Origin of the sequence: Arthrobacter sp. CG_A4, from assembly GCF_035985125.1 — a bacterium.
In the GTDB taxonomy this organism is placed as follows: Bacteria; Actinomycetota; Actinomycetes; order Actinomycetales; family Micrococcaceae; genus Arthrobacter.
The window spans coordinates 1-54,326 of sequence record NZ_JAXCID010000029.1 but is presented as its reverse complement, the minus strand read 5'-3'; the positions used below and the strand labels follow the sequence as shown (position 1 = coordinate 54,326).

Genomic DNA, 54,326 nt, shown 5'->3' with positions numbered 1-54,326 from the left:
AGCCGCACTCGCCCTGATCATGCTCGCCTGCGGACCCGTCAGAATCGAGCTCCCATACCAGAGATAACGGAACCCACATCTCTGTCAGGAGAGCCTCTTTTGTGCCATGCCTAACGATATTGATCAGCAAGGTCTAGAAGCATTGCCCACGATGACGCGGAGGCGGCTTCGGCGACGTCTGGGGTGGATCTGGTCATGACCTGCGCGCATAACTTCCCAGTTTGCAGTCCGACTTAGCGGCGAATGTAAAGTCGCTCCATGGAAGGGCGCAACCCCTCGAATTCTCGTCTGGGTGAGGGCTGGTGTCGGGAGGCTCGTATGACCTTCCCTATGCATCGCTCACTAAAGGTTCCCTAGCTGGCGCCGCTAGCCGTCTCATAACCCTTAGGATACGAGGCGACCCGGCGACCAGTGCGTCGGCAATGCTTGCTTCCGGCGGGATGGTGTGGGTTCGTCCGCGGCCGTCGATTCTCGTAACTATGTCTCGAAACCATTTGATGGAATCGGCGTATCCACCGTTGGTTACGAGACACATCGGAGCAGCCAATGACGAATCTGATCGGCTCCGCACACGTTTCGACGCGGCAGAAGTCCACCGACCGAGATTCGAAGCGCTGGCCGTCCATGGGCACAAACTATTGGCCATTGACAGCGATGAACCCGTTGCGCAGCTTGTCGGCTATTTCGGAATTTTCCGAACAACGATTTGCTGGCATGACTGCCCGCTCCCTCTCGTTTTGCGCCCTGTCAACCTCCTCAGCGATTCGAAGCGCCGGCCACGGCTCCCCAGCGCACCCCATCCTTGGCAAGCCCTGCATGCGCCCGCCCGGTCACGGAAATCTCCTTAGAGCCTGTATCAAAGATTTTCCGTTCCTATTCCGCCCGCAGGATATACCTTTGGGTTTCTAAGTTCGGCGTAACGACAGGTCACGGCAGTAGATCGAAATAGGCCGTATCTGTATTCCAAGCTATTGGATGCAGCAACGTGCCCACCGCGGGATTTAGCGCGCTGTACATCAAGCCGTCCCCCGCATAAATGCCAACGTGGCCCCAGTCGGCTGGCCCCTGTGCGTTCTGGACCACCAGATCCCCTGGCTGCGGATTGTCGGTCCGCGTACCGACCCTCCATTGATCCACTCGCGGCAGGTTGATCCCGGCCTGCCTGTAGATCCACTGGACGTAACCGGAACAGTCCCACGCCTTGTACGCCGTCCCGCCCCACACGTAGGCGCCGCCAACTCCTTCCTGGGTAAACCGCAGGATGTCTTTGCGGATTCCGCTCAGATTTGCAGCCACCACCGTGACCGACGACGAATTCGTCGCAGCAGCGCACACGGCCGGAGTCATACCGCCGTCGTGCGCGTCAACAATGGCCGTCGCTTCAGCCTCCCACCGCGCATACAGCTCGGGGAACGCCGACACCTGAACAGCTTGCGCAGCCTGGCCTTTGCTCATTGACTGCCAACCTCGGATATCCAACAACCCGGGCGGGCTGCCACGGTTGGGGCCAGCGGGTCCGCCGTAAAAGGCTCGCACGTTGTACTTGGGATCCATCAACTGTTCAACGGTCCCCCAGCCCGCCGCGGGACGTTGCTGGGCGGTGCCGAGGGAATCGTGGTCGCTGCCGAGGCCGTCATGCGGGTACTGGAGCGAGGCAGGTACGTTCACGTTGGCGAGGACTCTGAGGCTGGATTCCTGCAGGGCCATCATTATTGCGGTGATCTGGCCGTCCCGGGGAACCCCCAATTGCTGGCCGATCGAGACGTAGTCCCCCGCGACGGCCATTTGCCTGGCGGTCACACTGACCGGGGCCTGGCTGCCTGCACGGATGCTGATGGTACTCGCTCCGTTCGCGGCTGGCTGCCCGCCCGCGCCGCCTTGCGAGCAGACGGACGGGGTGTCGGCCGCGCCCGCGCCGAGCACCGCCACGGTTGCGCTAACCGCGAAGGCGCCCACGAGGATCAAGACTGAGGCCGCGGCCAGAAAAACCCGCAGGATGGCCCGGCGCTTGACCAGCCCGGCAAACAGCATGGCGGCTGGCATCAATATACGATCCTGCTCGGTGCCGCGTAAAAGCCGACCATGACGCAATGATCCGGCGGAGCCGTCACAGCGGGCGGGCAGTTCACCATGACGCTGACGGGTGCCGTGTAGGTGTTGCTGGTCGAAGCCGATTGATCCAGAACCCTAAGCGAGATTGTGCACACGTGCAGTCCCGCCCATGGCGCCGGCCGTTCCCGGACCTTGGCCAGCTCGCTGTCGCAGCGCAGGGATTCAACCGCGGCCGAACGGTACGCCTGTTGATCAGCCAAAGTCGTGTAGCTTCCCGCGTTGATCCCGGTCGCTTCGAACTCCTGGACCAGCACTGCCAAGGGATTGGATCCGTCCGGCAGCACGTCCCACCAGTCACGGAGGCGTGAGTAGACCTCGGAGTAGGACGACGTTCGCGTGTCCCAGGTGTAGATCGCCGTCGCCGCCGCGGCGGCGAGCTTGCGGAAGTCAGCAGTGCGGGGTGCGCCCTCCGCATCGGGACGCACAACGTCAGGAGCCACCGTCGGAGTTTGTGCCAGCGTCCCGGGGGAAGCATTCGCCGGACTCCGCGGGATGGGCATCGTTGACGACGGTGGAACCGTAGCCGCTGCGGGCGTGGGCGTCGGCCGCATGACAGCGATGAGCGCCGTGACCACACTCAAGAGCGCGATTGCTGCGATCCACCATCGACGCCGGTTGTTTGAGCCTGGCAGTGAGCTTCTCCGCAGTACGGACATTGGGGCCTCCTCCTCGCCTGTTCATGGCGGGAGGACGGGTCCACCACATGACTCAGCTGGCAGTCCGCGTCCCGGCTTGGAGGATCCTCCATGCCGCTTGATACAGCCTGCGCGCGTGGCCGATCTGGACAGCCAGATAGCGCTCGGTGACGCACAACTGGGCGGCCAACGCTTCCAGAGCCCTCTTTCGTTCGGGTCCTCGGAGGCCGGGGCGAACAATACTTTCGGCTGTTCTGCGGAGTACCGGCGTGGGCAGGCACTCTGCTGCGTGCTGGCACATGTCTCCGATGTTGCGGATGGCTCCCTGATCAACGTCCAGTGCATTTTGAACGGTTTTCGCCGTCTGGCGCACCACGGTCACCGCGTGCCAGCGACGGCGGTCCTGTGGCGACGGCGGACCGTAATGTCGAGGCCCGGAGAGACTGTCGACGGCAAGATTCCAGACTCCCGCTGGCACGCTGGCCCGGGTCAGTTCAATGATCATTCGTGCCCATTGCTGATCAATAATCGTCTCGGCACTTTGACCTCCGCTCCGGCCCATGCCCAGCACCGCCAGGGCATCGAACGAGGCCGGCCCGGTATTCCCTGGTTCCACGATCAGCGGGAGCGTCTGATGACTCAGCTCGCGACGGACGTGCGCGGCGCACACGTTCCTACACACCCCCTGAACCCAGGCGCCAAAGGGAATACCGGGGAGCTGGCGGTAATGTCCCCGGGTCACCCCATCCCACACTGCGACCCGGATGTCCTGCATGACGTCGTCCACGTCGCAGGACCTGCCGATCCGCGCGAGATGCGAAACCACGTATCGCTGTACGCCGTCGACGGCGATCATGATTTGATCTACCGGGACTGAAACCGCGGCCTGCTCCGGCGCACGGAACGAGACGTCAATGGTTCCTGCACTTGCTTGATCTTGTTGGGCGTGGTTCGCCCTAGATTCGACGCGCATGGTCTTCACCGCTTTGACTAAACGATTCCAATAAGTCCGGCGTCGGCCCGGCCGGCGCCTCAGGTATGGCCGCGACAATCAGCGCCAACCACGACTACAACAAGGCTATACAAACTATTGTCAAGGTTACTTAAAGTATCGTCAAGACTGCGCGTCTTACTTTTCGGGGATCGTTCGGTAAGAATGGATCCATGCCCAGGATCACGCAGCCGCACGACGAAGCCTGGTCAAACGACGTCGAAGCCGCCGTCGCGACATTCGGAAACAGATCACGCAACGAGATCCTCCGCTACCTTTCCGCGCACGGCCCGGCAACCCGCGGTGACATCGTGGCAGCAGTGAGCGCCGGTGAGCCGAGCGTGGCCAAGCACCTGCTTGCCCTTGAGGAGACCGGCGCCATCGCGGTGGACCTTGAGCCTGGCCGACGGCATGGACGCTCGCCGCGCTATTCAGCCAACCCCGCGCGGATCAAAAAGTTGCTGGCGGCTCATCTTCAGTATCTCCTGGAGGACTAGCTGCAGCTTCTTCCGCTCCAGGATGGCGGTCGATGTCCCTGTTGAGATATTCAGAGATGACCCTCAGCGTTTCCGGCGACACGTCGCCCAGCGTCCGCGCCGCGAAGGACTTCACCCTGGCCGCACGCAGGGACTTCACAAACTCCAGTTGCGAATCGATCCGCTCGGGCAATTCGGCGTCGTCGCCGATCAGGTAAGAGGGGTCAACATTGAAAATGTTGCACAACCCTGCCAACAGCACCGGATCGCTGACCAGACGCCCAGTCCCCTCTTTCATATAGAACCAGCGCGCGCGAGACAACTTGATGCCTCTACCCTCGAGTTCGGCCTGAACCTCCCGGAAAGTCACGGGCTTCCCGCGTTCAGCAACCACGACGTCGAGCAACAGGTTCAGACGACGAGCCAGCTGAGCCTGGGAAGACAACAAGTCACTTGGCCCTGTCTCGTCCATCCTCGCTGCCCACCCTCCATCCGATCGGGGCCGGCAGTCCGATCAGGCGCTACGACTCCCCTTCGCCCCAGTATTGCCCGAGTCATCCCGCCCGGCAATCAACTGCTCGATCCGACGGTCCAGATAGGACATCAGTACAAGGTGCGCCGACGGACCCAGTGGCAGGTTCCGGATCGAGGGAGCCGCCACGTCCTGACCGGCCTTGAGGAGCTCCGGCGGGAGCACGCCATTTTCGTCCAGGTGGTAGCAGACCTCGGCCAGCACCTCACTCAACGCCCTCAGAAACTCGAGGTGCTCCTCCTTCGAACCGTAGTCCCAGTACCGTTCAGCACGGAGCATCGCGGCGGCTTCGTTAAACGCTTTGATCTGCGGGTGATCCAGCATGGGAATGCCCTCACTTTCGTCGGGCATCCATTTCCGAAGTGAGCCTCTTCCAACATGACCTGGACCGGGAGTACCCTGCTTGTGTAGACCCGTCTACACAAGCATCCCCCATCACTCCTCAGGTTGTGGTCTCCATGTCGAGCATCTTGATGAACAGAACGCGAAGCCGAATCATTCGCTTCCTCCTGAGAAATGGCCCCTCGACCTGCAGCCAGATCGGCAGCGAACTCCACGCCGCGCCGTCGAACATCCGCCGGCAACTCGGGCTGCTCCTCGATGCCGGTCTGGTGCAGCGATCTTCGACTCAGTTCAGTGTCTGCGCCGAGCAGGTACTACACCACGCCGGTGACCTGGAAGCGAGTTTCCAGGTCATCGTCATGCCGCCGTGATTTCCGCATGACATGAACTGGTGCAGGACTCGCGCAAGCCGTCCTCGCCGCATAACGACGAAAGGATCGGACAGGGGCATGAAACTTGAATTCTTCGAACCAGCCGAGGCTGCCACTGTCCTCAAGTGTTCAGAGGCATGGCTTAGGGACGGGGCCGCCAAGGGTGAGTTCCCGCATGCCGTCTGGGGCAAGGGGAAGATTATCTTCACGTCTGTCCACCTCAGGGAGATTGCACTGCTACGTGAAGTCCGTTCCACTGGTCCTACTGCGCAGTCCGTCCGCATGATCGGGACGCGAGCACAGGCCCGCCAGAAGTTCTCTTAGCAAAGCCCATCGCCCCCTGCGCTATCCGCGCCACACGAGCGCGGAACGCTCGACGGCGTCGGCGGCATCCTGGAGCGCTTGCGGCATCAAGTGGCCGTACACCTGCTCGGTGGTCCGCGTAGACGCGTGCCCGAGTCGCCTGGAGATCGTGAACAGCGAGACGCCATCCTGGATCAGCCAGGACGCATGAGTATGGCGCAGATCGTGAATCCGCGGTGACTTCTTCAGTCCACGAGCTTGGGCCGCTTTCACGGCGGGCGTCCAGTAGTGATGCCAATACAGCTTATGAACGATGCGTTCGTCTTTGGGAGTGGTGAACAGGAGTTCTGAGCCTGGCCGGCTGGCCACCAGTGGAACCAGAACTTCAACCAGATGCGGATTCAACGAAACCGTCCTCTTGCCGGCACCGGTCTTGGTCGCTCCGACGTAATACTCGGAATCAGTACCGCGTTTCCAGGCCTTGTTGATCCGCATGGTTGCCGGCTTCGACATCAGGTCCACGTCCGCCACAGTCACCGCCGTCGCTTCGCCGAACCGCGTTCCCGTCATGACCAAGAATTCAGTGAACGCCTTATACCGCTCCCCCATGCCCTCAAGAATCAGGCCGAATTCAGCGTGCGTTAGGAACCTAGCCTCATCCTCTGCCTTTTCGCCTGACGGAAGCTGCACCCCTCGGCACGGATTATCCTTCCGGTAGCCCAGCCGGACGGCCGTCTCCATCGCCGAGAAGATGAGGCCATGGTTGTTCTTAATGGTCTTAGCGGACCGGCCCTTGGTCTGCATCGCCTTGATCCAATACGTCAGGTGCCGGTAGTCACGCTTGTCCACGGGAACGTGCCCGATGACGTCGGCGATGTGCAGCTTCAGCATGGTCTGATACGTGTGCACAGTGCCGACTGAAGGCCGGACCAGAAAGTCGATGTGCTCTTGGATCACGGCCGCGACCGTGGGTGCTTTGGTCTGGTTCGCGACCATCGCATGCTGGGCAATCTCAAAGGATTGGTTGTTGGCATCAAGGAGGCGCTTCAGCGTCTGGGCCTCGGCCGACGTCGCTAGGGTAATCCCCTCTTGCTTACGCGTCTCGGGGTTCCGCCAGCGGACCGTGAACGACGTGGATCCGTCCGATTTTTTCCGTTCCCAAATGCTGGCCATACCCAAAATTCTAGGCTTCGTGTGCACAGAAAACGAGTTTTTGTGCACACCCAGGGCCCTGAAACCCTGCTGACCTGTGGAAACACTGTGCCCGAGGTGGGACTCGAACCGGGTTCCAGCCCTTGCAAAGCCGCCACTCCCCCGCAAACATCGCCAATCCGGCCCAGTCCGGCACCGGTACGGCCCAGTCCGCGACCCAAAGTGTGGACACTGTCCACACCCCCCGATCCTCCCCACACAAGGCCTCCCCCAAAACTGCCGCACCCCCGCATCGACAGGGTGCGGCGCTTCTCTGTCCTGCCGGGAAAGATCACCCTCGGCTGCCACCGGGTCCTGCCCGCGCTCGGTGCGAACTCCCGGGCACCGACGCACGACGCACTGAGGTTCGAGGCTCTGCATAACGCTGCCACCTCCCTTCATCTACTCCATGGTCCGATAGGGCGACAGCGGCATGACGCGACAGCGTCCCTCAGAACCCCTCTTCGCGTTCTCGGTGAACTTCCATCAGCATCGGCGGAATTTCGCGTGGCACTTGTCCCCCAACTGGCCCACAGCGGCCCGTCTAACCGGAAGCTTGTGGCGCCGGCGCGGTCAATGAAGAACCTGGTGGCCTTCACCCCCGTGGCTGCGGGCTCGGCCGGGATTGCCGGGCTTGAAGATACCCGACCGCACGAAAACACAATCGCCGGCGAGTTGCAGAATATGGCTGGCTTCAGCTGGTTCCGACGGCCGTCAAGAGCACTACGGGAAGCTTCCCAGTGGCAGCACCGCGCTCAACCAGCTCGCGTGATGGCGTCCAAAGTATCCGTCGCGAAGCCTATCTGCCGCCGGTTTCGATGCCTTCCGGGTTCCACGAGTAGCCTGTTGCCAAGGGTGCATCGTCGTCGTGGCGTGAGAGCCATGCGACAACAACATCGTGATAGTGGTCGAAGCACTTGTAGTCGACAAGCTCATGGTCTCGAAGCGAGGGCCCGAGGTACTCGTTTTGCCCAGTCTGGAGCGTACTGCACCAATCGGCCAAACTGACGAGGTGGGTACGGACCGAGAACACGATGGTGTTCGACCGGGGCAGACGTCCGGCATACAGCCTCGCGACCCGCGCCCGCGCCGGGGCCGCCCTGGCCCGCATCAATCCTGAGCCGCGTAAGTCCAGCTGAGGCGCGAGAAGGCCGCCGTACCTACTCCGGAGCGCATGAACGGCGTTCCTTGCATATATCGTCAGGGCATGGCAGGGGAAATCGCACAAGAAGTAGCAGTCGTATTGGCACTAGGTGGCGCAGCTATCGGCGCGGGGGGATCAATCCTCGCGCAGGTAACCGCCGGAATCATCACAAGCCGGCGTGAGAAGAAGAAGTTGATTACAGAAGACAAGCGCTGGCAAGCCGAATCGGATGCCAAGCGGCGGGATCGGAACTTCGACCGAAAAGTCGCCCTGTTTTCAAGCTTCCTAGCCTCAGCACAAGCGATGGAGCGGGCCGCTACATGGGGACCTCCCGAGGCCTACGAGATGTTACTAGAAGACTCAGAGACACAGACGCTCAGCGAGATTCGCAAGGTGGTAGAAGAAATCGGTCTTCTTGCACCCGAAGTTCACCGACACGTCCAGTCAACCTTTGCGGCCCTAATTAAGATGCACGCCGGAATGACTCGGTCTGATTCCCAGAAGTATGCCCCGGCTAACCGCGCCGCCATCGGTGCTGCAGTTCAGGACGTCGCATTCTGGTTGGGCCACACCCGGAAGGCTATTGGCTCCTACATTAACCATGAGAATGTCGAATGGCCTGAGCAGGCGATAGCGGAGCACAAAAGACCTCCTGCCACAGAGTCCTCGCTCACGCACTAAGCGCAAGCTCAAGTAACTAACTGCGTCAGATTCCGGCCGCGCCCGGTCGTAAAGGCGCACCGAAGCGCGTCTTGTAGCGGGAAGAACAACGTGCCGGGCTCCTTGGCGCACGGAACGCAGCCTTCCGCGGACTGGTCGCTAAAAGTTCCTGCCCCGCTCGTGGCCGAAATGCTTGGCTACAGCTACCAGGTCGCGCAGAAACATGCCGCCGCTGCCGCCGAACCCTGGTCCCGCTATCCAGGAAACAAGCCCGACACGCATAATGACTGACACCACCGGAATGGATCGATAACCACTCCTAGAGATCTTCAATCTGGAGCGGAGTCAGCCTTCCGGACGGCAGCCCGACTAACGGAGGCAATGGTGGCAACAAAGGATGGAACGCAGCGGAGGCTTCAACGCATCCTCCGCTGGTCCCTTCCAGTCATTGTCATCACGCTGATCTCCACCGTCCCAAGCCTCGTTGGTGTTGATTCAGAGCCATGGCTCTGGACTCGGACCATCCTCCTCGGCGTCGCCGCCGTCGTAATGGGCATCCAAATAACCAGATTCTCGCTATGGCAGCGGGATGAGTACTGGCGGGAAAAAGGACGGGACCCTAAGCATCCAGAGCGATTTCCGTCGACTGGCGTTGAATAGTTCCGAATCGAACAATGCTGGTTACCAGTACGTCATTCATTAGCTGGGCCGTCTTGGCCGAACCGCTAGTGTAGAACCATGATTCTGCACGCCGGCTTTAAGTCCCTCAGCCCTATGACCAAAAGTCCCGTACTGATGGGCCTCACGTGCCTTATCGCTGTCGCAGCGACGTTGGCCGGATGCGACCAAGATCCGCCCCTTATCTCTCCGGTCCCGTACACCGGAAAGGAGCTCGATAGGTGGGCCGAGCGCATGGCAGAGGCTAACGGCGCATATTCCGCTCCGACCGATCTGAAGAGCGTGACCACCATCATTTGTCGCCTATTGCCTGAACGAGATGACATGAACGCGTATAACGATGAGCTGGCGAAGATTAAGGGTCTGGACAGGGGCGAGGCCAGAACCATCACCACGATTGCCGTCTTTGGGTACTGCCCGGAGTTCAAAGACAAACTCACCGAAAATCATTACAAGACCCCGTTTGGCCGTATCAAGCTGACTCCTTAGCCGGGTGCCCACCGGCGGGCCTGACATACCGACTGCCAGATAGGCAATTGGGTAGAGCCGTTCTCAGACGGTGGTGCCCAGGCTGGCCGTTGTAGTTTGGGCGACGTCGACGCGATGGTCAATCTCGGGGCGTAGGTAGATTCCAAATATCCATAACAGTGGCTTGCCGCCGTCGGCGCCGTATAGATGTGCTCGCTCCAACAAGCCAGCAACCAAACCGCCCGCGGTCTTCCTGTTGATCGACTTACCGAAGCTTGCCATGGCCAGAGCAGTACCCCGGATGGCAACTTCCCACGGACACAGGCACGCAGGCTACATAAAGAACGGGGAAACCGCCAGTTGGCCATTTCCCCCTTTTCGCCTGCGTGGCTGTTTAGCGGGCGGGGCCGCTCTTGGCCCGTTCGGCGGTCACTGCTGCCCCTGTGCGGGTCTTCTCGGCCTCAGCTGCGCCCTTGCCCCTGGTGACGGCTGCGCTGGGGTGTGTGCCCTCGCTGCGTTCCGCGGCGGCGCGCCCACGGATCTGGGTTTCGTTCGCTCCGGTTACGGTCAGGGATGCTGCAAAGGCTTCCTGGCGTTCCGCTGAGCCGTAGTCGGCGGCGGATGTGCTCTCAGTTTTCAGTCCCTGGTCTTTTAGCCGGCTGCTGTCGTTGCCGGTGACGCGGTTCTCGATCTCGCGGCCGACGCTTTCCATGCGGGCAAAGAGTTCTTTTTCGGCGCGTTCGTACCGCTGTTCCACGGGCGTCCTTTCGGACCCGGTGAAGCCTCCCTCTGCCAGGAGTTTGGCTTGGTGCATCTCCTTGGCGGCTTTCACGAACTCGGGATCCTCGAAGTGTGAATCTCCGGCTCCGTTGATGTTCGCGGTGGTTTCTTTGCGCAGCTGGTCGATGTCGGGGCCGTTGATGCCGTCCTTGCCGATGAGGAACATACGTTCCTGCACGGCGACGTCGGCGGCCACCACCGCTGCAGGGGTCTTGGCGGTGTGGGCGGTCTGCAACGCCTGGGCCAGTTCGGGGTTGGCCAGGTACTCTACGGGCACTTCATGGCGTTCCATTTCCGGGGCCAGTGTCGCGGCCTGGGCGCGGAGTTCTTCGGCGCGGGCCGCGGCAAGCAGGGCCATGGCTTTCTCGTGCTCGGCGGCCGCCTTGCGCGTCTCTTCCTGGCTGCGGGCCAGTGCGTCCTGCCTGGCCCTTTCTGTCGTGATGGTCTGGACCCCTGATTCGAGGTAGGCGGCGTCCGCGCCGACGTCGTGGGTGTCGATGCCGTAGCGGGTGAGGACTCCCTTACGGATCTTTTCGGGCGCGGCCAGGGCGGTGGGGTCGTGGTCTTTCCAGCCTTCAGCGACGGCGTGCGCCGTGGCGATGTCGTGGGCTTGGGCTTTGTCCCACCACTGGTCTTTCTCTACCGGTGCCAGGGCCGCGTGGGCGGCGCCGCGGTCAGCTGTCAGGCGTACCAGGGCCTCGTGCGCGGCCTGGGCGTCCTGGTGTTCCTGCTGCCGCTGGGATTCCTGCCGGCGGCGAGCCAGAGTCTCGGCAATACGTGAGGCCATCATCAGCGACTGCCGCAGACCGCCGTCCAGAACATCATCCATTCCATCTGATTCACTCATCGTGTTCCCCTTGCAGTTGGTGGTGGTCTTTACCGGTCCAGCACGGGACCGGATTCACGGCCGGTGTGCTGGTGAGTTTTGGCCGGCGTTGGGGTGCTTGGCACCGCTGAACCTGGACGGATGGGCGCCATGCCGCGGAGTCCAAGTTCGACGGAATTAGGAACCACTGCCCGCTCGGATGCTGCCTGTTCCGGTGCGCCGACGGTGACCGGCCAGGGCATGGTCGCAGCGAACGGTTTCAGCTGATCAGTGACGACGGCACGCAGCCGCTGCGCTTCTCTCGTTCGTCCTGACTGTTCGGTGTAAGGAGATCTCCTGGGCCGATGCGCAGATTGACTTCGAGGATGACCTCGATATCCCCAAGCCGCCATTTCAAGTGGTCCCCAGCGAGACTGCTGACCTGGTGATCGGCCAACCTATCCTGACCCTCCGGTCCTCGGCGCGATTCAGATCGGTCCTAATACCCCTGACCATTAGCGCGGATTTCGGCATCCTCTATGAGGGTGCTGGATATGAGCTCTCGATGCTGCTGGACACGTTCGCCCAAGGGGTGCGTACTACCCTGGACTTGTTGTACTACGGTGCCGACGGCGTGAAGCGACACTACGAACGCATGGCATCCGCCCCAGCCTTTGGCGGATAACGGGAACTGGCGGGCAAAATGAGGAACCTCCCTGAATTCATGTCCAACTTCACAGATGGCGGGCCTGATGCTTCCAGATCGCGTGGTCCACGGCCCATGGAGTCAGGTCCAGCTCCCCGACCGCCCTGGACAGCAGCGCCCGGGCTTTAGGCAACGGTGGTCACCCGGCCGAGGACGCCGGCGAGCCAGCGGAGGATGTGCCGGTCGGACTTGGCGTGTAAACACCGTGAAGACGGCCGCCGCCAGCGGTGTCGCCTCCCGCGAGTACCAGGAGTCCGGCGTCAGGCTGTACTGAGGGCCGGTGCTAGGACTTCCTTTTTCTTTCGGCGTCCAGGAGCACGTCAAAACTTTCAAGCCCGAAGTCCGGCGGGGTAAGCCGAGCCACGAAGCTTGTCATTTCGTCGGGTTTGGGTACAGCCTTGACCTCGACACCGGGCACGCCGTTGATGTTCAGCAGCACCCCACGCCTCTTGCTAAATATGAGCGTCTCAATCATGCCGGGGTTGATCCGGGCCGTCGGGTCCCCCGTGAGCTCGAGGATGAAAGCGTTGACCTGCTCCGTGATACGACGCAGGCAGGCCTTGTCGCGTTTCACATTGGAGACGATGGTGGAGCACATCACGATGACGGCCACGAGGGTGCAGATAACGATAATGACAATGGCGTCGCGCAGCGGCGGGATGAAGATCATGAGGATCAGGCACAGGATGAAGGTCAGGAACCCGGAGCCGAGGAACAATGTTCCCGATTCTTTGAGAGGCTTCCCCGTCCAATCCTTGGCACCGAAGCCTGCGATGTCATGCTCCGTCGTCTTTGTCGGCATTCCTAGCTCTCCTTCAGCTCAAGGAGCGCTTCGGCAAGGACAACAGCCTCGCGGGCTCTCTTCAGATCGTCGCGCAGTCCCACGTCCGGTACGACGGCATCGGCGCCCTCGGCAGTCCCGGCCAGGTCCTGCACGGCCCGGCCAAGCTTCTCGCGCTCCTCCGTCACCCTCCGGGACGTCGTAAGCCTGACCTTGCTGAGGTTGAGGTCGTGAATCGGACCGTCGAGCTCGCCCATCCGCTCGTCCACCGCCGCCAGGCGTTCGCCCACGCGTTCGCTCCGCGTCCGGAACACCGATTGCATGTTGGAGGCGACGGCGTGAAGCTCCCGGAGTCCGGCCTGTTCCGGCGTTGCTTTGCCGACGAGGAGCTTCTCCACCTGGCCCAGGCGTTGCGCCCACTGCCGGAAGCCGTAGTCATTCTCTTCCAGAGCCTTGGCCACGACCACCCTGACGCGGCCGAGTGCTTCGTTGCGGTCTTTCAGGCTGGCAGCGGTGGTGTCCAGCCGCTGCAGGAACTCTGCGTAGTTGTCCATATCGGTCCGGTCTGTCTTTCGATCAGTTCTGAGAGTTTTAGCAGTCTATGTCGTGCCGGCCCCCGAAGACGGCAGGCGACGGCCGGAAATTACCCCGGTGCGGTCCGTGCTTCCTCCTGCCCGCCCATGGCGAGGACCAGGACCACTGCCCTACGTGATGCTCCTATATTTTTCAGTTCAAATACTTGCCGGGGTTTTGTTTGGCCAGTCAGCTCCTCTATTCGTGGGCGAGGGAGTCATCGCGGCTGAGTACTCGTTCGATGCGCGAAAGGGTGCCCGGCCAGGTTGCGAAGTGTCTGGCGGCGGTTTGGAGGGTGATTCCGAGGTGGACTAATCTTCTACACCAGCCATTACTATGCGCGCGCAGGGGGAGCACACCGCCGGAACTCGCCGCCACGAACGTCTACATCCGCGAACGCAGCCTAGCCACCGCAAAACAGCGGAAAACTCAACGCCGCCCGCATTCGTGCTCTCCTACAGGAACGCGGCGTCCACGGCGAGGTCAAACGCATAGGCGGTGCCGCGCTCAGCCTACAAGGAATCGGCAGCCGCCCCACCGCCTCGACCCCTCAACGGGGCACGCGGTCCGCCGTAGTGGGCTGCCGCTCCGGTTCCTCGCCGCGCTCAGCCCATTCGCGCTCGCGGTCCCGCGACCTCAACGGCATGGACCTGCGGACAGTATTTACTGACGCTGACAATCGACCAGCCTGAAGTTGCCGTTAGCGCTGTACGAGCCCGCGCTACAGGCCCTCGGCGACAAGGTCCAGGAGGAATGCAGCGCACTTTTGGACTCGATCCTCCGTGTCCACCAACTCGCCGCCATGACGCGCCTGCTCCACTGGGAGGAGACTACCCTCTGTTGCGCCGTATTTCTCACACACCCGCTGAAATTTCTCCGCTTGTTGCTCGTCGAGCGGTGATGCATCGAGTTCGAAACCCAAGTTGACACAGCGGATGCCGATATCGCTCTCCGTGAGTCGAAGCCAACGAGGCTCAGACTCGTAGCCAGAAAACCACAGTGATCGGACCGCTTCGCTGACACCACTTTCCCGCCAGGCCGCAAGCAAAAACGGATCTCGGAATCGGGCTCCACCGGTGAGAGAGTTAGTACGGAGCATGCACATGGAGTACCCCCATTTACCGGACTCAGGCAAGTGCTCGCCGAAATAAATGCCCGTGTCGCCTTCCCGCATATCCGCGTAAGAGACCACGTAGTAGCGCCAGTCAAGGTACTCCTGACTTCGTCGCTGCTGGCTGAACGCGTTGGCGACGCCGGACAGAGTTTCGGCTGGGGTCGTCGTACTTATCCCCACTTCGTCGAGCAGAGTTCCGAGGCACGACGGTAGCTCACCGTTCTTCCCTCGCCCGTAGTGAGTAAAGACCTCACGCCAGCGAAGTTCTTGGGCCTCCTTCATGGAACCGTACTGGTACGCGCGATTTCCGATCGGGTACCCGTAGTTGCCTTTCGCCAATAGTGCCGCAGAGAGGGCTGGCCAGTGTTCTTTGCGCGTGATGGCGGCGAATGACCTGGCATGTCCCTCCAGGACTTCGGGGTTCAGATCGAATGCGAACACACGGCCTCGCAGAAGCGGATGGTCCTCTAGTTGGTTGAGGACCACTTTTTGATTGGGGTGTGCATCAAGGAATTCACGCTTCAGCTGCTCGTCAGCAACTCGGTCCGGATTGAAGCCCTTGAGGTCCTCGATCGCTCCGCGTCGGATCAGGCGCTCCACACTGGCGACAAGGTCGACCATGCGGTTTTCGCGGATCTCGTCGGATCGATCGGTTAGGTTCCGGAGTATTCGGAGACGCACCTGAAAGTCAGTGGTTTCGAACTGTCGATGTATCAGGACGGCGTATAGGAACAGCGTCTCAGACAGGGAGAAGAGTCGCGGCCTGCCGCTCACCTGCCCGTAGCGGCTACAGCACTCTTCGAACAGATTGACGTTGCGTGTCTCGAATAGGATCGCCCGATCGGTGTCAACCAACCCGGTACCACCGGCTCTGGCAAAATGCGTTGTGAACACGTCGTCGACGTCGATGCCGATCCAAGTGTCGAAGGCGTGGAAGAGAAAAGTAAGATTACTCTGCGCCTTCGGGTTCTTATTGGAAAAGACACGTTCGGCGCGGTCCAGAAGTCGACCCCCGCTGACGCCGCCTTCCCGCCACTCACAAATTTCGATGATGAACTCCAAATATCGCAGAAATTCGTCATCAACAATGTAGTCATCACCATGGTACGGCCAGAGCACATCACTCCAAGCACCGTCAAGCTTGTGGACGATCTCGTTGAAGCGAGCCGGTAATAATGATTCGGCAAGAATTCCCTCAAATCGCGCTTTGAAATTCTCGAACTCCGTAAGCGGCTTTCCCCGTGAGTTCATCTTGATATAGAGCTCTTCGCCGGAAGGCATATCATCAATAGGCAAGAAGTGGAAAGAGACTACTGGATCTACGGTGTCCGTGAGCCGACGCCAAATGACGTCGAGGTCAATTCCTTTGACGGAGAGACGCTCGTGGATCGCGTCCAGCATCACGAGCATTGATTGAACAGTAGGGTCATGGCGCCAAGCAAAGAGATACCATGCCTGATCCGTAATCCAGTCCGAAGGGACCGTGAAGTCGGTTGGCGGCAGGTGGCTTGGCTTCACGATCTGGCGGCAGAAAAGTTCGGCGGTGGGCCGCGTCGCGTAGGTGAACTTGAGCCAGCGATCAGCCTCGGCCAACTTTTTCGTACGGACAGCGACGTACCAGTGAATGAGGAACAGCGTTGTCAGCCGTTGTTGTCCATCAAGGGGCCACAGTGTACCGTCCCTGATATCCCCGTAGACGAAGTCGAGATCGACGGGGTCTCCCCCAGTGATCGCCGCGACGAGCACATCGAGGAAGTCGTGCCGAATTGCGTTGACCGTCGAGGTCTCGCGGCCCTGCGCGTAGTCACGTTGGATTAGCGGTATCTCAACACGAGACACGCTCGGCATTCCTTCCTCACGCGCCTGGAACATCCCGACGAAAGAAGTCTTGAACCCTCTCATGCGAGGACCCCTGCAGGCAAAAGGTAAGGATTCACAGCTGCCAATATCTCCCTCAGGTAGGCATCCCGATCGGCAACACCCCAGTAATGAATCTGCTGCGCCGCAGATTCGGTGTAGTACTTCAAGAAGACGTTACGCGTGCACGCAGGGATGTATGAACCCTCCTTGTCGCGCTGAAGAATCGCCCGCCGCTTGACCTCGAATGTCGAGTTGCTGAGCGCACTGTTGTCCCCGCTAGCGAGGAGAGCAAGATTCGCGATCGAATGGACACTATCGTCGGCGCTCCAAGCCGACATGGAGAGAGCGGCTTCTACCTTTACCTTGATCGAGTCGAAGGTAGAGCCGATCCCATGAGTCTTTGCGTCGGCGATAGCGGCCAGGACGGCATCGATCTCTGCTGTGAGCTCTGCACGAAACCCCAACTCCAGATCGTGAATGCCATTCAGGGCTTCCCGATGGAGTATCAGCCACTCAGCCCAGATCTTCTCGTCCCGCTTCATCTCCTTCGCGTTCTGTGCGTGTATATGTTCAAGAGACCAAGCGCCACGTGCATGGGAACGGAAGGAGTAACGCTCAGAAGTGTCGCTGCGCTGGCGGACGGTCTCCACATTCATGAGCAGAAGCACTTCAGCGCACTTCCGGCCATTGGCCTCGTATTCAAGATCTGCAACTTCTTCTCTGGTCAGTATGAGCCGTTCACTGATGCGCACGTCAAGCGAATCGTGAAGTCCACGCTGCGTCTGCCCCGACGCCAGCTCCACGAGGGCCGGAAATGAGTCACCGAGCGCGACTAAGTAGCCGACCTTATGAAAGACATCACGGTCTTCGTACCACCCGATGATCAGTGAGTGGAGCCCCACGACCTCATCCCAAAAGTCTTGAGGGTCCTTCTCAATCTCGGGGCGAAGCGTTTCGAAAGTGAAATATCGGGGTCGGTGTCGCCCCATTGGACGCCCGCCACTCCTATCGGCGATAGTGTCTAACAACAACTCAATATGCGTCGCCTCATACTCATACTTTCCCGTGATGAACGACCATACTTCCGGTATCCGGAGTTCACGCTCGAATGCGTCCCATTGTGCTGCGATCTGCTCGCTCTTGTCGGCAAACCCAGCACGTTCTCGACTCTTGGCGAGAACAAGTGCCTTGACAAGTTCAGCATCGGTGAGCGGGATGCGGCCGACGTTCAGTCTCGTGAATAGTGCGATCGAGTCAAGGCCTAGCGGAACCTCATACCAAATGACCTTTACACTTTCGAACAAGTAGTTGTATAGCTTATTTGCGGCCCACTGCTTTCGATGACCGTGATTCTCGAACCACTCCTGGATATGCTTGTAGGCAAAGTAGATGTGATGGAAATCGATGTTGACGTCGCGCTGTTCCTCGTTGGGCGCCCGAAGGAAATCCTGGCTACCTGGACGCGTCTCGTATTCGAGCGTGTAGCCTGCACCTGCGCTCTGAAGCCCTTGATCCCGCATGAATTGGAAGATCAGGTAGAGCGTGGTGAGCCTCTGTTGCCCGTCGATAAGTTCCCAACGGCCATCCGGCATTGCCTTCACCACGATCGGCTGGAGGTAGTACGGTCTGCCCTTGTTCTCCCAGATGTCGCCAAGAAGGCGTTCTACTTCCTCCTTTCCCCAGCGGAAGCCACGCTGATAAGCGGGCACATAAAACGCTCCCGTCACGTCACCGACTACTTTCGGTTCAAGGACTGCGACATCGGCGAGGCTCATAGCGCGCCTCTGTCTGGCAACTGGCGCCGGGGCTTGGTCATGTTTTGGGTTCTCCTCCACGCCGGGTGCGTGCGTATGTCGCTGCCACTATTAGGTCAGACGGTATCGTTTTCCAACGACGTTGACCGCCAGGCCGCCTCGCGTGTTGATTCGGATTAAGAGCCCTCGCCGGGCAACTCCATCAGCTGAAGCGGAAGGAGCCGCCTCGTAGTATGTGCTCAAATGCAGCAAACGGCAGATAGCGAACTATTTGGTGATTTAGATCTGCTGCCGCTCCAGCTGAGATGCTCACAGGGTGCCGTTCGAGATGGACAGCGCGGTCAACGCGGTCTCCGCCCGCTGTCGAACGGAGACCAGCCGATCAAGCAGACCGGACCGAGTTGCACGTACCCCATAAATCTCGTCAGCCATCGCGTCGATGCGTTCAAGGGCCGGCTTGAAAACTAACCCCAAGTCGGAACCAACTAAGCTGAGCGCACCAAGCACAATGCCGTCTGCCTGGGCCAATACCTCCTGGGTAATGCTGCGGCGACGCCCTGTCCGTGCCTGCTCTTCCTTAACGGCCGACCGCTCCTCGGCAACTACTCCATACGCCTCGAGTCCGATTGAGATTACAACCCCGCCGACCTTCGCAACTCTTCCGATCTTGTTAGCGAACTTTACGGCTTCCCAGGGTTTGAACTTCTTACCGAACGCCTTACCGACTTGCAGCACTACCTTGTGCCCCGTGCTACCAGCGGCTGCCTTCGTACTGCCACCAGCACCCCAGAACTCGTGGAACTGCTTCAGGTGCTTCGATAGGTCTCCTGCCCACCTTGGCGAAGGCGGAGGCGATGAACCGCTGGGGCGGACCTCAACGGGTCGGGCTTCGAAGCCGCTGGCTTCCCGGTCACCGAGCCGGACCGAGATGCGGCCGTAGGGCGAGGCTTCGATCTCCAGGACTTCGGAGGCGAGGTCGTCAAACTGGATTTCGAGCACCTTACGTACTGCATCCTCAAACCGATCCAAAGCAGCGTGGAGGTCGTCGTTTAGTGCTGTTAGGTGCGCGTCCGATGCCTCGTCGAGGAAACCCTCAGCCCCACCCTGTTCTTCGCGTTCGATGCTGTCGGCGAACTGTGTGGCTGCGCGCACGGCATCCGCTCGGAACTGGGCTGCGCGCGCTTCGAGCAGACTATCCAGATGAATCCGTTTCTTGGAAAGCGCCGAACGTTGTCTTGCAAGAACGGCTAGAGCGGCCTGTTCATCGGGGTCATCTGTGAGGTCGGCAGATGCCTCAAAGGCAATTGCTCCGATGAGTTGCAGCGGCTGACTCAGCTTACCCAGCTCTCCCTGTTGACTCGCGAAGCGGTTGATAAGCGTCGCGACATTCTCCAAACTGGACGCCTCGATAAAGGCCTTCGAGGTGCCGCGGTCGGATGCTGCTAGGTCAAGACCGTCGAGGTAGTACTCGGCGTCACACTCGACCCATGGAATCTGGTCGAACGAGCCGAGGGCTTCCTTGATTGCTTTTTCTCGCAAGCCTTCGATCGCCCCCATCGTTCCCGCCTTGGTTACGACAATTAGCGTCTGTCGCGACTTGCCGAGTCGGCCGAGCACATCTCGGAGATGGTCGATGAGCACATCGTCGAAGAGCTCGACCGTCACTGCAAACAGCACGAGGTCGGCTGACTGAAGTGCCTTTTCGGCGAGCTCGTCGTGGTGCGGGCGGCCCGCATGCACGCCCGGAGTGTCGACAAGACGGACGTCACCATCCCAGTCGAACTCCTCCACTGCATCGGTTGTTACACCCGATCCGATGACGACGCTGGCAGCTCCGTTGGTGAGTGCCCTGATGAGAGTCGACTTGCCGCTGCTGTACTGCCCGGTGAACACCAACAGAGGAGTTGAGTGGACGTCAACCGAGAGACGGTCTAGGAGGGGGTGCGCGACCGCAGGATCGAGCTCGCCCAGAATGCCGCGAAGCTCCTGGCCCAACCCCCTGGTAGCGGCGGACGATTCTTTGAAAAGGTTCACGCTCATGATCCCGAAGTCCTTCTAGTGCTCTCGATGCGGATGTGTCTGCCAGTGTGGGACGTCAAAGCGTCAGACCACGTCTCCGCGATGCCTGCGGAGAGGTCATCGTCCACGCAGATAGTCGCGGAGGCTGAGTCTGCCCTCAATAGGCGCGCTGGCGCGTCGATAAGGCCGAGCGCGTAGGAGAGCGCGCCCGCCGCCTCCCCGCCAGCGTTGGGGGCCTTTGCGCCGGCCAATCTCTCCCCGATGTCTGGCGGGTACAACCATGCCTCCGAGAACGCAGCGTCCTCGAACTCGGCGAGGATGCAGACCCCAGGCACCCGTGTCGCTCGCTTCAGGGATCGTGCCAGCCGTTCGCGGCCGGCGATTCGCAGCAGCGCCGACGTCGTCTCCTTGTCCATCTCTCGGATCAGCACTCCGAGTGCATCGCGGTGTTGAGTCCACCGGCCGGCCAACCAACCGAGTGCTGACGAGCAGTGTTCGCTTTGACCGCGCTCCCTGGCAAGGCTGCCACGGAGCACGTCGAGTTGCTCCTCAACGGCCCGTTCGTAATCGCCCTTGAGCTCGTCGAGACGTGGTCCGACCTGCTCCGACACCTCGTCACGTCGTTTCTGTAACACACCGTCTTTGCCCAAGAACCAGCGGTCACCGAGTACTTTGAGGGGTTCCGACGCCACGCCAACGCCAAATCCCACGAGGCCCCCGACGACTGCCGTGACGATTGCTCCGGGGCCACTGGACAGCCCGATGATCCCACCGATCTGGATACCTGCCCATGTGCCGGCCAAGGCACCACCAATCCTGATTCCCCCGATTCCGGCCCGGACCAATCGGTTCCCGAGTACCGATTCGAATCCGGTGAGATCCCGTAAAGCGAAATGGTCGGGCGAGACGCGGGCCCACTCGGAGTCTGCCGCCGTGATCGTCGATTCCACATCAGCCCTCAACAGAGAGAACCTGGTGTCCAGCGCATTGTTCACCTCCGACCGCAACGCGTCGATTTCCATCTCCCAGGCTTGCTGAAGCGACTCTCCAAAGTCCGTCAAGGAGAGGTGCCATTCACGGCGTCGTCCGACAGCGATTGCGATGTCAGAGACCATGTCTTCGCCCGCGAAACGGACGACGCGGGTCAGACGCGCGCAGATATCCTCGTTGAGTTTCCTGTTGTGGTCTGCCTGCGCGCGAAGGGTTATCGATCCTTGCGCCAATGAGAGCATGAGGCTGTCGACCTGCTGGCGCTGTCCGTCGACTATCCTGAGCGCTCGCCGACTCCCGTTGTGAGTGCAGTGCTCGCGATTCAAGGCATCGGTGAGGTCCTCGATGCGGCTCGCCTCGTGGAGCACAGCGTCAATCTCGCCACCTTGTGCACGCGCTTCCGTCGCAGCGAGCGCGTGCACATAGACCACGTCGAGAGGCTCGACGGCCGCTGCTGCCATGTGACGCCTGATTTCATCGATCAGTCCCTCTCTGCGTCCGAACACACGCTCAGGGAACCGCAGAAGGTTCAGCCTACCGACACCATTGAGAGACTGACGACAGTTGAGAGCGACGATGATCGGCTTGCCGATGCGACCGAGGTCGCGAAGCGCACGCGCTGTCTCTTCCTGGATTGAGTCGCTGCTCGCGACCCACAAGATGAGATCCGCATCCCGGGCGGCGTTGAACGCTAAATCGAAGTCTTCGGCTCCATCGTGTGCGCCGACGCCGGGAGTGTCAACGACCTCGATACGGCCGGACGCTGTCGGGGTCGCAGCAAAGACATCGCGTGAGAAACGTTGACGTCCGTCCCCGATCCTTTCGGAATGTGATCCGGACAGCGCCGCCAGCAGCGATGACTTACCTGCCATCGTTCGCCCCATCAGGACAACGCGCATCGGTGCGTTCAAGTCGTCCGTTGCCTCTTGCCAGACTTCCCATGACCCGCTGTCGGCACTCGGAAGTTCGGAGTCGATACCATTGATCTCGGCCGCATCGCGGAGTGCCTGATCGCGGATGGCTCCAGCTTGAGCGGCGAAGGCTGCCACGGCTTCCCGGATGGCCGGCCAAGGGTCTGACAACACCGGCTCTTCGCCGAAGAGCGCAGGCAGTTGAGACGGTAGCCACTTCTGGCGGGAAGGCACGTCGCGCTCTGTCACGCTCCGATCGTCTCATAGGCATCCGACAATGAATGAGCTGGCCCGTTGATCGACGTGCACGCTCGAACGGATGCCGTAGCGGCTTGCCGGTTTAACGGTGGGCAGGAGTCCGCGCGTGGAGTTCCTCGTCCTCGGGAGCCGCGAGCAGCCAAGAGCGACAGCTTAGCGGCCAAGCCGTCGGCGAGGCGCCAAACTCTGATCGACACCGTTGCCCATGGCCTCCTGCATTTTGTGGCGAAGTCCCTGGCGGCAGCTCGGAACAAATCGTTGGCGTAAGAGTATCTCTGTGACCGCGTGCCTTTTAGACCACAGCTCCTCTTGGCATCTCCCGGCAAACAAAGAAGCGATCTAGGCGATGATCACCGATGTCGACATGATTTGGCCAAGTTGGTGGCCGCGCTGCACCTTCGCGGCACCGCTGCGCTTACTGGCAAACCAGCGCAACAGCACAATGCTCGACAACGGCGGCCTCATCCGAGGGCTGGGCCTCCCCCCGGCCACCCGGGTTTGGCGGACCCACTCAAAACCTAGCTGGGCATCCGCAACGCCATTCACCGCGGTGACTCTAAACATCTCCTACTCGGTCGGAGAAAACGTTCGCGGTCCTGCTGGTCAGCCTAGGTTTGCTCCTTCCGCGGTAGGCAGGCCATCTCCAACATGCAGCCTTCGGAATGCGCGCGGCTGTTGCTCCTGGAAATCGGTCCCATCTGGAACCGCGCAGCTTCCAGCCAAAACGAGCTCATCCTCCAGTACCGCCGGGCCACCAGGCTCACGTGCTGGCACGCCGCAACACAGCTGCACCGGCGCCTCGTCGAAATCCGCGACTGTGAGATGGCCGGCCATGCATCGGCCTGGCGCCTCGACGCCCGCGACCGCTCCGTCGTCGAACGCGGCGAAAAACCCTGAAAACGCGCTCCGGCGCACAGCGAACACGGTAGCTTCCCAGGGGAGCATACAAACTACCGCCGTCATGCCGCGCCACCGAAAACCATCCATGAATGGCCAGAAGCATCTTCGCTGTTTGTCATTCTGATCCCCCATCATCGCTGGGCGGGCCCTCCGCGCAACCAGGGCGCGGTGCGCCGATCGCGACCCAAAATTTCGTTCGGCGCTCCTCCGTCGCTTATTTCCTCGCAGAATTTTGGATGGCTCCCGGTTCCCCAAGTTGCACTCCGGCCCCTCGTACCCAGCGGTGACTCCCACTATCAGAACGACGCCGAAATCTGACAAGCACAACCGGTGCCCGCCAGTCGCTGAAGGAGAAGGAACATGGAAACGCTCACGATCAAAACACCCGCCGACGTTCTCAGTTTCGTCGGGCACACCCTGGGGTTTTGGCCCCGCGAAAGCCTCGTCTGCATCACCCTCGTCGACAATCACGTCGGGGCCACGCTGCGCGTTGACCTGCCGAAACCGGGAGCAGAGATCAGCTACGCACAAACCATCGCCGGATACTTGGCCCATGATGCTAAGGCCGCCAGCGTTGTCTTCGCCATATACACATCCTTGCCCGCAGAGGCCGGCCGCTCCAAGCCTCACGCCGCAACCGTCGCGGCGCTGACCGGGGCCCTGGCCGAGCGTGGAATGAACATCCGCGACGGGCTCCTCGTCGGAGACGACGCAGTTTCGCAATACGACGGCGATCCAAACAGTGGACCATCTCTGCCGCTAAGTTCGACGCAGTCCAGCCAGATCAACGCCGAGTTCGTCTACCGCGGCAGCACCATCGCCCCTACTAACCGCATCACTTTGCCAGCCTCGACCAAAGATATCCAGACCGCGGACGCCGTCGAAAGTTGCGTGCAATCAATGCAGAGCCTGAACGTCCGAGACGCCATGGATAGGTCCCGGAAGCTTTGGACGGAAATGCTCGACGCAAAATCCTTTCCGACCGACGAGCAAACGATCAGCCTGATCGCGAGCCTGCAGTTCCCCACCGTTCGGGATCAACTCATGGCGGACATCCCCGGAATCGACGAACCCATGGACCGCGTCCTCCTCGCCCAGACGGACAGCACGCCGCACTGGTCACGGGTCGAGTGGGCAGAGCAGCTGCTGCTGCACGCTTACACGCGTAGCAGCACCGGACACTCCGCCCCCATCCTGACCGCCATCGCCTTCATCAACTGGTGGGAAGGCAGAGGCAGCAAGGCCCACCAATTCCTGCAACTCGCCCTCGAGGCTGACCCCGGCTATCACCTGGCCAGGCTCAGCGACCAAATGATCGGTCGCGGAATCGTCGCCGGCTGGACCATGGACAGGAACACGGCCTATCGGAATCGCGGGCTTGAAGCATCCTGAACACGTATCCAGAGATTGATCTCCCGGGGAAACCGGGAGTCAGCCCGACTCCACACGGTCTCGGAGCCACCCAAACACCGATGCGTCCCACCCCTCCGGATCACAGTTCCACTCCTGCGTGTGCTCCACAGAGGGAAAAGTCACCAGCGTGGCCAAATCAGGACGGCGGTCGACGAACCGGCGGGAAACCGCGAAGGGAGTCGATCGATCCCGTTCACTGTGAATCACCAGGGCAGGAGGACGGAGTTCGTCCGCTCGGGCCACGCCATCCAGCGCCCTCAAATTCAAGGCTGTTCCCAGCCCGGCAATCCAACACAGTCGAGGTGACCCAAGAATCCGCAGCCCCAGGGCCGCAATCCAGCCCGGAAGCATGCTGGAGCGGGCGTTGGCCATCAGGGTAGTCGTCCAGTCAAGGACCGGCGCATCGAGAACGAGCCCGACGATTCGGTCCCGGAAGTCCGACTCCAGGGTCAGCTGAAGCGCAATCGTGCCGCCGAGAGACCACCCGAACAGCACAATCTGGCTAGCGCCCTGATCCAGGGCATAAGAGAGGGCGGCGTCCACGTCGTGCCACTCGGACTGTCCCAGGTGGTAGCGGCGATCCGCTGACGCCGGCGCTTCCCCATCATTCCGGAATGAAACCACCAGAGAGGTGTATCCCAGTCGGTCAGCCACGGGTACACCACGCAGTGCGCCGGATTTCTTGCCGCCCAAGCCATGGACATGGACAGCCCACGTCCCGGAATCTCCCGCGGACGCTTCAGAGGGTGGGAACTGCCAGGCAGGCGCAATACCGTTCTCCACTGCAATCCCCACGTCTTTGTAGGGAAGGCCCAGCGGATCCGGTGTTGGATAGACGTACCCGCTCCAGATCCCGGCCCTGGCGCTCAGCAGGTCCCCCGAGTCAACCCGTTCAACCAGCCGCGTCACCGTCCCGACGTCGGCCGGCCCTCCGCCGTCGTCGGTGGCCACAATCCTTCCGATACAGGCGTGGCCTGCCCCATTGGCAAACCAGATGCTATAGCGGCCCGGAACCGTGGTCCGGGGCGATGCAGGCAGATCAATCAGCAACGAATCATTGCTGTCACGGAACACCCTGCGAATCGGCAGATCCTCAACTCGCCGCGATTTGGGCACCACAATCTGACGCGCGAAATAGCCAGCAGCGAAAAGCGCTGCGGCGCCCGCCACAACACCACCGATGACCACACCCACAACGGCTCTACGCACCGCCGTTGTCCTCCGGTTCTTTCATGCGGTCGTCGATTACTTCGCGCAAACGCAGCAGCGTGGCGGGGGAAATCGCCTGCAGCTGCCGGGCCGCAAAATTCCTGACCCGGCTTTCCCTCAGCGTCCGCAACAGCTGCAGTTGGGCATCGACAAGATCGGGGATCTCCCCGGTGTCATCCACGAGATACCGGGAGTCCACGCCAAAATAGTCGGCAAGGTTCTGAAGAAGCGCCGTGTCCGTCGCCATGGGACCGTCGCCGCTGCGCATATAGGCCCACCGGGAGCGGGACAAGGGCGTTCCCCGCTCCTCCATGTGCCGGCTGATCTGCGGATACGTCAACGGCGAAGACCCTTGGGCCTCAAAAAGATCCAGGAGGAGATTCAACTTTCGGGCAAGGCGTGCCTGCGGCGTTTCAGAGAGCCCGTCGTCGCTGTCGGTCATGACTTCGCCTCCCCCTCGATTGGCGTCCTGGCTCCCCAATGCCCGGGGGTGGACAACCGCGTTCCGAGATACTCCTCCGCTTCAGCCAGTACTTGAATATCACTCTCCCCTAGTGACTTGGCGAGTTCGGGGTCGACCAAAAGGGCATCCCGGATCTCAACCAGCATCCGGTGGAGACGCTGCTTGGACGCATCCCGCGGGTCACTGGCTCCCGCCGGAGCATTTAGCCGAACCCCGGCGCGAGCCGCGGTGGTTCGCTCCCAAGGCCCAGCCAAGCGCTCGAGGAGGACGGCGGTGGTCCGGGAATCGGACCTGCGTTCCAGGCCACGCGCGACGGGCGGCAGGGCAAGGCCCACGCACAGAAACGCCATGGCTCCGAATACCGCGGCGTCGTACACATAGGAGAGACGCATCATCGACTCAATCTCTCCTGTCAGATGCAGGGCATTCATGCCCAGCACCGCAAGAACGAGCACCACGGCAAGGGAACAGCCAATGCCGATGAAGGTGAGCGCGAGGCGGAAATACGGCCTTGCCATCTCGCCACGGAACTTGAAGCACGTATAGCCGGTGACGGTCACCACCGCTCCGATGTAGAGGAACTGGATGCTTGAGTACGCGGCGGCTGCCCACTGGCTGCCAAAGTCCTTCATAAAAGCGGTGGACGTCCGCGCAGCATCAACCAGGCTGAAACTCAGAATCAGTGCGACGACGACCACTCCCAGCAGAACCAATCCGCTCCTGTTGCGTCGGTCCATCGTCTCGTCGGGATCGGCCGCCCGCAGGATCGCCCGGGACAAGAAGTAGATCCCGACGACCATGAAAATGTTGGCCACCAGGTCCAGGACATTGCGGCCGCTGAGAAGCCGGTCTCCCTCGAGGTAGATCGTGTCGACGTTCAGGGTTAGTGCAGTGGCAATCGTCACGGCAGCCACCATGATGCTGTGGTCGTTGCGCCGCCTCATGTTTGGCAGAAGGCACACGACCAGGCCCCAGATCACGGCGGCGGCAAAGACCTGGATCACCCCAAAATCCTTTCAAACGACCGCGGCTCGATGCTGCTATCCCGGATTGCAGCGGCGAAGAGATCTGCCAGGGTCTCGGCGGCGGCTTCGATGTAATCCAGGAAGTCACTGCGCCCCAGGACGCGCGAGACTTTCTCACCGGAAAGATTGGGAAACAGGGTCTCGGCGTAGTTCGCGGACACCACCGCCTCATCGTGGCGGAGCACCATATGTCCGAGCTCGTGAAGGATAAATTGCTGGCGGTGAAGCGCCGACGGCGTTGGCGCGTGCAGGATGATCTCTCGAGTGTCCGTGGACAGCCACAGCCCACAAACCGTTCCGCTGTTCAAAGACTCACAGACGTCGATCTCAATCCGCCGTCCGCGGGCCTTCTCAATGATCGAGATCAGACGGTCCAAGGAAAGGCGGCTTGGCAGCTTCAGCGCTCGGAAGCCCTCCGCGGCGCTGCTCGCCGCCGAATATTCAGAGTCGGCAAATCGTTCCATTGGAATCCCATCATCTGGGCTGCTGGCTCGTATCGATGACCGCTGCCCTTCGACGAATCAGCCCGCTCATATGGGCCCGCCAAGAATCGCCTACCACCATTGAACGCTTGTGCTCTGGACATGTCCAGAGCACAAAACCGCACCACCCTCACACCTCTGGCATCCAAGGTTGTCGCCGTGAGCGTGTGCTCACGGCAAGTCATGTCGCGGGGGCGCGTCGGCGCAGATGAACAACTGTGAGTGGAAAGATTTGCGGGGAATGCGGCGGGCGCTTCGAGCCTTCGCGCACGTCGCAGCGGTTCTGCACTACGCGCTGCGCCAACAGACAGCGTGATCGTCGACGGCGGCACAGGGCAGAGGGGTCGTCGCCCGCTCCCGTCGCGCTCACTACGCCGGATCCACGCGCCAAAGCATCTGCCCCAGGGGCAGGCCAGCACAACGCCGAGGCCCGTTTGTCTGCAGCCCTCGCGACGAGCAGTCAGCTCCTGGATTCGCTGCATGCCCAGCTCCGATCCCAAGCCGTAGACATCGACCACCTGGCAGCAGAGAACGCGGACCAACGAGCCCTGATCAAGAACCTCCGCACCGACATCGCCAGCCTTCAGGCCACCCACAAATCTGACGCCCAGGACTTGGCCCGCCTAGCAGGTAAGCTACTGGCTCTCTCCCAGGCAACCGGCCTTCAAATAGACGACACCACCAAAGCAATCTTCCGCCGGCGAGGGTGGTCCTCCTCCAATCGCCATCGGGAAGCGCAGAAGCAATGACCATGTCCATCGCCCGGCTGTCAGCCCAGTCGGGCCTGAAGTACCTTTTCAAGACCACCATGTTGGACGATCTGACGGTCACTCCCGCAGATGCCACCACGTATTACATGAAAGCGGGCACGCCGCAGGGTCGCTGGCTGGGTTCCGGTCTGGAAGGCATCAGCCGGACCAGCGGACAGACCGTCACGGAATCCGATGCCAAAGCCCTCTTCGACCACGCCATGCACCCGGACACCGGCACTCCCCTGGGCCGTCCGCATGGCCAACCCACCGTCGTCCAGAACAGCCAAGGCCAAGCCGAAACGCGCCACGCCGTCGTCGGCTTCGACCTCACCTTCAGCGTTCCCAAATCCGTGTCCGTCCTCTGGGCCCTGAGCCCCCGCGCTCTCCAGGACCAGATCCTCCAGACCCACCACGACGCCGTCGGCGCCACCCTGCAGTGGCTCGAAGAATCGGTCGTCCACACGCGGGCCGGCCGCAACGGCGTCGCCCACGTCGGCACCCGCGGCGCCATTGCCGCCGGCTTCGACCATTGGGAGTCCCGTGCCGGGGATCCGCAGCTGCACACCCACTTGGTCATCGCCAACCGCGTCCAGCGCATCACCGACGATGCGTGGGTCACGCTGGATTCACGGACTCTCTACAAAGCCGCGGTCGCTGCCAGCGAGCACTACAACGGTCTCCTCTTCGACGCACTCCACCGGAATCTCGGCACCGACGCCGACATCCGCGAACCGGCCGCGGACACGCACAACCCCAGCCAGCAACTCACCGGCGTCGACCAGGTGCTGATCCACGAATTCTCCAACCGCTCCCGCCTCATCAATCTGGAAACAGACCGCCTCGTCGCCGAATGGACCGCCAGCCACGGCACTCCGCCAACCGCCACAACCACCATCAAGCTCCGCCAGCAGGCAACCCTTTCCACCCGCAGCGCCAAACCGGAATCCCCCGCGCCACTCCATCAGCTCTCCGCACAGTGGCGGGCCCGCGCAGCAGCCAAAGGCTTCGAGCCCAGCCTCGTTCTCGCAAACACCGTGCGGCGCTCCCACGCAGCCTCGTACTGCACCGGTGACTTCACGGCCGGCTGGATCGACGCTGTCGGCTCACTGACCCGCGAGCGCGTCGCGGCGAAACGCGCCACCTGGAACCGGTGGAACCTCCTCGCGGAAGCCGAACGGGTCTGCGCCGACATCCGCTGCCACACGCCGGCGGACCGCAACACCATGATCGATGCCGTTGCCACCGCCGCAGAAAACCAGTCCGTTCCACTCAACGAGTACCGTTACACCGTCCCCGTCAACGCGCAGCCCGACCTCCGCTTCGCGCACCGCAGCATCTTCGACTTCCACGGCTCCCGTCTCTACACAGACACGGCGACCCTCGCCAACGAGGATGTTGTCATGAGGGCACGGAACGACGACGGCGGCCCGGCAGTGAGCGCAGCCGTCGCCATGGAATCGCTCGCCGGGTACAAACACCGTGGTCGGTTCGAACTCCACAGTGACCAGCGCGGGGCGGCGGCCCAGGTGCTGCTCAGCGGCAACCGGCTTGATGCCGTCGTCGGTCCCGCCGGAACCGGCAAGACCACCACTCTCGGCGCAGTCAAGGCAGTCTGGGAGGCAGAATTCGGGGCCGGTACCGTCGTCGGCCTGGCACCGGCTGCGGCGAGCGCCGAGGTCCTCGGGCGGGAGCTGGCGCTGGCCACTGAGAACGTCGCGAAGTGGCTGTACGAGTCCGTCGGCCAGGGAGCCGGCTATCGGGCTGCACAGTTCTTCGACACGGAGCAACAGCTCACCGTCGGTGCTACTCCCGGCCCGTTGTCCCTTCGGCTCGTTCAGAGAGCCGCCCGGCTCGCCGCCGAACAGGACAGGTGGCGTTTCCATCCCAACCAGCTGGTCGTCGTCGACGAGGCCTCCATGGTCTCCACCCTTCAGCTGTCCGCGCTGGTACAGCAGGCCCAGGACGCCGGGGCCAAGGTGCTGCTGGTGGGCGACCCCGGGCAATTGGATGCCATTGATGCCGGCGGTACGCTCGGCTGGCTCGACCGGCAAAGCAAGACGGTACGGCTGAGCACCATTTGGCGGTTCGAACAGAAGTGGGAGCAGGACGCATCGCTCAAGCTCCGCGCCGGGGACTTCGCGGCCATCGCCGACTATGACCGGCACCAACGTATCCAACACGGCCCGCACGTCGATATGGTCGACGAAGCCTACCTGAGCTGGCAGTCGGACCTCCAAGACGGCAAGTCGTCCATTCTCATCGCGGCCGACAATGACACTGTCAGCATGCTCAACCAGCGCGCCCAGGCCGACGGCGTTATCCAAGGTTCCGTGGACGTGGAACACACGGTGCCGCTCAGCGACGGATCCCGGGCCGGCTCGGGCGACACCGTCATTGCCCGCCGCAATGACCGCAGCATCACCGACAGCAGCGGTGACTTCATCCGGAACGGGACCATGCTCCACGTCGCCCGGACTGTCGGGCGCGACGGCTCGCTGACGGCGGTTCGCCGGGACACCGGCGCCACGATTGCTCTTGGCCGGGAGTATGTTGAAGCCTCGGTTGAGCTGGGATATGCGACGACGGCCCACCGTTCGCAGGGCATCACCGTGGACACCGGACACACCGTTGTCACCCAGGGCCGGCTCACCCGTGAACTGCTGTACGTGAGCATGACCCGGGGACGCGCGGGAAACTACGCATATGTCAGCGAAAATGATCCCTCGGACGACGAGCCCCTGGATCGCGCCCTCCCGTCCTCGTGGCACCTTATACTTGGTGAGGTCCTTGCCGCCGAGGGTGCGGAACGTGCGGCCCACGAAGTCCGCGACGCCGAGCATTCGAAGGCCGACAGTCTGGAGCGACTCAGTGCGGAGTACGACTACCTCGCACAAATCGCAGCCGCCGAGGATCTGGCGGCGTTCCTTGATACACACTCGCCCGGCAGGGTCTCCAAAATTCAGCAGTCTCCTTCGTGGGGCGCGACTGTGGCAGCCTGGCGCCGGTCCACTGGCGTTAGCCGTCCAAGCACGCAACGTGTTGTCATCGCTGCCCTGGAAACAGACGCGTCGGCTCGAGATACGGCGGCGGTGGTCCACTCCCGACTCCGTCAGTTTCTGTCCGGGATGCCCGCAGCTGGAAATGATCCCCTGGCTGCACCGGTCCGCACCTCGCGGCCCGATCTGGCGGACATGATCAACCAGGTTCAAGCCCGGGTCCAGCAGCGGATGACCCATGTCGCCCGCGACGCCATGATGCGTGACACCGAATGGAAACGGGCGCTCAGGGAGACCTTGGGTCCGAATGATCTTACAGAGCATGCGACGGACGTCATTCGCCAAGTCGCCATCCACAGGGACAGATGGGGTATCGATGACTCGCCCCTCCCCCTGGGGCCTGTTCCTGAATCTTACGACTGGGAACAGCAGGAGCAGCGCGCAAGGATCACCCGGATTGTTGACCACGCCGCTCTATCGTCTGCCAGTGACGGGCAGGCTTCGACGTTGCTTGATGACCCGACCACGTGGGAAGACCGGCTTATCAATGTCGGTTGGCAAATCTAAACTGGTCGAGAAGGTAGTCCATGGATGCAAACCCAGCCCTGAAGCCGAAGCTTGCGACACCTGCGTTGGTTCTGACTAGCGTGGCCCTCTCGATGTGTGTCACATACCTTCTGGCCACTATGGCCGCCAGCTGGCCGCCTACCTTGCTGCTGCAAGCGACAGCGCTTGCAGCCCTCCTGGCCACCATTGTTGCTGGCTCCGTCTGGTTGGCGCGCCTGCGCCGACTTCGTTCTTGGACAGCGGCCGCAACCGAAGAGTGGAATCGCTTCGACGAGGCAAAGCTGGCGCACCGCGCCACGGCCGAGGTCACAGTTATCAGCGTCGATTCCCTCGAACCGACGGGATCCTGGATAACGATCAGGTGGAACCGTTTCGAACACATTCAGCGCGCCTGGATCGAAGCACTGCCCGATCCAATCTGGCCCGGCTCCGTTCTGCTGATTTCCCCGGATCCAGCCCAAGTCAGGCCGGGCGCCCCTTGGCCGAGTACCTATTACATTCAGGCTTCGAATTGTCTCGCCTGGGCGCCAAACCAGCGGTTATGACCAGGGCCGCAATACACAATTGAGCAGGTGGGCGACATAGCCCCAATGGGCCGAGCAATCCGCTCTGAAACTGCTCGCGGCCGGACAGGATCTATGACAGTCCCCGAAATGATCCTCACGACTTGAATGGACCACCCTGATCATCGGCAAAGTGATCGCCCTGTTCATAGCCAACACCGTCAGATCTTGGTCTTTCTCAAATTTGCTGGATGAGGCCCGCAACGAACTCATCGGTTCGGTAGATCACCAAGCTGTATCTGTCGGAGCGGTCTGTCTTTTTGTCTGCAACTCTTATTCGTTTTTCGTATGGATCTGCCCGGGGAGACCACTCGTATAAGCCGGGTAGGAAGGTGCTCAATGACGGAAAGGACCGGATCGAGCGCACCCACATGATGGAAGTCTTCGACTCCCGGAACAGGGAGCATAAGAGCCTGGTAGGGGATTCCCGGTCCAGCATGGATAGCGACAGCACCTTCGGAGTGTATGTGCTCCTGATGGAACCTGATCAACGTGAAATCAGCGGCGAAATCGGGCAACTTTTCAACCTCGGAGTAAAAGTGCAGGCCGAGAACCCCTTCCAATCCATACCCAGACAGGTCGACCAAGACTGCGATATTGCTGTTTGAGGCCATGCTCACTGGCTCCCCCTCAAGCAGACCTCCAATACTCGCTGCAGAAATCTGGTTGCGATCGTAGATGACGCCGCTCAAAAACATGGCCCTAATGCCCGGCACGTCCATGACGCTGAAAATATCTCCCTGCCTCGCACTGCGATCGCAGGGAATGCGCCCAGGCAGCCGCGCTGCAACCGAGAACATCTGCACGGCATCCAGCTCTTCCAGCGACGGCAGATGGATAGTTCTTCGCCCTCCTCCCCCTTGGAACAGAACAGGCTGCGAGGAAGCCATCCGGATCGGTGGTAATGAAGTTTCGGCTTATATTCGGGGCCGGTCTTTTCGTAGCTATCCTCATCCGGCAGAAGCCCTCCCAAAGGTCAGACAGCTAAGGCGGGCGTGCCCGCGTGGCAAACGGCTGACCAAATTCGTGTCATCCTTCCGAGGTACCTTCTGCTGAACCGCGGGCCCGTTCTACATCGCTGATCAAGGGGCGGAAGCCCGCACCAATTCCTTTGAGCTTGAATTGAACACCTTCACGAAGCTGCGGAGTGAGCTTTTCCTCAAATGTGTAGCTTACGGACTCATCGTCATTAATCTTCATTGCGTTCAGGTCACTGCGCCATATCAGTTGCGGATAAAGGGCGTCCGGAGAACCAAGACGTCCTTGGGAGGGATCTCCCACCAGCCACCCGTGGACGAACTTGTGCGTGGACCTCCAGTCCAGGGGTTTGCGCGCCTGTATCTCGTCGGTAATCTCAGCAGGCAACTGGAGCACATCCAGCACGGCTTTCCGCAGATAGTCAAACACCTTGTCACACACTTCAGCAGCTTCCGTTTGAAGCTCGTTGGCGGCTCTGAAACCGTGCTCGAACCCGTCGCTGACCAGTTTTGCGAGTTGATGTGTCCTTTGGTCGCCCTGAAAAATCGACTGCTGTCTGATCTCAGTCATCAGGTCTCTCTTCCAGTTCTTATCTTCTGTATCGAGGCCGTAGGAAATCGCTAGGTCCTGCTCGCTCTTGCCTGAGCTCCTAGAAATGTGGCGCAGCGCCGCCTTAGAAAGATTTTCGACCCCAATCCAAAGATGGTTCAGGACCAGGAACTCACTGCCGAAAGTCCAATGCTCAAGCGCGAAGGCGTAATGGGACAGGCATCGCCATAGCCGTTGCTCGTCTTCGCCGCCCACCCCCGCCACAACCGCTTCTGCATGAGTGGTATCGATGAAGCGACCGCGCTGCGGGTTCTCGTCCCGGAAATGCCGATAGAACTGTACAAACTGAAGCCCTTCATCCGACGAAGACTGCAATTCATACGCTACGTGGATGCGGGGCTCACCAACTTCAGCGTTGGTGGCGAAGGCAATGATGGGACGAAGCCAAGAAGATGCTTCTGTGCCGACGGTGATCGCCTCGTCAAGATGATCGGCTTCAATTTCAAAATGAAACACAAGCTCCCGCGGCACGTGAAGAGCCTCATCGCCTGTGTACCTTGTGACCACAGTCAGCAGAGCGCGACGCCCCGAGTCATCAGGGAGTTGGATCTGCCATGAGGCGTCCGGCCGGAAAACGGCGGAGGACTCCGCCAGAAGTACTATCCGGAAGAACTGCGCGGTCTCTTTCTCTGTCATGCCGGGGAGTCTAACCTTTACGGCCACGTCACCACATGGGCCATGCCGTCGCGTCTGCCCGGGATCCAGAAGCCCTGTGGTGTATCTCTCTTCAGAGCGGCGTTGTCGACGAAATCCGTCCCGACGCACCCTGGCTCCGAGTTGCTCCACGAAAGTGCGAGGAGGTCGGTCGTCTAACGAGTCAGCCGGTCTGGCGACTTCAACGCCCACACCGTAACTGACATTACGGTGTGGACTTATTACAGATTCACGGCCCGGTGAGGCCGGTCAGCTTGGTCGAGAACCACGTCACGACCCGCTGGAAACGGAACGGCTGCGGCGGCGATTATGGGGGAACTCCACGTCGAGAACCAGATTCTGGGAGGCCAAGATCCGACACGAAAAGTCAGCCCTGTTGGCCAGGATGTCTCAGTAGCCGCTGCACGCCGCTAGAGTCGAAATCGGAAAATGGCCCTGATTGGCTGGAGCCCGAAGGATTCAGTTCACCGCGAGGGCGAGACCGGGGGCTGAACACTGTTCCTGCCCAGAAGGCGCCGCGCAGAGGATCCGTGCCACAGCGACGAATGCGGATGCGCGGTACAACGCGGGTGATGGCCCACGACAGCACTACAGGAAGAACGAAAATTGACTGAGGACGAGGCTCGAGCTGCCGCGTTGGCAATGATTCCGTCGACGGCAGATCCGCTCACGCTATCGATGCTGGAGAATCACCTCGCCGCAGCTGCGGATCTGCTACGGGGATCGATCGATCAAGCTGACTTCAAGGCGTACATCTTCCCGCTGCTGTTCTTTAAGCGGATCAGCGACGTATATCTTGAAGAGTACGGACACGCACTCGCGGATTCAGGCGGAGACCATGAGTTTGCCTCTTTTGCTGAGAACCACCGTTTTGCGATCCCGCACGACTGCCTGTGGGACGACGTCCGCGCCCGCACGGAGAATGTGGGCCAAGCTCTCGTCACTGCGTTTCGTGCTATCGAAAATGCCAATCCAGACACGCTCTACGGCATTTTCGGCAACGCTGCTTGGACCAACAAACAGAAGCTCCCTGATTCGCGCCTCAATGACCTGATCGAGCATTTCTCTGCCAAGCCGTTGACTAACGAGTCGGTCTCCCCAGATGTCTTCGGGCAGGCATATGAATACCTGATAAAGCGCTTCGCGGATGCCTCCAACAGGAAAGCTGGCGAGTACTACACCCCGCGCTCCGTGGTTCGGTTGCTGGTGAACATATTGGACCCTCACGAGGGCGAGACCGTCTATGACCCGGCCTGCGGCACGGGCGGCATGCTCATTGAGGTCATCCAGCACGTGAAAGCAGCCGGCGGTCGGCCACAGCTGTTGTGGGGCAAGCTCTACGGCCAGGAGAAGGTTCTTGCCACGTCGGGAATAGCCCGCATGAACCTGCTTCTGCACGGTGTAGAGGACTTCCGCGTCGTCCGCGGGGACACCCTGCGGGACCCGGCGTTCTTCAACCGCGACCGCCTAGCTACCTTCGATTGCGTGATCGCCAACCCACCGTTTTCCCTCAAGAGCTGGGGCGACGAAGCGTGGGCCTCGGACCGCTGGGGGCGCAACGCGATGGGTGGGTTGCCGCCCAAAGGGTACGCGGACTGGGCTTGGGTCCAGCATATGCTCGCGTCAGCCACGAATAAGACCGGCCGCGTGGCAGTTGTCCTCCCCCAGGGAGCACTGTTCCGCCAAGGTTCGGAAGGCCGAATCCGCGAATTCATACTTCGGCAAGACAAAGTGGAAGCCGTCATAGGTTTGGCGCCAAACCTGTTCTACGGAACAGGTTTGGCCGCATGTGTTCTTATCCTCCGTCAACAGAAGCCGGCCGCCCATTCGGGCAAGGTCCTGTTCGTCAATGGTGAGTCCTTGTTCCGCAAGGGCCGCAACCAGAACACACTGGAGGACGAGCACACTGAAAGACTGCTGGAGATATACCAGAAGTTCGCAGATCAGCCCGGCCTTGCACAGCTAGTGGATCTTGCGGCCATAGAGACAAAGGGTTTCAACCTAAACATTTCTCTCTACGTCGCGCCTGTGCAGATGAATGACGGACTGACGCTGGAGCAGGCGCTGTCACAGCTGGAAATAGCACAGAAGAGTGCAGCTCAAACCCGGGCCGCTCTGGGGGCCGAACTTGCCACGTGGGGATTGAACGCATGAGCCTGAACTCTGAACTAGCGCCAACGGCGGTGCGCATCGGTCAGCGCGAGCTGGAACAATACCTGTGGGGTGCTGCTGTACGATTGCGCGGGCTGATCGATGCCGGCGACTACAAGCAATTCATCTTCCCTTTGGTATTCCTCAAGCGACTCTCTGACGTCTACGACGAAGAACACGCCAACGCTTTGGCGATTTACGGTGATGACCAACTGGCGGATCTCCCTGAAAACCACCTGTTTGTCATCCCCGACGACGCCCATTGGGACCAGCTTCGAGCAACGACCCGCAATAAGGGCACCGCGATCCTAAAGGCCATGCGGGCCATCGAATCCGCGAACCCGGACACCCTGCATGGCGTCTTCAGCGATGGAGACTGGGGCAACAAAGACTTCTTACCAGACGCCACGTTGAACGACTTGGTGGAGCACTTCTCAACAAAGACTCTTTCCACGGCGAATCTACCGGAGGACGAACTAGGACAGGGCTATGAGTTCCTGATCAAGAAGTTCGCTGACGATTCCGGCCATACGGCCCAGGAGTTCTACACCAACCGGACCCTAGTGCGTCTGATGACACTAATGCTCAAACCAGAGCCCGGGGAATCCGTCTACGATCCCACTTGCGGCACCGGCGGCATGCTTATCTCCACCGCGGCGGAACTCAAGCGACAAGGCAAAGAGTGGCGCAACCTACGGCTTTACGGACAGGAGCTTAACTACGGGACGTCCGCTATTGCACGGATAAACCTGTTCCTGCACGGCGTCAACGACGGTCACGTTGCCCATGGGGATACCCTCTCATCACCCGCTTTCCTAAATGCACACGGGGAATTGCAGCAGTTTGACGTAGTTTTGGCCAACCCCCCGTATTCCATTAAGGCCTGGAACCGTGACGCTTTTGCCAGCGACCCGCACGGGCGCAACGTGTGGGGCGTCCCTCCGCAGGGTCGCGCTGATTATGCGTTCTTCCAGCACATTGCCGCCAGTCTGGATCCTCGTACCGGCCGCGCTGCCGTTCTGTTCCCGCACGGTGTCCTGTTCCGCAAAGAGGAGGCTGCACTCCGTGAAGCCCTCGTGAAATCAGACTTGATTGAATGCGTCCTAGGGCTGGGACCCGGGCTATTCTACAATTCGCCGATGGAAGCCGTGGTAGTAACCCTGCGCACCCAGAAGCCGGATGAGCGCAAGGGTCGCGTGCTGTTCATAAACGCGATCAACGAGTACGCCCGTGAACAGGCGCAGTCGTTCCTGCGTGAACCTAATCAGCAAAAGATCCTAGCGACCTATGAGGCGTTTGCTGACGAACCTGTATTTGCCAAAGTGGCGAAGCTGGAGGACATCGCTGGAAAAGGTTATAGCCTCGCGATTCCGATGTACGTTGCCCCAGGTGCGGGTTCTTCATCTGACGGCGACGACGCGCCTGACGTCGACTCAGCTGCCCGGGCATGGCTGCAGGCTGCCGACACTGCGGAAGAAGCTGTGACAAATGTGATTCAGCTACTGAGGAAGGAGACCCGCCGATGAGCCTTGACTTGGATTACAGCCTGTGGAAGCGTGTGAAATTCGGCGACGTCGTTGAGTCGTCAAAGGAGAAGGTGGATCCGACCGACGGCACCGTATCCCGGGTGGTTGCTGGGGAGCACATGGACTCGGATGAGCTGAAGATTCACCGCTGGGGCAGCGTCGCCGAAGGATACCTGGGACCAGCTTTCCACCGCCGGTTCCGTCCCGGGCAAGTCCTCTATGGCTCGCGGCGGACCTACTTGCGAAAAGTCGCCGTCGCCGACTTCGATGGAGTCTGCGCCAACACTACGTTCGTCCTATCATCCAAGGATGAGAACTATCTGCTGCCCGATTTTCTGCCATGGGTGATGACGTCAGAGCCGTTCCACGCATTTGCGATTGCAGAGTCCAAGGGATCGGTCAACCCTTATGTGAATTTTTCAGACCTTGCTAGCTACGAGTTCGATTTGCCACCACTCAACCAGCAGCGGCGCATCGCAGACCTCTTATGGACTATTCAGAGCCACATGAGCATCAAACGATCGATCTCCATGAGATTGGATGATTTGAGGGACGCGCTGTTCCATTCTGAGCTAGAATCAGGCCAGAAAGATTCGGGATGGGTCTCGAGCCCGGTTTCGGAAGTCGTCATCTCTGGCCCAACCAATGGAAAATCTGCAACTTCAAACGATGAGCAACGTGGCATACCCACGCTTAGCATTAGCGCAGTGCGCCACGGCCGAATCGAAGCCGGAAAAGCAGTAAAGTACGTTGACATTAGCCCGCAGGAAGTCGAGGCGTTTGTACTTCAAGACGAAGATTTCTTAGTGGTGCGAGGTAACGGAAACAAACAATTGACGGGCCTTGGAGGCCTTGTCGATGATGCCCTTCCTGACGGCTGCTTCTTTCCCGACTTGCTAATCCGCTTGCGGTTCGATCCAGATAAGATACTCCCCAGATTCGCATCCGAGCAATGGAACAGCGGGTCTTGTCATCAAGCCCTGTTGCGCAATGCAAAATCGACCAATGGAATTTGGAAAATCAATGGCAAAGACGTTAAGCAGCATCGTCTCGTCGTGCCGCCGATCCAGGAACAAATACGGATCCTTGGCGACATAAGCGACATTCAATCAGCAAAGGCGAAAGTGGATGCAGAAGTCAGGGGCACCCGCTCCTTGCGCGCTAAATTGATCGAGGAGGTGTTTAGCTCGTGACCTTCAACGAAGCCAATTCAGTCCGTGATTTCGTCCGAGACCTCATTTCATCCAACATTGACGTCCAGTTCGTTGCGGGTTCTGATCTTCCCCGCAACACCGGCGGCGTTCTACTTGAAGCCCAGGTCAAGGAAGCCCTGATCAGGCTCAACCCGGAAATCGCAGATCGTCCGGAACGTGGGGACGAGGTTATTCACCAGCTTCGCGCCATCATCCTGTCCGCGCGCCTCGGCGGGTTACTGAAGGCCAACGAGGAGTTCGCCGCTTGGCTCAAGGGCGACAGGTCCATGCCATTCGGACCCGCCGGCGCGCACACCACGGTCCAGCTGATCGATCTCAACAATGTCGACGCTTCAGCCAATCACTGGATCGTCTCAACCGAGGTCACTTTCGTGCAGGGCCGACTCGAGCGCCGCTTTGACTTGGTCATGTGGTGCAACGGCATACCTCTGGTCGTCGGCGAGGCCAAATCCCCCGTCCGACCTGCCTACACCTGGATTGATGCGGCCGCGCAGATAAATGACGACTACGAGAAAAACGTCCCGGCATTCTTCGTGCCCAACGTGCTCTCCTTTGGCACCGAGGGGAAAGACTTTCGTTACGGATCCGTCGGCATGCCCGTCAATCACTGGGGACCGTGGCGTGAGGACCCCAGCGAGACGAACCAAGCCCCCGCCGTCGGTCTGGCCCATGTCAAGGAGGCCGTCAACGGCGTACTAGCACCCGGCGTCATTCTGGATTTTCTACGATTCTTTACCCTCTACGCAACTGATAGCAAGCACCGCAAGATCAAGGTGATCGCTCGCTATCAACAATTCCAGGGCGCAAACGCCATCATCGAACGCGTCCTTTTGGGAAAAATCCGCAAGGGCCTGATCTGGCACTTCCAAGGTTCGGGGAAATCGCTGCTCATGGTCTTTACCGCCCAGAAGCTGCGTGCAGCTCTGGATCTTGCCAGTCCCACCGTACTGATCGTCGTTGACCGCATCGACCTTGACACGCAGATCACGGCCACGTTTAACGCGGCGGACGTGCCCAACCTGGTCTCCACCGACAGCCGCGCCGAACTCCAACAGCTGCTTCGCGACGGAGCCCGGAAGGTCATCATCACCACCATCCACAAGTTTGGTGAAGCGCCTGGTGTGTTGGATATCCGCGACAATATCATCGCGATGGTTGATGAAGCCCACCGAAGCCAAGAGGGCGATCTGGGGCGAAAAATGCGTGAGGCTCTGCCCAACGCATTCTTGTTCGGACTCACCGGTACCCCGATCAACAAAACGGACCGGAACACCTTCTGGGCGTTCGGATCCGAGGAGGACAAAGGGGGATACCTCTCGCGATACACGTTCCACGATTCCATCCGCGACGGAGCCACGCTCCCACTGCACTTCGAGCCACGGCTCACTGAAATGCGAGTAGACCAGGGGGCCATCGACGCCGGTTTTGCCGAACTTGCCGCGCGCAACGACCTTTCGGAAGCTCAACGAACCACACTGTCCAGGAAGGCCGCGTCCCTGGAGCACCTGATCAAGGCTTCGGACCGTGTTCAGAAGGTCGCGTCGGACATTGCAGGGCACTTCACTGAGAAAGTAGCCCCAAACGGGTTCAAGGCCCAAGTTGTGGTCTATGACAAGGCGGCCTGTGTCGCCTACAAGGATGCGCTAGATGCTCATCTGGGGTCGGAAGCTTCCGCAGTCGTCATGAGCATTGATGCCCGCGATCCGCAGGACTGGAAAGACCGCTTCGCCCTAGACCGGGATTCCGAAGGCAAGCTCCTGAATCGCTTCCGGGATCCGGCGGACCCGCTGCAGATCATCATCGTAACAGCCAAGCTCCTCACCGGCTTTGACGCTCCCATTCTTCAGGCCCAGTATCTGGACAAGCCCTTGAGGGATCACACGCTGCTGCAGGCCATCTGCCGTACAAACCGGACTCACCCGGGCAAGACTCACGGCCTGATTGTGGATTACCTGGGCATATTCGACGACGTCGCCAAGTCTCTCTTGTTTGACGACGCTTCAGTACAGCGGGTCATCACCAACATCGCCGAGCTGCGCGACAAGCTCCCTGCCGCCATGGCAGCGGCACTGGCGTTCTTCCCCGGGGTCGACCGTACCGTCGGTGGATACGAGGGACTCATCCAAGCCCAAGCGCAACTGCCTGACGATGCACAACGAGACGCATTCGCATTGGCCTACAGCTACCTCGGACAGCTGTGGGAAGCAATCAGCCCTGACCCTGTACTGAACACACATGAGGCCGATTACAGGTGGCTGTCGGACATCTACGAATCCATCAAGCCGTCCGACTACACCGGCCGACTCGTGTGGCATTCATTGGGTGCCAAGACGCTGGAACTTATAAATGAAAACGTAACAGTTGAGGTACCAAGGGGCGACCTAGAAACAATCGTTCTAGACGCCGTCGTCATCGAGGACCTGACCACCGGCGGTGACCGGGACAAGAAGGTCCAGGAGCTCGAAAAACAGATAACGGCCCGCATCGCCAAACACCTAACCAATCCCACCTTCGTTGCCCTTGGCCAGCGGCTGAACGAACTGCGAGACAAATACGCCCACGGACAACAAGCGAGCCTAGATTTCCTCAAGGAACTCTTCGAGCTAGCCCGGGATACCGTTGCCGCGGAGAAAACGGTAGCGGAGGTGCCGCGCGAGGAACGGGGGAAGGCGGCCCTAACTGAGCTGTTCGACTCTCTCAAGGACGCCGATACTCCGATCATGGTGGAGAAGGTGGTTTCCGACGTGGACGAGGTGGTGAGGGCCGTCCGATTCGACGGCTGGCAGGATACCCGCGACGGCGACCGATCAGTTCGCCAGGCTTTGCGGCAGACGCTGTACGTCAAGTACAAAATCCGCGACCAGGAGACTTATGACCGCGCCTACGACTACATACGCGAGTACTACTAGCGCGGAAGGCACCTGCTCGTGCCCATCGCGGCAACGGAGCATCGTTTCGGTGAAGACTAATCAGGGGGCAAACGTTGCGTTTAACCAAAGCATCCATCAAGGGGTTCGGAAGAATCGCGGCGGGGTCGATAGACCTGACTCCGCGGGTCGTCGCTGTTGTAGGCCCGAACGAGGCGGGAAAGTCAACGCTGCTCGACGCGCTGCACTACCTGACTGACACTTCATCGACTCTTCCGACTACGCGTCGATCCCGGACTGCTAAGCCAAACGATGACACAACCGTCGTCAAGGGAATCTATGTGCTCGAAGAGCATGAAACGCAGTCCTTCAGCGATATGGATCTCGAGGAACTTCCGCGAAAGCTCGAACTTTCACGTAAAGCAGGCGAAACAACCCGCTACATGCTGGTCGAACCGGACCCTCAGCACTCGCGGATCAAGGTCGCAGCGCTGGTTACCAAATTCCAACAGCCCATCACGAGAGACTCGTTCTCTGATCTGAGCTCAAGCGATGACTCTGAAATTGAGGATTGGGCCGGACGCAAGTCGCAGGCGCTCGAAGGCTTTGAGATTTTGAGCGCGAAATTGAAGGAAGCGGAAGAAGCAGACCAACTGCGCGAAGTACTCCCTGAGCTTCATGATCAATTGGTTGACTTGCAGGAGTCTGCGGAAGCCCTGGAGGTAGCATCGGAAGCTCGTCAATCAATCGGTGACCTGCTCAACTGGGTCAAGGCCGGCTCGCCAGGCGCGGAGGTCCGGCGCCGACTCGGAAAGATGCTTCCCCTGGCGCTGCTCTTCTCCGACAGCGATCGAACGCTGCCTTCAACATTCACCCTGAGCGAAGACACACTGCAGGACGCGCCCGCCTCGGTTCAGAACCTCGCGGACATGGCCGGACTTTCCCTGCCCCAACTCTTGTCTGAGATTGAGGACGGTCACAGGGCGGCGCACGGTACGAGGATCCGCAGAGCAAACGCTGTACTTAAGCAAAAATTCAATGAATCATGGCGGCAATCGCATCTTTCAGTGGCTTTCAACCTCGAAGATTCCACTATTTACATTGAAATCCTCCAAGACGAAGACATCGTCACGCCAATCAATGAGCGAAGCGCCGGGTTACGAATGTACGTGGCTATGGTGGCATTTCTTGAAGGGCGGGCACAGGACGTCAAGCCGGTTCTACTCATCGATGAAGCCGAGACACACCTTCACCTAGATGCGCAGGCGGACCTCGTTGCTTCATTCTCCCGCCAACAAGCGGTCGCAAAGATCATCTATACGACACACTCACCGGCATGCTTGCCCGCTGATCTCGGCACCAATGTCCGCGCCGTGCTTCCAAACACGGAAAATTCCCAAGAAAGCACCTTAGAAAACAGCTTTTGGCGCAACGCAAGCGGCTTCACCCCGCTGATGATCGCGATGGGAGCGGGAGCGTCCGCATTCGCTACAGCTCGTTACGTAGTGCTCGCCGAAGGCGCGACAGAGATGCTCGTACTGCCATCGCTAATCCGCGCGGCAACCGGCCAAAGTGAGTTGCCCTACCAAGTTGCCCCCGGTCTGTCTGAATCTTCTCCGGAAGACTACAAGGATCTGGACCTGGAAGGAGCGCGCGTCGCCTTTCTCGTCGACAATGATGCGGGCGGAACCAAGCTGAAGAAGAGTCTGGTTGCAGCCGGAGTCTCCTCGGAGAAGGTAGTTCAGCTCGGTGCGCTCATGCTCGAGTATCTTCTTGACCCCGATGTCTACAGGATGTCGTACGCCCAGCTGCTGCGCGAGTGGAACCCCACCGCCACCATCGCGGATCTGCCTACCTTCGACGAACACAGTAAGTTGACCCGCCCGAAGCAGCTTGAGGCATGGGCAAAGGCAAAGCCAGGCCTGCGCATTCCTGGCAAGCGAGATGTAGCAAGCTACATCGCTGAACACGGAAAAGCCATCCCCAGCGAGAACGCGACGGCGCTACTCCAAACCCTCCATGCTGAACTGGTCCGGGCTCTCGGTCCTACCTCCAAAGGAAGAACTCGCGCCGAACAATCTGGTGAAGACTACTCCAGACCAAACTAGGCGCGGTGTGGAGGACTTGGGACATGCCAAGCGAGGAATGCCTTTGTGCTCGGGTGTTGCGGGGCAGCTTCATCCACCAACGTGCTTCTGGAGTTGGGCGGCCCGGAAAAAATCGTCGAGGTCCTCCTCGCGGCCGGCTGCAGGAACGGTTGCGGGAACGGGCCCAACTCGACGCCATGGCCAACGACTAGGAGCAGCAACAATGGTTGCGCTAATCCCTGCTGACGGGCGAGAATCTAACGTCGATCGAGATTAGCGCTGTAGCACGACGGTCTGGTGGCGGCCGGCGGTCCGCGCCGCGCCGATCCTCCGGCCATTCTCGTCAACGGACTGGTCCCGTCATTCAGCCTGACGTACCCCGTTTCAGAAACTCATCTCAGTCCCTACCGCGTTCCCGAAAGGGGGCACCACCACCGGACTCTTGGAAGTCATGTTGTATGCCGGCGGACCAGACTCTGCCGCAATGGGCACCTTGGGACCCACGTGAACCTGAGCGGACGTCCCAACGTCTGCCACGTGAGAGGAGCGGTGGTAGGCCGCAGTGCCGAAGCGGAGATCGGGCCCGATTGTGTCTGCCACGATGCGGCGGGCTTCGCGGCGTTCGCCGTCCTTCTCGTACGAGCGGAATTCCAGCTCCCCCGCGACGGTGACCGGGTCGCCCTTTTTCAGCGAGGTCGCCGTGTTTTCTGCCAACGCGCGGAAGGCGGAGACATTATGGAAGACGGGTTCTCCGTCGCGCCAGGTGCCGTCTGCCCCCTGGATTCTCTGGTTGACGGCGACACGAAGCTTAGCGTGGGCCACGCCACTTTCGCCGATGCTCAGTTCGGGATCGGCGACGAGATTGCCCGCGATGCTAACCGGGATCTTGGTGCTCATTGATGTTGTCCTTTCAGATGTCGGCGGGACTCTCCCGCCGGACAGTTTTGGTACGGCCGTCGTTATGGGCCCGCCATTGCTGGCCCATCCACGGGCCGCACGGGCCGTTCCACGCCCATGTAGGACGCTGCGGGGTTCACGCGAGGATCCGCGCCAACTGCGGAGATCTTGCCGCCGAATCCCGGCGGATGGGCAATTTCGAGAATTCCCTTGCTGGCAGCGGTGACGCGGCCCAACACTGACTTGGCAATGTCCGCACGGGACTCGGGTAACTTGCTGCCGACGTCGTGGGTCATCGCATCGGTCTCCGCCTCAATGACGGCGTCAGCCCATCCAGCCAGGTAGGTGGCGGATTGCGGGCCGCGGTCGATGCCGTGGGCCCTGAGCACGGTGTAAGCGACGGATTCGGCCTCGATTTCGGCCAGCCCCCGGTGATCCGCGCTGCTGCCGTAGAGCCGGCCAATCTCGTCGTCCGGACCATGGAGCAGCATATGCCCAAGCTCGTGGGCAAGAACCGCTGTGCGATCTTCCATTCCCAGCCAGGCACCAATCTGGACCCGGTGTCCGGCGAAGTCCGTAAAGCCGCTTGCCAGCCCATACTGGGCGTCTGTCACATCGACGTCGAACCCGTGCCTGCCGGCGACGGCCGCCAGGGATCGCCACAGTTCACCTGCATCCACGCCAGCGGCGGCACCGCCACGGGGCACCAACAGTGGTGTCCCCTGCGTCTGCGAGACGTCAAAGACCGCCTGCCCGCGCCAACCGGTGATGACGGTTTTCTTTCCATCGTCGACGGCGCCGCGCGGCAACTGATCCCCCGCCGCGAAGCGCTGCCGGGTACCGTCCGGAAGTGTCACCTGCTGAACCCGGACCGTGCGGGGCGCGATCACCCAGAGCGCATGCTCACCTCGCGACACGGTGCGGCCGTGGCGAGCCCATTCCTTGTAGCCGGCCACCAGGGTGGGTTCTTCGGCGCCGCGCTGGGCCATCTGCATCATGAGCAGGGCGACGTTGCCGCCCGAGTATCGCCACAATGTTGCCGAGGCATCCAGCAGCACCTGCCAGTGCGACGGAGATTCAACGGCCTGTTCCAGGATCTTGTGGAGACCACCCGTTAGGGCAGCGATGCGTTCTTCCGGTGTCATGCGCGAATTACCGGTATCGCTAGCGCTGAACGCGGCATTTGCCGCCACATCGCTGGATTCGTCTTCAGGTTCAGGGGCCACGACAGCCGCCCTCCATACTTCTCGGGTTCCCGCCGGGACCACCCTGCGGATACTCATTCATGTCCTGAGTGACCCAAACAGCATGACTTTAGAATTCGTCACCGATCTGGTGGGAGGCCGCCTGCCACTCAACGAAGCCCGGTGCGTCCAATCGCAGGATTCTCAACGCGGGGTCCTTATGCGCTTGAAGACCGACGCAGCCGGCCATGCGGGTATGGGTCCGCAGGCGCTCGACGGCGTGTGGCAGCCGCTCGTGAAAGGCGAGCGGCCCGAAGCCGGGGTCGTCGCTGGCATAGGAGGCCAGTTCCGCCCGATGCAGCGCGTACAGCTCGGCAACGATCTCGGTGTGTCGCCACCAGCAATCCGGAACCACCGACGTCGTCAGCTGGTACGTGGCGACTAGCCATCTGACCCACACCGCCAGGTCGCCCCACACGGTCCCGGCCTGCGCCGCCGTCAGTGCTCGCCAACGGTACGTCACGCCGGTCACCCTCGCGGGCGGCCGGAATGGGGACCGGAAAAGCTCGGCCGTCAGGTCGTCCTCCTCTCCTCCTGCTGAGGGGATCTCAAAGCGTTCGGTGTCATCCTGGCTCGCCACCGCTCACCTCCGCGGTTGTTTGCTGCCGCGAGCGGTGCCCGTCTGCCAGAGCTTGTTCAAGCTCCAGCTTCGACCGGCCGAGTTCGGCCGCGTCCTTGCGCTTGTGCCATTCGCGCAGGTCCAACAGGATGGGGCGGGTCCGCCGCCCCAGCATGAGGGCTGTGCCGGTGGGCAGACGCCGGATCTCATGCAGCGCCAGGACCGGGCTCTCCCTGATCTGTTCGCCGTCCTGGCGGCCTTGTGCGGACCAGGAACGGGTGTTCAGGATCAGGCTCCGCTCCCCCAGGAGCCCGGCGAGCGAACGAAGGTCACGCTCGTCAGAGCCGCCCCCGAAGATCACCTTGATGATGGCCGAGTCCCAAATGGTCGCGGCCTCATCGATCGACCATCCCGTCCGCGCCTGGGACAGGGACTGCAACACCACAAGAGTGGAAATGCCGATACCTCCACCGTCAGAGAGGGCGATCGGCAAGCCCGGCCACGGCGCCAGGTTCGCAATCTCGTCCAAGATGAGGGACAGCGGCGGGTCCAACCTGCCACCAGGGGCGATGAAGGCCATCTCGCGGGCGGCATTGTCGATGTCGTCGATCAGGGCCGAAAGGTACGGACCAGCTGCGGCGGCTCCGGCGCGGGTCCCGATCAAATACAGGGTCCCGCAGTCGCGGATGAATGTCTTGGGATCAAATTCCTCAGATTCGTCCAGGGGGTCCAAGGCGGCCAGTACTTTCGGCGATGACAGCGGTGCCACGGCGGCCGAGACACCGATCCAGGAGTTGGAGGTATTCCTGGGGTCATCCTCAAGGATGCCCATGAGATCGGCCTGCCATCCCAGCGCTGCACCGGGCCGGCTGAGTACCTCCAACGCCTCACGCGCCAGGACAGGGCTCGAGGACCAGCGGCGAAACGCGCGGACGCCTTCCCCGGACAGTGCCGCAGCGTGCAGGAGGCATTGCAGGATAATCAGCGAGCGCTTTTGCCAGGCCGCGTTTTCGCCTTTCATCTCGGTGTCGGCGGTGATGACGAGCGCGCGGCGGGTGGCGACGTCCGGATCCTTGCAGCCACGGACGGGAGACCAGCGAAGCGTTGACGGCAACCCGGACATGCCCTGCGGATCGAACACTGTTACCGGTCTGCTCCCCGTGGCGCGGGCCTTCATAGTGACCACCAGGTTGTCGGCGCGGGTGGACGTGGTGACCACGGCACCCGGCGCGTCGAGGATCGCATTGATGACAACGTAGAGGCCCTTGCCGGAGCGCGGCGCGCCTTGGATGACCATGGATTCCTCGGTGGAGACGTGGATAGTGACCCCGCGGGATCGGCCCAGCGTCCAGGCAACGTCCTCGATCCGGGGTTTGGCCAATCCTGGCCGTGTGAATTTTCCCCGCCTTCGGACGGCCCTGGCTCCGAAGTCGTGAAGGATCTCGGCCCGCCGGGCAATACCCTCACGATTCAGGATGTCCTGGCGCAACCACGCTCCAGATTGCTTCCACCTCCGCCACGCCAGGATGGACCCGACGGCGAGCGCCGCCACCAGGAGAAGCACCGGGCCCACCACCCACCAGACGGCGCCGGCGCCGACGTCGCACCCTTCTGGTTGACCAAGAATCCAATCAGTCCGGCCAGCAAAGAGCCCGACGGCGGCGGCCGGGTTGAAGGGCGACGGTGAGCCGCCGCCGCAGCGCCAGATAATCAGGATGTGGGCTGCGCTCTGGATCAGGACGCACAGGCAGACGTAGCCGGCTGTTGCGATAAGCCCGGCCGTCACGAGTGGAGTACTGTCCCCTGCACGCCGGTTCATGGCGGCTTTCAGACCATCCGGTCGTCGGTGCCGAATACTGCCAGTTCATCGGTGGTGACCCGGTTGGCGACGATGAAGGAACGGTTCCCGACTTTCCAGAGCCCGACGCCCTTGGGGAGGTTCTCCACGTGCTCGCATTCCGCCTCCGACAGACCCAACGCTTCCTTGGTCAGACGCATGGCATCGTGCTTCTGCCGGTAGATGATCCTGGTGTCGGCTTCTGTGAGCAGGCCGAGTGCCTTTTGGCGGTGGCCGCTGGTGCTGTCGCCGATTTCATTCAGATCGGCCACCTTGTGCATGATGAGCAGATTCGCTATGCCGTAGGTACGGGCCAACCGCCATTGCTCGCTCATTTTTGCGAGCATGTAGGGGTCCGCCAACATGCGCCAGCCCTCGTCATAGACCACCAGCCGCTTGCCGCCATCGGGATTCGTCACGGCCGCTTCCAGCCAGGTGGCGCCGCACGCCGCGGCGAGGGACAGTGCCTGCTCCGAGGCACCGATCAGCGCGGACGTGTCCATCACCATCATGGGCGCATCAGCATCAAAGGAGACGGTGGAGGGTGCATCAAACATGCCTTCCAAGTCGCCGGAGACTGTGCGCCGCAGCGAGTGGCTGACGGCCTGTCCCCCGTCCTTGCCGACCAGCCCGATGGTTTCCCTTGACGGGTTCAGCAGGTGGTCCAGGACCATCGGCAGCGTGGGATTCGAGTTCTGCGCGACCGTTTCCATGAGCGCCATATCCAGGGCTGTGTGTTCCACCGGATGCAGCGGCATCCCCTGCCGCATGAGCGACACCAACGCCACCAGCAGATAGCGGCGTCGTTGACGGACCACGGCCTGCCACTGCGCCTCACTTAGCGCGCTGGACCGCGGACCGGCGTCGAGCGGATTAACCCGGGCAGCGCGGCCGGGGCCTACAGAAATGACCTTCCCGCCGACGGCGTTCGCGACGGCAACCCACTCGCCCTTAGGGTCAGAGGCGACCGCGGCCTTCCGACCCAGCGTGATCGACCTGGCCACCAACGACTTTCCGCACATGGACTTCCCTGTCCCGACGGTGCCGATAACGACGATCGACGGGCCATTGATCACGCCTTTGTCATAAAGAATCCACGGATCGTAGGAGAAAGCACCGGAGCCGAACACGTCCGTGCCGATGTACGTCCCCTCGTGGCCCAGCCCTGATTCGGTGATAAACGGGTAGGCAGCGGCGAAGGTCATGGTGGACGCCCGGTGCGGTGCCGGGCGCAGGCGGTGCGGACCGCGGAGAGAATCCGCATCATGGCTCCCCCAGTCGCCGCCGTGCTCCCTTCTGTCGAGCCCGGCACCGACCGTCTCTCCCAAGCTGCGGAGCGCGGACTCCCACGGCTGGCTGTGAGCATCGTAGTTCTGCCGGCGTCGTTCCTTCCGCTCCTGGCGGTTCCCACCTGCCGGCACGTAGTGAACCGATTGGATTGGCCTTTTCACCGCAGTCCCCGCCCAAACGGGAGCGCACCAGCGACGAAGGCCGCCCATTGCTGACCGGCCAGCAACCGCAGTTCGACGAAGGCTCCCGCCGCCGCCGACTCGAGCTCCTGCCTGTGCCGAGCTAAATCTTGGAGGGTGCCCGCCGTGATGGTCACGTACGCGGCCGGCCGCACGTCTCCGTGACCGGCGACGATCTCTTCCTCCCGCTGGGTCACCTCTTCTTCCTCTGCCCGTTGCTCCCGGGTGAGCGGCCTGTCGAAACGGGTATTGATCCGTCGCCTAGTTTCATGGGCTTCCTGGGCGGAGCGAATGTCCCGCAGCGCCTCAGTCGTGGGTACGGCGCGGATCACCTCGGTCACCGTATGGCGGAAATCGCCCACGTAAATCAAGGGGTGGAGGAAGCCAGGAAAGACTTTCTGCCGCGGCCATTCGGCGATCCAGAACGTTTGATGAAAACCGGAGTCAGTGCGCACATAGGTCCAGTGCTCATCGACCGCCATCGGCCCGGCAGCGACGCCGGGCGCCTTGGATTCTCTATCGTTCTGGAGCTCCGGCGCCGTCGTGGAGTCTATGGGCTGCCGTGCCGGGGTTGCCGGGGCGGCCGGATCGAAGGCGCCGCGGACGACGTCGAGGAGTCCCGTCTCCGGGAGCCACTCCTCCACCCTGACATTGTGAGTGCCCAGCGCGGTGGTCATGGCCTCAACCTCCAGCCGCAGCACCTGTTCGACGCCGACGAGTCCCCCGCCGGACTCCTTGATTCGGCGTCGCGCTTTGCCGGTGTCCACCACAAGCGCGAGCAAGAGGTCGTGGCTCATCGCCGATCCGGCCGCAGCGATCAGGTCCTCGTAGGCACGCTGACCCCAGGTGAGGTCTTTTGGCGTGCTCGCCCGCTCCGGGGCAGTGCGTTCATAGAAGTCGCGCAGGGCCGACGAGGGATACGGGACGGTGTAGTCCTGGACGGCGATTCTGGCGACGCTGCTGCGCTGGGCCATGCCTGCCTGCACGCGGGACCAGGCTTGAACCGCCCAGGCCTTGTCATCAGAGTCCAGGAGCGCGAATGATCTGGTGCTGCAGCGCAGCACGGCGATCGCCTCCCTGCCGCGGGCGTCCACGATGAACGACTCACCGGTTGAGGTCCGACGCAGTTCCAGGTTCCCCAATCCGCCCGGCAGCGCCAAGTGCCCCGCCAAGGCCGGGCGCTCGGGCCTGATCAGAAAGCGGGTCTGCTTGGCGGCCAACCGGTAGAGGAACAGGGCTGCATGCCCGGCCCAGACCGGGTAGGGGATCCTCGAATACTGGAGCAACCCGAGCAGGATGAGCGACAGCCACAGTGGTCCCGATGCAAAGAGGCCAAATGGTCCGCGAAGTGCCGATGCCGTGCTCGCTACAACGACCCCGGCCGACAGCAGCAGCAACTGGTACCACTTCAAGCCCATAAATACGCCGCGACGCTCGTACCGGGGGAAATTGACGGCCTCGAGGGCGCGCGAATTTTCAGACATGGAAATCACCGTCATTCAGGTGCTGGACGACTGCTTGCTGTCGGATGGGTGGGCGGCCCGGTGTTGCCAACGGAGGCCCCGTCGGGGAGGCAGGCGACGGGGACGCCGGTTGCGGTGCCGTTCGAGAGGCCTCAGGATCAGCCGGCTGTCTCGGCGGCGGTGGCTGCTCGCCGGATGCACGCGTACCCGGGCCCTCGAGCGGCGCGCCCGGAGTCGAATTCCGCCCACGCCGGCCTCCATGCGCCCGGGGTGACGGTCGCTCGCTAGCCGTGGTGCCGGCGTCGAGCATCAATGCGGGCCCAAAACCCCCGGTGGGCTGGGCCGACGTCGTGCCTGTCTGCGTTTGCGGCAGTGGCGCACGGGGTGCCAGTACGCGGGTGGGAAACTGTGGCCGGCTCGACTGGATCGGACGAGTCGCAGATGAGTGCGATGCCAGGCGAGCGAGCGTGAAGCGGCCGCCAGCCTGTCGGCTGATCTGCCGGGCGGCAAAGCCGGAGCTTCGAGAAAGTACGTGACCGCCTCCCGCAGTTTGCGCCGCTGCGGCAAGCTCACCACCGGCGAAACTAACCAGGCGTAGCGTCATCAGCGGAGCTCCACAAGCCAAGGCCATACCGACGACGCCGGCGGCCAGACCGGCGAATGACTTCGACTCGGCAAAGAGCTTGATGGCCACGGCCAGCACGGTCGCGGCCAACGGCTTGGCGAGAAGCAACGCGATGACGATTTCGCACCACCGCCGCGCCCAAGTTTGCGTCTTCTCCCACGGCATGAGCATGAGAGCGACCGGGGCGACTGCGGCGAGCACGATGAGCGCGAAAGATCGAAAGATCATTGAACACATCAGGATGAACGCCAGAACCCAGACAACGATGACGGCCATGGCGGTGACGACAACGGCCCCGGCCGCGCCTCCACTGGACCCGGGAGCCAGAGAGATGACGTTCCAGTCTCTGCCGGCGCCGGCCGGAGCCTTCTCGAAGCCGAAGAGCCTCATGAACAGCACGTATGGATCTGTTCCCAGGGAGCCAAGAAGCGCCGCGGACGCCGAATCACTCACTTTGGTGAGCTGGCGGACCAAGTACACCGCACCCGCCACCATTGGGACGGCGGCAGCCCCGCCTACCAGGGCCCGCACAAGACGGCGGGGTTGTTGGCTGATCAAACCGGACAGCAGCTGGATGATCATGGCAACGACAAGGGGCGTCATCATGACGACGACCCACCAACTCGTGAGGCCTTCGACGGCGGTCCACTGCGAATCATCCACGTCCGAGAACCTGAACGCGCCAGTGATGAAGGACCAGATCCATGAAGCGATATTTTGGAGAATATTCGCGAAAAGCGACGTGATTGAACCCTGGATGCCGTCGTTCGCTTGGGAGACGAGACCGCACCCGGGCGGCCACCATCCGTTGAGATCACAGTCAACCGGCATGATGACTCGGACCTAGAATCCGAGATTGAACGCCGACTGGGACCAAAGAATGTAGCCGTTAATGCCACCCAGGATTGCTGCCACCGGGCCAGTCCAGAGCAGGATCATGCCCCCACCGGAGGCCAGACGCGACGATTGGCTCAACTTACCTGCCAACAGCATCGCGGCGCCCATGATCGCGACAATGGCGATCACTATGAAGGCGCCCACGAGGATGCCGCCGCCGATCTGTTTCAGCGACTCGAGAAAGGGAAAGTTTGCGTTCGGGGTGATTCCGGGATCCACAGCTGCCAGCTGGCAAATACGGGTTGATGGTACGGGCAGTCCGGTCAGGTGGTACCGCTCCTTTCGGCTAGGTGGTACTGGTGGGGTTGGTCTGGTTGGCTCTTGGGAAGCTGGCGGCACATTCGGTGCTGCCGCTTTTTGTTGAGAGGACTTTTCATGGCGGACTACAGCGCGATCATGGCCTTGGTGTTTGAGCACCGAAGCTA

Annotated in this window: 42 protein-coding genes; 14 read left to right on the top strand and 28 right to left on the bottom strand. The window is 61.1% G+C overall.

Going from position 1 to position 54,326, the window contains the following annotated elements:
• Positions 1 to 927: 927 nt before the first annotated feature.
• The 3 genes from RCH07_RS12985 to RCH07_RS12975 all read right to left on the bottom strand — a co-directional run bounded on the left by RCH07_RS12985 (position 928) and on the right by RCH07_RS12975 (position 3,729).
• Positions 928 to 2,043 (bottom strand): C40 family peptidase, encoded by a 1,116-nt coding sequence (locus RCH07_RS12985; protein ID WP_326967894.1) that lies wholly within the window; start codon positions 2,041 to 2,043, stop codon positions 928 to 930.
• Positions 2,043 to 2,552: a hypothetical protein gene (locus RCH07_RS12980; RefSeq protein ID WP_326967893.1), complete on the bottom strand. Its 510-nt coding sequence runs from the start codon at positions 2,550 to 2,552 to the stop codon at positions 2,043 to 2,045. The genes RCH07_RS12985 and RCH07_RS12980 overlap by 1 nt, the downstream gene beginning before the upstream one ends.
• 268 nt (positions 2,553 to 2,820) lie before the next feature.
• Positions 2,821 to 3,729, bottom strand: coding sequence for a hypothetical protein (locus tag RCH07_RS12975; protein ID WP_326967892.1), 909 nt, complete (start codon positions 3,727 to 3,729; stop codon positions 2,821 to 2,823).
• Between the two features lie 182 nt (positions 3,730 to 3,911).
• Between RCH07_RS12975 and RCH07_RS12970 the strand changes: the two genes are divergently transcribed.
• Positions 3,912 to 4,235, top strand: a complete 324-nt coding sequence (locus RCH07_RS12970; protein WP_326967891.1) for an ArsR/SmtB family transcription factor — start codon at positions 3,912 to 3,914, stop codon at positions 4,233 to 4,235.
• Here RCH07_RS12970 and RCH07_RS12965 read toward each other — a convergent pair.
• Both RCH07_RS12965 and RCH07_RS12960 read right to left on the bottom strand, forming a co-directional pair.
• Positions 4,189 to 4,686 carry a hypothetical protein gene (locus RCH07_RS12965; RefSeq protein WP_326967890.1) on the bottom strand — a complete coding sequence of 166 codons (498 nt, stop codon included), beginning with the start codon at positions 4,684 to 4,686 and terminating at the stop codon, positions 4,189 to 4,191. The genes RCH07_RS12970 and RCH07_RS12965 overlap by 47 nt on opposite strands.
• Before the next feature lie 42 nt (positions 4,687 to 4,728).
• Entirely contained in the window at positions 4,729 to 5,097 is a 369-nt protein-coding gene (locus RCH07_RS12960; protein ID WP_326967889.1) for a hypothetical protein, read from the bottom strand.
• A gap of 107 nt (positions 5,098 to 5,204) precedes the next feature.
• On the opposite strand from RCH07_RS12960, the gene RCH07_RS12955 reads away from it, so the two are divergent.
• Positions 5,205 to 5,459, top strand: a complete 255-nt coding sequence (locus tag RCH07_RS12955; protein WP_326967888.1) for a winged helix-turn-helix domain-containing protein — start codon at positions 5,205 to 5,207, stop codon at positions 5,457 to 5,459.
• A gap of 78 nt (positions 5,460 to 5,537) precedes the next feature.
• Positions 5,538 to 5,783 (top strand): hypothetical protein, encoded by a 246-nt coding sequence (locus RCH07_RS12950; protein ID WP_326967887.1) that lies wholly within the window; start codon positions 5,538 to 5,540, stop codon positions 5,781 to 5,783.
• Between the two features lie 21 nt (positions 5,784 to 5,804).
• Here the strand turns inward: RCH07_RS12950 and RCH07_RS12945 are convergent, their stop codons facing one another.
• Both RCH07_RS12945 and RCH07_RS12940 read right to left on the bottom strand, forming a co-directional pair.
• Positions 5,805 to 6,935, bottom strand: a complete 1,131-nt coding sequence (locus tag RCH07_RS12945) for a tyrosine-type recombinase/integrase (RefSeq protein WP_326967895.1) — start codon at positions 6,933 to 6,935, stop codon at positions 5,805 to 5,807.
• A gap of 817 nt (positions 6,936 to 7,752) precedes the next feature.
• Positions 7,753 to 8,064, bottom strand: coding sequence for a hypothetical protein (locus RCH07_RS12940; protein ID WP_326967886.1), 312 nt, complete (start codon positions 8,062 to 8,064; stop codon positions 7,753 to 7,755).
• Between the two features lie 96 nt (positions 8,065 to 8,160).
• Here RCH07_RS12940 and RCH07_RS12935 point away from each other — a divergent pair, with 96 nt between their 5' ends.
• Both RCH07_RS12935 and RCH07_RS12930 read left to right on the top strand, forming a co-directional pair.
• Positions 8,161 to 8,778, top strand: coding sequence for a hypothetical protein (locus tag RCH07_RS12935; protein WP_326967885.1), 618 nt, complete (start codon positions 8,161 to 8,163; stop codon positions 8,776 to 8,778).
• Between the two features lie 717 nt (positions 8,779 to 9,495).
• Positions 9,496 to 9,924 carry a hypothetical protein gene (locus RCH07_RS12930; RefSeq protein ID WP_326967884.1) on the top strand — a complete coding sequence of 143 codons (429 nt, stop codon included), beginning with the start codon at positions 9,496 to 9,498 and terminating at the stop codon, positions 9,922 to 9,924.
• Between the two features lie 373 nt (positions 9,925 to 10,297).
• Here RCH07_RS12930 and RCH07_RS12925 read toward each other — a convergent pair whose 3' ends face one another.
• From RCH07_RS12925 to RCH07_RS12895, 7 genes are all read right to left on the bottom strand, one after another.
• A complete protein-coding gene (locus RCH07_RS12925) occupies positions 10,298 to 11,530 on the bottom strand; it encodes a hypothetical protein (protein WP_326967883.1) in 1,233 nt (410 codons plus the stop codon).
• Between the two features lie 947 nt (positions 11,531 to 12,477).
• On the bottom strand, positions 12,478 to 12,996 hold the full coding sequence (locus tag RCH07_RS12920; protein WP_326967882.1) for a hypothetical protein: 519 nt from the start codon (positions 12,994 to 12,996) through the stop codon (positions 12,478 to 12,480).
• 2 nt (positions 12,997 to 12,998) lie between these two features.
• Positions 12,999 to 13,529, bottom strand: a complete 531-nt coding sequence (locus RCH07_RS12915) for a hypothetical protein (RefSeq protein ID WP_326967881.1) — start codon at positions 13,527 to 13,529, stop codon at positions 12,999 to 13,001.
• A 740-nt stretch (positions 13,530 to 14,269) separates the two neighbouring features.
• Complete coding sequence (locus RCH07_RS12910; protein WP_326967880.1) at positions 14,270 to 16,564, bottom strand: DUF262 domain-containing protein; 2,295 nt, start codon at positions 16,562 to 16,564, stop codon at positions 14,270 to 14,272.
• On the bottom strand, positions 16,561 to 18,297 hold the full coding sequence (locus RCH07_RS12905) for a DUF262 domain-containing protein (protein WP_326967879.1): 1,737 nt from the start codon (positions 18,295 to 18,297) through the stop codon (positions 16,561 to 16,563). Before RCH07_RS12905 ends, RCH07_RS12910 begins: the two co-directional genes overlap by 4 nt.
• 288 nt (positions 18,298 to 18,585) lie before the next feature.
• Positions 18,586 to 20,316 carry a GTPase gene (locus tag RCH07_RS12900; protein ID WP_326967878.1) on the bottom strand — a complete coding sequence of 577 codons (1,731 nt, stop codon included), beginning with the start codon at positions 20,314 to 20,316 and terminating at the stop codon, positions 18,586 to 18,588.
• Positions 20,313 to 22,445: a GTPase domain-containing protein gene (locus tag RCH07_RS12895; protein WP_326967877.1), complete on the bottom strand. Its 2,133-nt coding sequence runs from the start codon at positions 22,443 to 22,445 to the stop codon at positions 20,313 to 20,315. The genes RCH07_RS12900 and RCH07_RS12895 overlap by 4 nt, the downstream gene beginning before the upstream one ends.
• A gap of 657 nt (positions 22,446 to 23,102) precedes the next feature.
• On the opposite strand from RCH07_RS12895, the gene RCH07_RS12890 reads away from it, so the two are divergent.
• On the top strand, positions 23,103 to 23,351 hold the full coding sequence (locus RCH07_RS12890) for a hypothetical protein (RefSeq protein ID WP_326967876.1): 249 nt from the start codon (positions 23,103 to 23,105) through the stop codon (positions 23,349 to 23,351).
• A 363-nt stretch (positions 23,352 to 23,714) separates the two neighbouring features.
• Positions 23,715 to 24,746, top strand: a complete 1,032-nt coding sequence (locus tag RCH07_RS12885; protein WP_326967875.1) for a DUF4192 domain-containing protein — start codon at positions 23,715 to 23,717, stop codon at positions 24,744 to 24,746.
• 39 nt (positions 24,747 to 24,785) lie between these two features.
• Here the strand turns inward: RCH07_RS12885 and RCH07_RS12880 are convergent, their stop codons facing one another.
• The 4 genes from RCH07_RS12880 to RCH07_RS12865 are packed head-to-tail and all read right to left on the bottom strand — an operon-like array spanning position 24,786 to position 27,928.
• Positions 24,786 to 25,976 (bottom strand): alpha/beta hydrolase family protein, encoded by a 1,191-nt coding sequence (locus tag RCH07_RS12880; RefSeq protein ID WP_326967874.1) that lies wholly within the window; start codon positions 25,974 to 25,976, stop codon positions 24,786 to 24,788.
• Positions 25,969 to 26,418 (bottom strand): hypothetical protein, encoded by a 450-nt coding sequence (locus tag RCH07_RS12875; RefSeq protein ID WP_326967873.1) that lies wholly within the window; start codon positions 26,416 to 26,418, stop codon positions 25,969 to 25,971. Before RCH07_RS12875 ends, RCH07_RS12880 begins: the two co-directional genes overlap by 8 nt.
• Positions 26,415 to 27,443: an MAB_1171c family putative transporter gene (locus RCH07_RS12870; RefSeq protein ID WP_326967872.1), complete on the bottom strand. Its 1,029-nt coding sequence runs from the start codon at positions 27,441 to 27,443 to the stop codon at positions 26,415 to 26,417. The genes RCH07_RS12875 and RCH07_RS12870 overlap by 4 nt, the downstream gene beginning before the upstream one ends.
• Entirely contained in the window at positions 27,440 to 27,928 is a 489-nt protein-coding gene (locus RCH07_RS12865; RefSeq protein ID WP_326967871.1) for a hypothetical protein, read from the bottom strand. Before RCH07_RS12865 ends, RCH07_RS12870 begins: the two co-directional genes overlap by 4 nt.
• Before the next feature lie 763 nt (positions 27,929 to 28,691).
• Here RCH07_RS12865 and mobF point away from each other — a divergent pair.
• Together mobF and RCH07_RS12855 are read left to right on the top strand one after the other, a co-directional pair.
• Positions 28,692 to 32,261 (top strand): MobF family relaxase, encoded by a 3,570-nt coding sequence (gene mobF / locus RCH07_RS12860; protein WP_326967869.1) that lies wholly within the window; start codon positions 28,692 to 28,694, stop codon positions 32,259 to 32,261.
• Positions 32,262 to 32,281: 20 nt separating this feature from the next.
• Positions 32,282 to 32,806, top strand: a complete 525-nt coding sequence (locus RCH07_RS12855) for a hypothetical protein (RefSeq protein WP_326967868.1) — start codon at positions 32,282 to 32,284, stop codon at positions 32,804 to 32,806.
• Positions 32,807 to 33,033: 227 nt separating this feature from the next.
• On the opposite strand, the gene RCH07_RS12850 is transcribed toward RCH07_RS12855, so the two are convergent.
• Positions 33,034 to 33,714 (bottom strand): hypothetical protein, encoded by a 681-nt coding sequence (locus tag RCH07_RS12850; protein ID WP_326967867.1) that lies wholly within the window; start codon positions 33,712 to 33,714, stop codon positions 33,034 to 33,036.
• A gap of 139 nt (positions 33,715 to 33,853) precedes the next feature.
• Positions 33,854 to 35,047, bottom strand: a complete 1,194-nt coding sequence (locus RCH07_RS12845) for a hypothetical protein (RefSeq protein WP_326967866.1) — start codon at positions 35,045 to 35,047, stop codon at positions 33,854 to 33,856.
• Between the two features lie 624 nt (positions 35,048 to 35,671).
• Here RCH07_RS12845 and RCH07_RS12840 point away from each other — a divergent pair.
• The 5 genes from RCH07_RS12840 (at position 35,672) to RCH07_RS12820 (ending at position 44,931) form a co-directional block, all read left to right on the top strand.
• Positions 35,672 to 37,219 carry a type I restriction-modification system subunit M gene (locus tag RCH07_RS12840; protein WP_326967865.1) on the top strand — a complete coding sequence of 516 codons (1,548 nt, stop codon included), beginning with the start codon at positions 35,672 to 35,674 and terminating at the stop codon, positions 37,217 to 37,219.
• Entirely contained in the window at positions 37,216 to 38,742 is a 1,527-nt protein-coding gene (locus RCH07_RS12835) for a type I restriction-modification system subunit M (RefSeq protein ID WP_326967864.1), read from the top strand. Before RCH07_RS12840 ends, RCH07_RS12835 begins: the two co-directional genes overlap by 4 nt.
• A complete protein-coding gene (locus RCH07_RS12830) occupies positions 38,739 to 39,935 on the top strand; it encodes a restriction endonuclease subunit S (RefSeq protein ID WP_326967863.1) in 1,197 nt (398 codons plus the stop codon). The genes RCH07_RS12835 and RCH07_RS12830 overlap by 4 nt, the downstream gene beginning before the upstream one ends.
• The gene (locus tag RCH07_RS12825) at positions 39,932 to 42,865 is read left to right on the top strand and encodes a type I restriction endonuclease subunit R (protein WP_326967862.1); all 2,934 of its coding nucleotides are present in this window, start codon (positions 39,932 to 39,934) and stop codon (positions 42,863 to 42,865) included. Before RCH07_RS12830 ends, RCH07_RS12825 begins: the two co-directional genes overlap by 4 nt.
• A gap of 74 nt (positions 42,866 to 42,939) precedes the next feature.
• Positions 42,940 to 44,931 carry an AAA family ATPase gene (locus RCH07_RS12820; RefSeq protein ID WP_326967861.1) on the top strand — a complete coding sequence of 664 codons (1,992 nt, stop codon included), beginning with the start codon at positions 42,940 to 42,942 and terminating at the stop codon, positions 44,929 to 44,931.
• 363 nt (positions 44,932 to 45,294) lie between these two features.
• On the opposite strand, the gene RCH07_RS12815 is transcribed toward RCH07_RS12820, so the two are convergent.
• The 8 genes from RCH07_RS12815 to RCH07_RS12780 all read right to left on the bottom strand — a co-directional run.
• Positions 45,295 to 45,807: a single-stranded DNA-binding protein gene (locus tag RCH07_RS12815; RefSeq protein WP_326967860.1), complete on the bottom strand. Its 513-nt coding sequence runs from the start codon at positions 45,805 to 45,807 to the stop codon at positions 45,295 to 45,297.
• Between the two features lie 62 nt (positions 45,808 to 45,869).
• The gene (locus tag RCH07_RS12810) at positions 45,870 to 46,952 is read right to left on the bottom strand and encodes an ArdC-like ssDNA-binding domain-containing protein (RefSeq protein WP_326967859.1); all 1,083 of its coding nucleotides are present in this window, start codon (positions 46,950 to 46,952) and stop codon (positions 45,870 to 45,872) included.
• 169 nt (positions 46,953 to 47,121) lie between these two features.
• Positions 47,122 to 47,631, bottom strand: a complete 510-nt coding sequence (locus RCH07_RS12805; protein WP_326967858.1) for a hypothetical protein — start codon at positions 47,629 to 47,631, stop codon at positions 47,122 to 47,124.
• Positions 47,615 to 49,429 (bottom strand): type IV secretory system conjugative DNA transfer family protein, encoded by a 1,815-nt coding sequence (locus RCH07_RS12800; RefSeq protein ID WP_326967857.1) that lies wholly within the window; start codon positions 49,427 to 49,429, stop codon positions 47,615 to 47,617. Before RCH07_RS12800 ends, RCH07_RS12805 begins: the two co-directional genes overlap by 17 nt.
• 8 nt (positions 49,430 to 49,437) lie before the next feature.
• The gene (locus tag RCH07_RS12795; protein ID WP_326967856.1) at positions 49,438 to 50,652 is read right to left on the bottom strand and encodes an ATP-binding protein; all 1,215 of its coding nucleotides are present in this window, start codon (positions 50,650 to 50,652) and stop codon (positions 49,438 to 49,440) included.
• Between the two features lie 242 nt (positions 50,653 to 50,894).
• Entirely contained in the window at positions 50,895 to 52,400 is a 1,506-nt protein-coding gene (locus RCH07_RS12790; protein WP_326967855.1) for an SCO6880 family protein, read from the bottom strand.
• A complete protein-coding gene (locus tag RCH07_RS12785) occupies positions 52,393 to 53,835 on the bottom strand; it encodes a type IV secretion system protein (RefSeq protein WP_326967854.1) in 1,443 nt (480 codons plus the stop codon). Before RCH07_RS12785 ends, RCH07_RS12790 begins: the two co-directional genes overlap by 8 nt.
• Positions 53,836 to 53,847: 12 nt before the next feature.
• A partial coding sequence (locus RCH07_RS12780) for a hypothetical protein (RefSeq protein WP_326967853.1) occupies positions 53,848 to 54,326 on the bottom strand: 479 nt, incomplete at its 5' end.

Excerpts from the sequence above, each read along its gene's own strand:
- RCH07_RS12985 (WP_326967894.1), bottom strand. The coding sequence starts at position 2,043 with ATGCCAGCCGCCATGCTGTTTGCCGGGCTGGTCAAGCGCCGGGCCATC.
- RCH07_RS12970 (WP_326967891.1), top strand. The coding sequence starts at position 3,912 with ATGCCCAGGATCACGCAGCCGCACGACGAAGCCTGGTCAAACGACGTC.
- RCH07_RS12965 (WP_326967890.1), bottom strand. The coding sequence starts at position 4,686 with ATGGACGAGACAGGGCCAAGTGACTTGTTGTCTTCCCAGGCTCAGCTG.
- RCH07_RS12960 (WP_326967889.1), bottom strand. The coding sequence starts at position 5,097 with ATGCCCGACGAAAGTGAGGGCATTCCCATGCTGGATCACCCGCAGATC.
- RCH07_RS12955 (WP_326967888.1), top strand. The coding sequence starts at position 5,205 with ATGTCGAGCATCTTGATGAACAGAACGCGAAGCCGAATCATTCGCTTC.
- RCH07_RS12950 (WP_326967887.1), top strand. The coding sequence starts at position 5,538 with ATGAAACTTGAATTCTTCGAACCAGCCGAGGCTGCCACTGTCCTCAAG.
- RCH07_RS12945 (WP_326967895.1), bottom strand. The coding sequence starts at position 6,935 with ATGGCCAGCATTTGGGAACGGAAAAAATCGGACGGATCCACGTCGTTC.
- RCH07_RS12940 (WP_326967886.1), bottom strand. The coding sequence starts at position 8,064 with ATGCGGGCCAGGGCGGCCCCGGCGCGGGCGCGGGTCGCGAGGCTGTAT.
- RCH07_RS12935 (WP_326967885.1), top strand. The coding sequence starts at position 8,161 with ATGGCAGGGGAAATCGCACAAGAAGTAGCAGTCGTATTGGCACTAGGT.
- RCH07_RS12930 (WP_326967884.1), top strand. The coding sequence starts at position 9,496 with ATGATTCTGCACGCCGGCTTTAAGTCCCTCAGCCCTATGACCAAAAGT.
- RCH07_RS12925 (WP_326967883.1), bottom strand. The coding sequence starts at position 11,530 with ATGAGTGAATCAGATGGAATGGATGATGTTCTGGACGGCGGTCTGCGG.
- RCH07_RS12920 (WP_326967882.1), bottom strand. The coding sequence starts at position 12,996 with ATGCCGACAAAGACGACGGAGCATGACATCGCAGGCTTCGGTGCCAAG.
- RCH07_RS12915 (WP_326967881.1), bottom strand. The coding sequence starts at position 13,529 with ATGGACAACTACGCAGAGTTCCTGCAGCGGCTGGACACCACCGCTGCC.
- RCH07_RS12910 (WP_326967880.1), bottom strand. The coding sequence starts at position 16,564 with ATGAGAGGGTTCAAGACTTCTTTCGTCGGGATGTTCCAGGCGCGTGAG.
- RCH07_RS12905 (WP_326967879.1), bottom strand. The coding sequence starts at position 18,297 with ATGAGCCTCGCCGATGTCGCAGTCCTTGAACCGAAAGTAGTCGGTGAC.
- RCH07_RS12900 (WP_326967878.1), bottom strand. The coding sequence starts at position 20,316 with ATGAGCGTGAACCTTTTCAAAGAATCGTCCGCCGCTACCAGGGGGTTG.
- RCH07_RS12890 (WP_326967876.1), top strand. The coding sequence starts at position 23,103 with ATGCAGCCTTCGGAATGCGCGCGGCTGTTGCTCCTGGAAATCGGTCCC.
- RCH07_RS12885 (WP_326967875.1), top strand. The coding sequence starts at position 23,715 with ATGGAAACGCTCACGATCAAAACACCCGCCGACGTTCTCAGTTTCGTC.
- RCH07_RS12875 (WP_326967873.1), bottom strand. The coding sequence starts at position 26,418 with ATGACCGACAGCGACGACGGGCTCTCTGAAACGCCGCAGGCACGCCTT.
- RCH07_RS12865 (WP_326967871.1), bottom strand. The coding sequence starts at position 27,928 with ATGGAACGATTTGCCGACTCTGAATATTCGGCGGCGAGCAGCGCCGCG.
- mobF (WP_326967869.1), top strand. The coding sequence starts at position 28,692 with ATGACCATGTCCATCGCCCGGCTGTCAGCCCAGTCGGGCCTGAAGTAC.
- RCH07_RS12855 (WP_326967868.1), top strand. The coding sequence starts at position 32,282 with ATGGATGCAAACCCAGCCCTGAAGCCGAAGCTTGCGACACCTGCGTTG.
- RCH07_RS12850 (WP_326967867.1), bottom strand. The coding sequence starts at position 33,714 with ATGGCTTCCTCGCAGCCTGTTCTGTTCCAAGGGGGAGGAGGGCGAAGA.
- RCH07_RS12845 (WP_326967866.1), bottom strand. The coding sequence starts at position 35,047 with ATGACAGAGAAAGAGACCGCGCAGTTCTTCCGGATAGTACTTCTGGCG.
- RCH07_RS12835 (WP_326967864.1), top strand. The coding sequence starts at position 37,216 with ATGAGCCTGAACTCTGAACTAGCGCCAACGGCGGTGCGCATCGGTCAG.
- RCH07_RS12830 (WP_326967863.1), top strand. The coding sequence starts at position 38,739 with ATGAGCCTTGACTTGGATTACAGCCTGTGGAAGCGTGTGAAATTCGGC.
- RCH07_RS12815 (WP_326967860.1), bottom strand. The coding sequence starts at position 45,807 with ATGAGCACCAAGATCCCGGTTAGCATCGCGGGCAATCTCGTCGCCGAT.
- RCH07_RS12810 (WP_326967859.1), bottom strand. The coding sequence starts at position 46,952 with ATGACACCGGAAGAACGCATCGCTGCCCTAACGGGTGGTCTCCACAAG.
- RCH07_RS12800 (WP_326967857.1), bottom strand. The coding sequence starts at position 49,429 with ATGAACCGGCGTGCAGGGGACAGTACTCCACTCGTGACGGCCGGGCTT.
- RCH07_RS12795 (WP_326967856.1), bottom strand. The coding sequence starts at position 50,652 with ATGACCTTCGCCGCTGCCTACCCGTTTATCACCGAATCAGGGCTGGGC.
- RCH07_RS12790 (WP_326967855.1), bottom strand. The coding sequence starts at position 52,400 with ATGTCTGAAAATTCGCGCGCCCTCGAGGCCGTCAATTTCCCCCGGTAC.
- RCH07_RS12785 (WP_326967854.1), bottom strand. The coding sequence starts at position 53,835 with ATGCCGGTTGACTGTGATCTCAACGGATGGTGGCCGCCCGGGTGCGGT.